Origin of the sequence: Pedobacter sp., from assembly GCF_046462515.1 — a bacterium.
Classification (GTDB): Bacteria; Bacteroidota; Bacteroidia; order Sphingobacteriales; family Sphingobacteriaceae; genus Pedobacter.
On the sequence record NZ_JBKGVD010000008.1, the window covers coordinates 115,343 to 173,013 of the forward strand.

A 57,671-nucleotide genomic window follows, 5' to 3' on the forward strand; every position below is an offset into this window, starting at 1 on the left:
CTTAGGAGAAGGTTTTACTCCGGTATTAAGGCTTTCAGCTCTGGCCAATAAATTAGGTTTAGAAAATCTGCTGTTAAAAGATGAATCTTTAAATCCCACTGGGTCATTTAAAGCTCGAGGGCTGAGTATGGCAGTATCAAAAGCAAAAGAACTGGGCGTAGAGGGGTGTATTATTCCTACAGCCGGAAATGCAGGTGGTGCTTTAAGTGCTTATTGTGCAAAAGCGGGCCTGGGCGCAATCGTTGTGATGCCCGAGCACACCCCATTGGCTTTTAAAAAAGAATGTATTGCTTTTGGAGCAAAGCTTGTTGAAGTAAAAGGTTTAATTAATGATTGCGCAAAGAAAGTTGCCGAAATTAAGCAAGAGAAGAATTTCTTTGATATTTCTACCATGAAAGAACCTTATCGTTTGGAAGGGAAAAAAACTTTGGGCTACGAGATTGCAGAACAGTTTAACTGGGAGCTACCTGATGTTATTTTGTATCCAACCGGAGGAGGCACTGGCCTGATTGGCATTTGGAAAGCATTTGAAGAAATGAAAGCAATGGGTTGGATAAAAAATGTTCCTACTCGAATGATTGCGGTTCAGACAGAAAACTGCCAGCCCTTAGTTGCTACTTTTGAAGGAATACAAGCTAATTCGGCTAATTATAACGGAAAAGCTACCATGGCAAACGGATTAGCAGTTCCACGTCCCTTTGCCGAAAAAATGATGCTCGATGTATTATCTGAATCTAACGGTTATGCCTTAGCTGTAAATGAAGCCTCTATTAGCAAGAGCTTGAAAGAAATAGCGGTTACAGAAGGCCTGCTGGTGGCACCTGAAGGAGCAGCGCTGCTCGAAGCGCTTAAAATACTGATTGATAAGAAACAAGTGCTACCTCATGAAAAGGTGTTATTGCTCAACACAGGTTCGGCCTATAAATACTTGGATAATATGAGTTTTCAGTAAGGTTGATAGATTGTCAAAAAGGCAATTCAACTCCTTTAAGTAAGTTACAATGGCTACTTTTGGACAAACTCATTATCGTATGTCTTCATTAAATATTTTCAGAAAAGTAGCCTTAACAGAAGGGATTTCATACCTGTTGTTGTTGTTTGTAGCGATGCCTTTAAAATACTGGGCCGATTTACCCTTGGGTGTAAAATATGTGGGTTGGATACATGGTTTGCTCTTTGTTTTATATGTAGCATGCCTAGTTATGGCGTGGAAAGAACAAAAATGGAAGATCACTAAAGTTGTATTTTTGTTTATTGCATCATTATTACCTTTTATACCTTTTTATGTAGATAAGCAGTTGAAAAAAGAAGCAGCAGTTGCATAATGTACTGTGTGTTAGCTTGCTAAAAATAATAATGAAATAAAATTTGTGTAATAGAACACGTTTCTTTAGATTTGCGTCCCGCTTAAGCGAAACGCCCAGGTGGCGGAATTGGTAGACGCGCTGGTCTCAAACACCAGTGGGAAACCGTGCCGGTTCGATCCCGGCCCTGGGTACCAAGCCGGGATTAGTTCTAATCCCGGTTTTTTTGTTTTCTAACTTACTTTTAATCTGATAAATAAGCAGTTCGGCTTCATTGATGATCGCGGTTCGACCTTGATTTTCTGAAATTGTGAATTTTTCGGCGAAGATCGAACCAATATATACCGTTTTCAAGCAAGGGGTTTTTTTCAGACCAATTATCATTACCTATGCAGTTATCTTTGTCAATGACCGTATTATCAAATATGCGGATTATAAGTGTGAAAACAGCAGATTTAAGGCCGCTGTAGAGCTGTTGTTTAAAGCGGAGATTAATCGTTTTTTTCCCTATGCTATATTTGTATGCAACCAAATGGCGTATTTAGCCGTCTTAATAAAAATGCTAAAAATGAATACTATAAAATTAAATTTTGTACTGTTGCTGGTATTGTTATCCTTTTCAGCCAAGTCGCAACAGTTACAGAAATTAACACCTATACAAATGACCAATGATGTTGACACCTTGGTTAAGCTGCTTAAAGATACACACCTTAACCCGTACTATAAGTACCCGAAAGAAAATTTCGATAGTGATGTCGCTTTAGTAAAAAAAGGATTGACTAAACACCTAACGGTAATTGATTTTTATTTAAAAATAGAACCTCTCCTTGCAAAATTACAAGATGGTCACACAGATTTGCCCGTGCCGAAAGAACTTTATAATTTACAAAATCCATACGAACTGCCGTATACTTTTATCCTTAGCACCAAGGCTCCATATATTATTTGCAGGATGTCTAAAGCAAACCTGCCGTCACTAATACCTGTCAATTCAGAAATAATTAGCATTAACAATATATCAGCTAAGCGCATAGTTGAAGACATAGTTAATCTCAATACAGGTGAAACCCCTGATTTTAGAGCGGAATTTGGCGCTAAGAATTTGAGTTTTTATTTAGAAAATCTTTATAAAACCAACGGAAATTATAGGGTTAAATACAAATTCGGAAATCAAATAAAGCTAATTGAAATTGAAGGTATTAAACAGAAAAGATTATCGGAAATAATCAGCAAAATTAACCTAAATGCCTCCAAAGGCAATAATGAAAAATCTAACTTTGATTTTGAGGTAGTAAACAATGTGGCAATAATTAATTTCAGAAAATTCGACTGGAACGGTTTCCGGAAGTTTGCGGATTCGGCGTTCTCAGTAATCAAGAATGATAAGATCAATAATTTAATTATAAACCTGATTGACAACGGTGGAGGTGAGTCAGAGGTTGGAGATGAATTTTTACAGTATCTTTTGAGTAAGCCTTTTAAGCAATATAACAAGGTTGTTATAAAAAATAGTCAACTATATAAGGCCAGATTAAAAAAGAATATGGGCACAAAAAAGCCAAATAAGGAGGAATTGGAGTTCCTAAATCAAAAAAATGGTACAGTTGATATTTTTTATGTGGACAACAATAAGATCAAAGAGAACTCATTTCGGTATAACGGCAATGTATATCTGCTCGTAAATTCGCAAACTTATTCTTCAGCAGCAGATTTTGCTCAATGTTTTAAATACTATAAAAGAGGACTGGTAATAGGGGAAGAAACAGGGGGATTGATTAAAAGCTTTGGAGATATAGTAACTACGCACCTACCTAACTCAAATTTGAGGTTTACAATTTCCAGTACCTTATATTATAATGTTGGGGCTGATGAAAAAGATTTTTGTGGTGTAATTCCAGACTTTTATTCAACGAGCGACAAAGCTTTAAAAAAGGCATTTGAAATCATTGAAAATCAAAAATAATTCATTGCTGGGAGCAGAGGCTCGGTAGGCTCAGAATACTTCCAGCTTTTATAACGATCGCATACATTATACGGATTTCCACCTAAAAGATATAGTGGTTTGATTGTTGGTCAAATCGAATGTTAAGAAAATTTGGAGACAAAGAAATGGTAAGTGTCAGAAATACCTGCCATTTCGTTTTTTATTATACGGGTATTGATGCTATTTGTAACAAGCTCTTTTTGAGTTGGATCGTATCTGATCCGGCTAGGGTGCAGAGCCAAAGTTAGTTCTAACTCCGGCTTTTTTGTTCCTAATTTATTTCAATCTGATAGCCAAACTAAGCTTTTAGGCTAAAGATTGAGTTTCGACTTAGAATAAATGGCAAGTGTTTGATTAAAATCTTTAATCTTCCTTTTTTGCTATTAATAGCCTAATTATGGTTGTCTGTCTATAAACTTGGTTTTTATCAGTGCGATTAACAACATTTGAAAATGTTATGGTTACTAATGTATTGCTAATAACATTTGCTGTTGATTAAATTCCACCAATTGATATGAGAACCCTTTTTTATAATATCGCTTCCCTAATATTTTTATTGACTAATTTTATTACCGTTAGTGGACAGGAAAGACCGCAAACTCCCATACCACCATTTCCTTATCAATCCATAGAGGTTTCTTATGTAGTGAAAACAGATACCGCGGTTCGCTTGGCAGCTTCACTTACCATTCCAGAAGGAAAAGGGCCTTTTCCGGCAGTGTTAATTATCGGTGGGTCTGGACAGGTGACCCGTGATCAACCTTTTTACAATCATAAAACCATGTGGGTGTTAGCAGACTTCCTGACTAGAAATGGATTTGCTACGCTGAGGTTCGATGATCGGGGAGCAGGAAAATCAACCGCTGGTACTAAAAAACAGAGTGAGCTTTTAGAGGCTGATCTAGTAGCAGATGCTGCAGCTGGATTTGATTTTTTAAGGCAGCATCCATCTATAGATCCAAGCAAAATCGGTATAATCGGCCATAGCGCCGGAGCTCGTCAAGGGGTAGAAATAGCTAGTCAAGAGGAAAGAAATGCTTATTTCGCTATTATGCTGGCAGGTGCTGTAGAGAGCTTTCCGCATGATATTGTAGCTCATCAAAGTAAATTAATGAAAGAGCTGCTGGTTGCTCGGCCACAGCTCAGAAAGTCGATAGCAGTTTTATGGTTAGATCGATCTACTATACAATCAATGAGCCTTCATATGAGAAGAGGAAAATGGAAATCAGGCGCATTGCAGATGAAGAATTGCAGAAGATTTCTGTTCCAGAAAGAGAAGTAATGGCAAAAGGATTTTATACAAGAGTGAATATCCTTTCAAGTGAGCAATTTCATAAAGCTGCTCAAGTTAAACAGGAAGACTGGTTGTTAAAGATTAAATGTCCGGTATTAATTATAAATGGGGATCTTGACTTAAACGTTGATGCTAAAATCTATGTACCTAAAATGGCGGCTTCGCTGAAGAAAAATTATAACAAAAAATCCAATATCTACGTGCTTCATGGTATCAACCATATGTTGCAGCAGGGTAAAACTGGGCTCTCTGAAGAATCGAACGAAATTAAGGAAACAATTAACCCTGAAATATTAGATATTATCGGTAAATGGCTATATAATTTAGAAAGCTTTTAAACCTAGGTTATATTATTTTTTTGTGAAATGGCAAACTGAGAACTATAATATCTTTCTAAAAACTGAGTAATTACCAATTCATACTTTCTTTGATTATTTATGAATAAACGATTTACAAACATATGTATATAGCTTCTCAATAAGTCGTTGCGTTTTTCAATATTGTGGTTAATGTTTTTGAATATGGAATTAACAACCTGCTTATTCATTTCAGAACGTTGGTTAAAAATAAAAACAGCATCTTCTATCTCATTTTCTATATCAAATTTCATGTTGAGATGAGAAAAAATTTCTTTTTGATAATTTCGGTATTTGTTATTGATGTGTTTTTCTAAAACAGATTTCCCGCCAAACTCTTGCAAAAATGCTTTTGCAATTTCTTTCAATAAGTTTTTCTTCTCAGCTATAGAAAGCCTAAAATCATCTAACAAATAATCTATTCCTCTAAGCGCAAATAACATGCGGTATTTTTCAAATCCTTCTCCTTCCAGCGCTGTTACTCTTTATTCTACATGCTATCTTTATATATGTAATAAAATATAAAGTAATAAATATTGCTTTGTCAAAACATTTTTACGATATTAAGCGTTGTAAAAAAAATCTCAAATACTTAATTAGTTACTTCCGTTCGAGAATGAAAGACTTATTCTCTTAATGACCGAACCCTGTTTTTTTAAGTTAAATTGTTAACGCTTGTTGTATGATAAAAATCTACGTTCGCTTTTTTTTATTTCTAGCCTTATTTACGCTGTTCATCAATGAGAAAGCTTTTTCTCAGATTTGTGCCACGCCAGGCGCAGATGGCGCGGTAAATTCAACTTTACCCAACAATACTTTCTTTCCTTCAAAACCGGGGAATTATTCTTTACCGGCAGGAAGCAAGAGCATGGAACTTTCAGCAGTGCCGGGCTCTTTTACTGTGGGTGGTGTAGTATATAGTTTTGGTAATACCCAGATCAGTAAAGGCGATCTGCTTTTGATTATACAAATGCAGGGAGCTGGCATCAATACAGAAAATTCGGCTAAATATGGTTCGGGTTTGGCTTCAAATAATGGTTCGGGTTACAGCAATATAGCCAATGTAGGCTTTTATGAATACGTTGTGGCCTTAAATGATGTACCCTTATCAGGTGGAACACTGAATTTTAAAGGAGCGGGTAGTACAGGCGGACTGGTAAATACTTTCCTTAATGAAAATGCCACGGCCACTTCTGGTCAGAAGCGTTTCCAGATTGTGCGTTTAATGCAATATTCTAATCTGACTTTATCAGCTGATATTAAAACAGTACCTTGGAACGGTACTGCGGGTGGGGTAATTGCCCTGGATGTTGCAGGTACTTTAGATTTTAATGGCCATGTAATTGATGCCAGTATGACTGGTTTCAGGGGAGGATACATGCCTGTAAGGGCTATAGCAAATCTGAACCAATCACTTTATGTAACAACAGATGATAATAAAGCGGCAACGAAAGGTGAGGGGGTTGCAGGTACGCCAAGATATATGTGGGATGGATATAACGAAGTGGACAACGGAGCTGCCTGGCTGGGTTATCCCGGAGGCGATTATGGACGAGGTGCACCAGGAAATGCCGGAGGAGGTGGTAATAATCATAATGCCGGCGGAGGAGGTGGAGGCAACATTACTGCAGGTGGAGCGGGTGGATATGGTTGGAACTCAGGGCAAGGAGATCAGACACAGGCAGGAGGTAAGGGAGGAGCGGCCGTACCAGCAAGTTTAAGTCGTTTCTTTTTAGGCGGTGGAGGTGGCGGTGGCGACGCGAATAATGCTACTTCAGGTGTAAAAGGAGGTGTTGGCGGTGGTATCGTGATCATCAATGCCAATAAAATAGTAGGTAATGGTATTGTTTTAGCTAATGGTGGAAGAGGTGAAGCGGGTAGAGCGGGCGGTGCAGCTGATGGAGCAGGCGGTGGTGGTGCTGGTGGTACAATTTATATTCGTACAAAAGAACCAAGTCCTACAGCAAATCTAAATATACAGGCAAAAGGCGGAAACGGGGGTAATACTTATACTACAACACCACACGGACCAGGCGGTGGAGGGAGTGGTGGCGCTATTTACCTTTATGTGCCCAATGCCATTGTAAATACAAATATCAACCCGGGAGTAAGTGGAACCATAAATGATGGGGCCAGTACTAACAGTAATGGTGCTACAGCAGGTTCAGCGGGTTTTGTTAATAATTTTAATCCCGGAGATCTGCCTCCTTATATAGGTGGAAACAGTGCAACCTGTTTACCCATTCTGGTAGTCAATAAATCGAGACCTAATCCAGCCGTTCCTGTTTTTTCAGGCTCGGCGATTACTTATACAATCAGGGTCACTAATAATGGAGATGGTGGTGCAGCAGGGGTAAGGATAAAAGATGATTTGCCGGCAGGATTTACTTTTTTATCAGCAACAGTAACTTCAAGTGACAATACTACACCGGCAGCTATTTTTAATCAGGGAACAAGTTCGGCTAATCTTGAATTTGGCTCATTTACCATACCGGGAAATTCATATCTCGAAATAAAAGTAGATGTCAACATTTCATCGGGGGTAACACCGGGAACCTATCATAATGGAGCACAGGTTTATTATTTAGATCCTACAAGAAAGTCATCAGATAATTCGAGGCTAATTACTCCTGCACAAAATGCAACGGATGGTAATACTAACTATATGGATGGTAATGGAACTGTACCTGGTAGCAATTACGATAAAAATCGTCCTGATGAAGATGTAATTGTAGTAAAGGGAAATATAGCTATAGAAAAAACAATAGTAGATTCATGCCCCACAGATGGAAAATATACTTTTAATATTATTGTTAAAAATACCGGAACTTCTGTTTTTGCTGCCGGATCAGTAGAAGTAACAGATGCGTTGCCTGCCGGATTACAGATAGATGGAACGAGAACTATAGGAGGGACCAACTGGAATTATACGGCCGGTTCACCTATGAAATTTGTATTGAGTACAGCTTTAAATGCCGGCGCTTCCTCAACAGTCATTTCTATTCCCGTAACTATTGTGCCGGGTAATACTTCAGCCCAATTTGCCAACACTGCACAAGTTAAGGTTACAAGTAGTATTACAGCAAGTTCAACAGCCATATTATACAATAAACCCACTACAGCTACCGTAACACAGGATAATGTAGGAGCATGTGCAACAGATACTTACTATCTTAGAGGAAATGTACCCGTTACTGGTGTAGGTTCATGGGAATTTGAAGGGAATAACTATGGAGCTGTTATTGCTACACCTAATCAAAATCAAACTGCTGTAACCAATTTACCAGTAGGTCAACTGGTACGTGTAAAATGGGTAATCAAAAACGGTAATTGTAAATCAGAAAGCATATTTGATATTACCAGATCAGCTGGAGCAACGGCTACATTGAGTACAGTAAATGGGAATTATTGTGGTGCTGTGAGACCAAAATTAACTTTTACTTTACAAGGTACAGCTCCTTTTACAGTAACTTATCTTGATGGTATAGGAGAAATAAGACAATTTACAACCAATAATAACATATATGAAATCATTCCTACTACAGATGGTACTTTTAACATTAAATCTGTAAAAGATGGGGGCGGTTGTAATGGTGTGGCAACAGGAACGGTAGTAATTACCCAATCACCAGCATCTGTAGGGGGAACAGTTTCGTCAGATCAGGTTATTTGTTACAACAGCGCACCTGAGCCTTTGGTATTATCAGGATTTACCGGAAATGTATTAAGATGGCAATCTTCTCAAAACGGAGGTTCATGGACAGATATACCAGGCTCTGAGGCAACAACAATTTATACTCCTCCAGCATTAACTGTAAATACTAAATACAGGGCAGTAGTGCAAAGTGGTACTTGCGCATCACAAAATTCTACAGAGGTTAGCATTACGGTAAAACCGTTGATTACAGGATCGGCTAATATTGCGAGTCAGACTGTTTGTAATAACAATGCGATGGCAATTGTTAGCTTTACAGCTAATTCGAGTGGCTCAACACAATTTAGCTGGGTAAGGGATAATATAGCTAATGTTACAGGAATAGTGTCTAACGGTATTTCTGCCACTATATCGGGGGTATTAAATAATTCGACCACTACTTTACAAAAAGTTACTTTTACGGTAACACCCGTTGTAGATGGATGCTCTGGAACGCCTTTTACAGTTGAAGTAAATGTGTTACCCACTGTACAAGGAGGAACCATCGGATCAGATCAGACCATTTGTGAAGGTGAAACTCCTCAGCAGATTAAATCTCTGGTCAATGCAGAAGCCGGAACAACCTATTTTTGGGAGCAGTCTGAAAATGGTGTAAACTGGACAGTAATTAACGGAGCTAATGCAGCTACCTATCAGCCAGGACCATTGACAGTAAATACTTATTTTAGAAGAACAGCTCAAAAAAGCATTAACAGTGTATTGTGTACATCTGTTAATCCTAATGTGGTTACTGTAAGCGTTAACAAAAAACCAAGCATGGCTAATGCTGGTCCGGATATGGTGCAGAACAATTCGGGCGAGTTTACCATGAATGCTAATGCACCTGTAGCAGGAACGGGGGTATGGACGATAAAAAGTGGAAATGCAATTATTGAAAATCCAAATAGCAGAACCACAAAAGTAACCATACCTGAAAACACAACAGCGGTACTTACCTGGACCATTAGTAATGGAGTTTGTGCAGCATCAGCAGATGACGTTCAATTAACTTACGCTACAACAGCTGACCTATCTATAATTAAAACTGTTTCAAATACAACACCTTTGGTTGGTGAAACAGTTACATTTACGGTAACAGCAAAAAATAACGGGCCAAGTAATGCTACAAACGTAAAGGTAACAGAACTGTTAAAACCAGGCTATGATTTTGTTTCTGCAACACCTTCTGTTGGGACTTATAACGCTGCAACAGGTATATGGGATATTGGTAATCTAAATAATCAGGTGTTTCAAACGTTGAGTATAACAGCTAAAGTAAAAGCCAACGCATCAACAGCAGATTACAGTAATACAGCAAGTATATCTGGTAAAGAAACAGACCCAGATCCGGGGAATTCTATAACAACCATAACGGTAACACCTACACCTGTACATGATCTTGCAATAGAAAAAACAGCTAATCTGACTAAAGCAGTAGCTGGAGAGAATATCATTTATACTCTTAAATTAACCAATAAGGGTTTATCTGACCTTAATGGAACGCAAACGCTTACGGTTTCAGAAAGCCTTCCAGCTAACTTTACTATATTATCAGTAACTTCATCAGCAGGAGCTTATGATATAGTTACTGGTAAATGGACGAATTTGCAATTAGCAGCAGGCCAAAATGCTACAATAAATATCACAGGAAAGGTGGCTGCTAATGCTAGCAGTAGCATCACTAATGCAGTAAGCGTAACACCGCCATCGGGAACAGTTGATACTGATCTTTCTAACAATACCTCTACAATTACTACTCCAATAGAAAGAAAGGCCGATCTTTCGGTAGTTAAAACTGCTAATAAAACTGAAGCAGTTGCTGGCGAAAGTCTAAAATATACAATTGTCATAACCAATAACGGTCCAAGTGCCTTATTGAGTACGGATGTGGTAAAGATAACCGAAACTCTACCGGCTAAATTTGCAGCAAGTAGTTTTGTACCACAAAGTGGGGTTTATGATGCTACAACAGGACAATGGACCGGATTAACCCTAAGCAACGGGCAATCGGCAGTATTGGAAATCAATGGTATGGTATCGGCAGATGCTAAGGGAACTTTACAAAATACAGTAAATATTATTCCTCCTGTCCAGATTACAGATCCTTTACTATCGAATAATACTTCATCGATAACTACGCCAATAAAACGTGTTATTGATTTTGAAATTGTAAAAAGGTCAGATCCTGCTGTAGTTGTAGCCGGAGAAAATCTGTCGTATGTAATTACTTTAAAAAATAATGGACCTGGGCAAATCCTAAATAATGATATTCTTTCTGTAGTAGATAACTTACCTCAGGGATTTACGGTTACAGGCTATACAGCCCAAGACGGAACTTACAATTCTGGCAATCAGACCTGGACAGGCTTAAATCTAAAAAACAATGAACAAACCACACTTACCATTACAGGTAAGGTAGATGCCGCAAGGATACAAGATTTGAGCAACACCGTAAAAGTAACTCCTCCTGCTGATATTACAGATAATGTACCTAGTAATAATACCAGCACTATAACTACAACAATTACGGCTAAACCAATTCTGGATATTGTAAAAAATGGTATGCCTGGTTTAACGGCAGGCGGAGATGTAACGTATACGCTTGAGGTCAATAACAGGGGAAGCAGTAATGCGGTTAATGCGATTATTGCAGATAATGTACCTAATGACATTGTTGATGTAACATGGACAGCCACCGAAAGTGGTACGGCGAAAATAAAATCGGCGGCACAGGGAACCGGTAATGTAATTCAGCTTACAGCTGATTTTCCTGCAGACCCAACAAGTAAGATCACAGTTACAATTAAAGGTAAGGTGCTTTCATCAGCGAAGGGTGCCATTACCAATATTGCAAGCGTTACACCAGCAGAGCCAAGTGGTACGGGAAGCAATTCTTCTGTAACTTCTAACTTAACCAGTACTTCAGGAGTATATATTTCTAAAACAGGAAATGCTACTGTAAATGCCGGAACAGAAATCAAATATACCATAGAAGTTGGCAATAACGGACCTTCAGATGCGGCTGCGGTAAAAATATCAGACATGATAGATAGTCACATTACCCAGGTAAAATGGACCAGTAAAACCCAGGGTAGTGCTACCATTGTATCAGGTGCAACAGGTACTGGTAATGCCCTAAACAGTGTGGCTAATATTACTGCGGGAGCAACCAATAAAGTAATTATAGAAATAACAGGAACGGTAAGTGCAGATTTTGCAGGCGTAATTACCAATACTGCTACAGCAACTCCAACAGAGCCGGGTAGCACACCTGTTAATGGAACAACAACTGCTAATGTGATAAACGCAGCTACTTATACTATAACCAAGAATGGTCCTGCAAGCGGTGTGGCAGGTGCACCAATAAGTTATACGGTACAGGTAAACAACCAGGGACCATCAAATAGTAAAGATGTACTGATAACCGATATTGTACCATCGGTAATAAATAATGTTTCATGGACTGCAATTGTAACTTCAGGTACGGCAACCATTCATACAGGAGCAACAGGTGTAAATAATCAAATGGCCTTAAGTGCCGATATGAACGCCAACAGTCGCATTACAATTACGATAAATGGTACAATCAATGCCAATGCTGTAGGTACCATTACCAATACCGCTACAGTAAAACCAAGTGAACAGGGTAATAATCCGGTAAATTCGAACACAGTTAACACAACTTTAACTGCGCAATCTGGTTTGAAAGTAACCAAATCTGCGGTGGCTGTTATAAAGGCTGGTGAAGAAATTACTTATACCATAGAAGTAAGTAATGATGGGCCAAGTGATGCTAAAAATGCAGAAATATTAGACAATATTCCTGTAAACATTTTAAATCCTGTTTGGACTTCAGTAGCTACGGGTAATGCTTCAGTTACAGACGGAGCAAATGGAAACCAAAATACCCTGCATGCTACGGTTAACATCGGAGCAGGATCAGGGAATAAGGTTGCATTTATTGTAAAAGGAAAGGTTGATCCTTCATTTGATGGTAGTATTATTAATCAGGTAAACGTTACGGCTACAGAACCTAACAGTCCCAATCCACAAGCTACGGTAACAACCAAAGCAGAAAGAAAACCTGTATTGACTATTGTTAAAACTGGTCCTGCAACGCTAAAAGCCGGACAAGTAATTAATTATACGATTAACATTTCCAATACAAGTACATCCGATGCTAAAAACCTCAATATCTCAGATGTTGTAAATGCCAATATCACGAATGTAAGTTGGAATGCAACAACAAGCGGTATGGCGCAGTTGTTAGGGCCCTTATCAGGAACGGGCAATAATATCAGCTTACAAGCCGATCTTGCGGCAGGAGCGGGAAATAATATTATTATTACTGTAAGTGGTACTGTAAAACCTAATTTTGGCGGTTCATTAGTGAATACCGCTACGGTAACTCCGGCTGAAATGGGAACTACTCCTGCAAGTTCTACTGTTACAACTGTAGTTGACAGAAAACCAACTTTAACCATTACCAAATCAGGTCCGCAAACCATCAGTGCAGGTGAAGACATTACTTATACCATTGTAGTCGATAATATTGGTACGGCCAATGCATACGGTGCATTGATAGCAGATAATATCGATCCTGAAATTCAAAATGTTACCTGGATAGCTGTAGCAAATACCTCTGCAACTTTACTAAGTCCTGCTTCGGGAGTAGGAAATAACATCAATATGAATGCCGATATATTAGCAGGAGGAAAGATAACCATTACTGTAAAAGGAAGTCTTTCACCTGATAAATCTTTAACGATCAAAAATACGGCTACAGTTACACCAACAGAACCGGGAACTACACCTGTACCATCTAATGAGATTACTACCAATGTAGAAAAGAAATTCAATATACAACTGGTAAAAACCGGAACAGCTAAGGCCACTTCCGGAGAAAGTGTATCTTATGTAATCAATGCAATTAATTATGGGCCATCAAATGTAAAAGATCTGACCATTACAGATTTGGTACCTGCTCAGCTTACCAATGTTAGCTGGACAGCTACAGCATCAGGTACTTCATCTGTAAACATGGCCAATGGAACAGGAAATAACGTTTCAGTAATCGCGCAGTTGCAACGTGGCCAAGCCAATAGTGTTACCATTACTATTACTGGTAAAATACCTTCAGAATTATTATCAACTACCCTGACCAATATTGCTAAAGCAACTACACCCGATTCTCCTGGACAGGAAATTCCATCTAATCCGGTAAATACAGTAGTAGAAACAAAAAGCGTATTGAGCATAATTAAATCGGCCCCTGCTGCGGTACATAAAGGTGAGAATATTGTTTATACACTTTTGATTAAAAATGCAGGTCCCAGTGATGCAAACGGTGTAACTATAACAGATGTTATACCAGCCGGGATTACAGACGTGAAATGGATGAGTGCTGTAACAGGAGCTGCAAATGTTACCTATGGTTCACTTGGAAATGGTTCGAGTGTATCTTTACAGGCAGATATACCGGCAGGTAATGCTAATTCAATTTTAATTGCCATTACGGGTAAAGTAGCAGCAGATTATACAGGAACAGAAATAAGAAATACTGCTACGGTTAAAACACCAACCGGAACGCCGGTAACATCTAATGAAACGATTACCAAGATTACCAAACTTTCTAATGTTATTGTAGAAAAATCGGGGCCATCGCAAGCGGTTGCAGGTGAGCAGATCTCTTATACCTTAACGATTACCAATAATGGTCCAAGTGATGAGAATAACCTGCAAATAGAAGATATGCTAAACGCATCTATTAAAAATCCGGTTTGGACGGTAGAGACCTATAACGGAGCAACAGCTTCTGTAACCAATGGCACCGGAAACGTACAGTTTGTAGGTGGATTAAAAGGAAATGGAGTATCAAAAATAATCATTAGGATTAGTGGAACGGTAGATGAGGGAGCGACCATTACCAGTATCAGTAATATTGCCAAAGTAACTTTACCACCTGATAATGAAGGCCCGTCTCCGGTTTCTAATGAGGTAATTACCAATATATCAAAAGTAGCAGATTTGAGGATCGTAAAAATAGGTCCGGCTAATATAGGCGCAGGAGAAGAAATTACTTACACTTTAAAAATTACTAACCAAGGGCCAAGTACTGCTGTAAATACAGCTATACAGGATTTGGTTCCCAAAAATGAAGAATATAATGAGAATGGACCTACTGGAAACAAAACACCGTTCTTACAAAATGTTATCTGGACAATTACCAACAAAGGAGGTGCTACATCGAGTGTGAGTAATGGCAGCGGAGATGTAAACTTTACAGCTACTATTCCAAATGGAGCAGAAGTGATTATACAGATCAAAGGAAAGGTAGATCCTTCTTTAAGCAATGGAACTCTTATTGTAAATGAAGCTAAAGCTATTCCAGATGCGAGTATAACCGATCCTAATCTAGGGAATAACAATAGCCGTGTACAAACCAATGTTGATAACAATCCAACCTTCAGGGTAAGCAAAATAGGGCCTGATAAAGCCAATATTGGTGACCCTATTTCATATGTAATCTTTGTCAACAATGTAGGGGCCGGAAATATTACCGATCTTAAAATTGTAGATTTTGTGCCAAATGAAGTTAGGGTAGATAGCTGGGTGGCTACCGTTTTAAACGGAGCTGTGATTAATGGCCCTACATCAGGTACAACAAATAATATTGAAGTACATGCAGATTTACCAGGTAAAGCAGGCCTTACAGAAAGTGCGGTAGAAATTAAAATAGAGGGTGTGGTTGTTCCAAACCAGAGCACTAAAATAGAGAATTCGGTGGTCGCATCTGCGGCAGATACCAAAATTAGTGTGGTTGTTACCGCACTGAGTGGAAGTACAGATATCCGTATCGAGAAAACTGCACCTCAGAAAATTGCTGCGGGTCAGAATATTACTTATAATCTAAGAGCTTATAATAATGGGCCATTAGACGTAAATGGAGTGGTGATTAAAGATTTGGTTCCCGCTATTATAGAAAATGTAAACTGGAAAGCTACAGCTAACGGAACATCGGCCATCAATACGGCTACTTCGGGTTATGGTAATAACATCCGTTTGGAAGGCAACTTGAAAGCTGGCTCTGACAATTATATCAACATCCAGATCAATGGCTATATACCTACCGCAACGACAGCTCAGGTAATCAACAATGAGGCCACTATAGATATGCCTACCAACACCAATATCGTTGATTATAACTTGGCTAACAATATCTCAAAAGTTGCCAGTAACCTTATTAATGATGCTAAGGTATATATTCAGAAATCTGGACCAAATAAGGCAACGGCAGGTAACCAGATCAATTATTATCTGAAAATAGGTAATAATGGACCATCTGATGCAGTAGCGGCGCTGATAACAGATCATATAGCAACAGATATAGAAAATGTAACCTGGAAAGCTAAAACCTATGGAAATGCTACAATTACAGCGAACGATGGTACAGGAAATAACATCAGTTTTAATGCCGATATACCATTTGATGTAAATAGCTATGTGGTTGTAGAAATCAGTGGAAAAATAAAGGAAAGTTTTACAGGTAATATTGAAAATATAGCCGAAGTAAATGGCATAAAATCTGAAAAAGTAATTACTGATGTAACTGCAACTACAGCTCTGAGTATAAAAAAAGCCGGACCGGTAACCGCAGCAGCAGGTTCAAACATTACTTATCTGATAGAAGTAAATAATGCAGGGCCAAGTATGGCAAAAGATGCATTAATAGAGGATCTTGTTAACAGTGGCTTAGAAAATGTAACCTGGACTGCTACCACAGAAAATGCGACCATTAAATCTGGAGGAAATGGAAGCGGAAATACAGTTAATACCGTAGCAGACATTGGGGCTAATGGAAAAGTAACAATTGTAATAAGCGGGAAATTAAAAACTTCAGTAAATACGGCTACGATAGAAAATATGGCAACTGTTACTGAAACAGGAAACCCGCCACAAGTGTCGGAAAAAGTAATTACCCAAATACTGGTTAAACCTGATCTGAAAATTACGAAATCAGGACCTAATCAGATTGCAGCAGGAGCCATTATAACTTATAATCTAAAAGTAACCAATAATGGTCCGAGTGATGCCCTGTCAGCTGTAATTGCAGATATTGTTCCTAATGAAATAAGCAACGTGAGCTGGATAACTACAGTGAATGGAGCAACTATTAGTAATGGGCAAAGTGGAAACGGGAACAATGTGAGCGTAATTGCGGATTTGCCGGTAAATACAAGCTTGGAGATCACAATAACAGGAACAGTTAATCCGGCTTATCAGGGAAATATAGTCAATACTGCTATGGTAAGTCCTGCTGAACCTGATGGAACTGGAAGTACGGCAACAGTTGCAACAGAAGTAAAAGCACAATCACTGCTTACTTTAGATAAATCTGCACCCGAGAAAGCAAAAGCCGGAGAAAATATCACTTATATCCTGAGAGTAAGGAATAATGGACCAAGCACGGCTATTAACAGCTTAATAACGGATAATGTTCCGACAGAGGTTACACAGGTTAATTGGACAGCAATCCTAAAAGGAAATGCACAGATTAATGGGCCTTTAAGCGGTACAGGTAATAATATAGCTATTACTGCAACATTACCAACCGCCGCTACAGATGAAATAGATATTGTAATCAACGGTGTAATATCGGCGAGCTTTAGTGGCGCATTAACCAATAATGCTACAGTTACACCAAATGGAGGTATACCTGTTCCGCCTTCGGTTGTAGTTACAACAGTTAGCAGAGAACCTGTAATAGACATTGTAAAGACAGCTCCTGCAAGCATTACATCAGGAAGTAAATTAACCTATCAGATACGAGTAAGTAATAAAGGAAAAGGTGATGCCTTGAATCTGGCTATTTCAGATCAGGTACCTGCTGCTTTAACCAATGTAACCTGGACAGCAGTTGCACAAGGCAATGCAAGTGTAACGACCAACAATGGTGCTGGAAACGCAGTTAATGTAACAGGAAACATTCCGGCCAATCCAGTTAATACAATAGTTATTGATATTACCGGAGATGTTCCGGCTAATTATGCAGGTACAATAGTAAATATCGCTAAAGCCACACCTTCAGAATCTGGTATTGCAGAAAAAACATCAACGGTAACTACAGAAGCAAATCGTAAACCAATCATAAAAATTACCAAAGAAGGTCCGGTAAGAACAGCGATAGGTGAGAATCTCACTTATAAAATTAAAGTCACTAACGAAGGAACCAGCGATGCATTAAATCTACTTATCACAGATCAAGTACCTCCATCAATATCGAATGTGTCATGGTCAACTACTGTTTCAGGAGCAGCTATTATTAGCGGAGCTAATGGAACTGGTAATCAGTTAAGCATAAGAGCTAATATACCAGCCGGAAATAATGGAATGGAAATAACCGTTACCGGAAAAGTAAATGCTTCTGTGGGAACAACCATAGAGAATTATGCAAGTGTTATTCCTGCAGAACCAGGTACATCTGAACTTAAATCAAATACAGTAGTTACCGGTATTGAGAAACTGGAAAGTTCAAAAATGGTGATAGATGAAGAAGGCGACAAGGTAGCACATGCCAATGAAATATTGACCTATCAGGTATTAATAAAAAATATAGGTGGAGCAGTACTTAATAATGTAAGCATTGCAGATGTTATTCCATCAGGTACCACTTATGTGGACAACTCTGCCAATGAAAATGCAGTTTTTGATGCTACGGCTAAGAAACTGAACTGGACTACCAATCTTGCACTTGGCCAGAGTAAACTGTTTAACTTTAAAGTTAAAGTAACAGCAGATGTAAATGGAATCAAGCAAATTAAAAATGTGGCGGCAGTAAATCATGCTCAGAGCGGAATCTATCAGGAGCCTCAGGCAGTAATACCAGTAGAACAATATGCAGATATTGCTGTGATAAAAGAGGCATTGAGTACAATTAATCTAAAAACGGGAGATTACATTACTTATAGAATTACGGTAACTAACAAAGGCCATAACAAAGCCACAGGTGTTAAAATGGCAGACGTAATTCCGATAGCACTTGATGTGCCAAAAGACCTGGTAATGGATAAAGGTACAGCTGCTTATGATGCTTCAAGTAGAACATTAACATGGAATGTAGGAGAAATGCTACTTGGAGAAACTGTAAGCATTACTTTTAAAACAAGGATTATCATGGCTCAGGACATTGAAAATACCGCACAGGTTCAGGCCGATCAGCCAGACAGAAATCCAACAGATAACGTAGCTGTATCTAAAATTACCATGATAGCAGGTGAAGAACTGCTCATACCTAACCTGTTTACTCCAAATGGAGATGGTATTAACGATACTTTTGAAATTCGTGGACTTTCTAACTATGCCGAAAATGAACTGGTTATCATAAACAGATGGAACAATGAGGTATATTCTAAGAAGAATTATGACAACAGCTGGGAAGGTACCGGTCTTAATGAAGGAACATACTATTATCTTTTAAAAGTGAGAAAGAACAGTGGATCAGAATGGAAAGTATTTAAAGGATACATCACTTTAATCAGAGCATTTAAAAAGTAGAGGAGGAAAGTGAAATGAAAAGAACAAACATGAAACTAAATATAGCTTTAATGATAAGCGCTATAACGTTTTTCGCGACTGATCTTAAAGCACAGCAGGATGCGCAATACAGCCAATATATGTTTAACGGAATATATATCAATCCAGCTTATGCAGGTTACCGTGAACAGCTCAATGCGCATGCTTTCTATAGAAACCAATGGACAGGGGTAGAAGGCGCACCTAAAAGCATGTCGCTGGCCATAGATGCTACGGCAAATGAAAGAAAAGTTGGGTTGGCCTTGCAATTATCAAGTGATAAACTGGGAGCCCAGCAAAATCTGGCTGCTTATGCCAACTACGCTTACCGTTTAAAAATGAATGCCGACGGTTCTTCAAGACTCGCTTTTGGTGTAGGTTTAGGGGTAATACAACTAGGGATAGACGGCAGTAAACTAAATCCCAATGATCCTGAAATTAACCAACCGGTAAGTTCGCAGTATTCAGTAATGCCTGATGCCCGTATTGGCGTTTTTTATTCAGACGATAGATATTATGCAGGGTTTTCGGTAGACAATCTAATTTCGAAATACATAGATGTAACCCGTTACGCGTATATTCCGCAACCTAAAGAACATATCTTTCTTACTGCAGGTATGCTAGTGCCTTTTTCAAGAGAAATGGTTTTAAAACCTTCTTTCCTGATCAAAGATGACCTTGCAGGGCCTACTTCATTAGATATCAATGCCTTTCTGATATTTAATGATAAACTTTGGGTGGGAGGTTCGTACAGAACGGCCGTTAAACTTTATGATAAATCACATCTGCAAAAAGATCTGGTAAAGCAAAGTGCACTGGTAGGCGCAATAGAAATTTTTCCAAGTGATAGGTGGAGAATAGGCTATGCCTATGATTATTCATTAGGAAAACTAAAAAACTATGCGGGTTCTACGCATGAAATATCCATAGGTTATTTCTTCAGAAATAAAAACGTGAGGATGTTAACACCAAGGTATTTTTAACCAACCATTAAATGAAAAAGATGAAATACATATATATAGCATTCTTAATGAGTTTTGCAGTGGTATCAAAAGGGCAATACATCCTTAATCAGGCCGATAAACAGTTTAAGTTATATCAGTATGCCAAAGCAAAAACGCTGTATGAACAGGCTTTTAAAAAGAAAGAAACGCTTTATACAGCTAAACAACTGGCCATAAGCAGTGAGAAAAATAAAGAGTACGAAGAAACAGAAAAATGGTATGCAAAAGCACTCACTTTTCCAGATGCAGGAACAGATCTGTTATTGGCTTATGCCAAGGCTTTACAAAATAATTCTAAATATACCGAAGCAAAGGCAGCTTATCAGCAATATATTCAAAAAGTAGGAAATATACCTATAGCTAATCAGGATCTTTGGTTAAAATCCTGTGATTCTGCACTGTTGTGGATGGCAAATCCTAAGAAAGTGAACATAGAAAATATAACAGCCATAAATACTAATTATACCGAATATGGGGCAGTAAAGTATAAAGATGGTCTTGTATTCGTTTCAGACAGGGTATTGCCTGATAACGATACACAAAAAAATAAAAAAGGTATTTTAAGGTTTGATAAGGGGAATTATCCAGACAGGAACTATTACAGTTGGACGGGGGAGAATTACCTTAAACTATTATATGCAGGTAAAGATCACCAGATCAGTTCATTTCCTCTTAACACAGAAACCGATTATCATATAGGAATGCCAACTTTTTCAAAAGATGGTAAAGAAGTATTTTTTTCGCTAACCCGGATAGCTAAAGATTTAACTTTTGACAAAACAAAACTTAGAATAGGAACAGTAAATGTAGAAATATATAGCGCTCGCTTGCAGGATGACGGAACATGGACTAAGCCGGTAGCTTTTCCTTATAATAACATTAATGCTTATTCAGTTGGTGATCCGTTTTTAATGGAAGATGGTAATACCTTGTATTTTGTATCTGATATGCCGGGAGGAAAAGGAGGCTTGGATATTTATAAAACCATAAGAAACAATGATGGAACCTGGTCTAAACCGGAAAATATAGAAGCATTAAATACTTCTGGAGATGAAAGAACCCCTTATTTTTTATCAGAAGATGTACTGTATTTTTCTACCAATGGTAGGATAGGTATGGGCGATCTTGATATTTACAAAGCGGTTCATCGAAATGGTACATGGCAAATTCAGAATATGGGCTATCCTTACAACACACCACAAGATGACTTTGCTTTTTCTGTAGAAAAGCTTACAGGAGCTTGGAGTGGATATTTCTCCTCTAACAGGATGAAAGGAAAAGGCTCAGATGATATTTATAGCTTTAATGAAGCCATTGTACCTGTATTACAATATATATATGTAAAAGGAATTGTTTATGATGAGCGTACGCGTAAACCACTTAATAATGCACAGGTAAAAATAACGGGAGCAGACGGACTGGAGAAAAATATAACAACAGATGAAACAGGTTATTATAAATTTCCAATTCAGGAAAATAGTAATTACAATCTAAAAGCGAAAAAAACATTGTTTAATGAAGGAGATACCACTTTTACAACAACAAATAAAAGCATAGATAAAGACTTTTTCCTTAGCCTTATCCCAGTAAATAAAAGCTTTAAGGTACAGAACATTTACTACGATTTTGATAAGGATAACATTAGGCCTGATGCAGCCATAGAATTAGATAAGCTTGTTGCTATACTTAAAGAATATCCTGAAATGAAAGTAGAATTAGGTTCACATACAGATAGCCGCGGTCCGGATATTTATAATCTGGACCTATCACAACGAAGAGCACGTTCTGCAGTAAATTACATCATAAGTAAAGGCGTTAACAAAAATAGAATTACTGCCAAAGGTTATGGAGAAACCCAGTTGGTGAACAAGTGTGTCAATGGTGTAAAATGTACTCCGGAGGAGCACCAGCTTAACCGTAGAACCGAAATAAAAATACTGGAATAAATTCCTAAAAAATAAAAGCCCCTAATTGGGGCTTTTTAGTTATTTCAAATGTCCTGAAATCTTATAATGCTTTTCCTTTAATAAGGTTACTTTTTGTCGGCTGTTTATCTCATATAAACTATCAGGATAATAATAAAGGCTATCTTGTTTTTTATAGAGATAATTATCTTCGTTGATAAAGATTGAGATTCCTTTAATGTAAGTACCTACTTTTTCTACAATCAGTTTTTTCACTGGAATATTGGTGCTGACTGACGTATAGATTAAACTATCACCGGTTTTATCTTCTTTAAAAAGACCTTTCCATGAGGTTTTATTGATATCTGCGTTAACAAACATGTTCAGTTCTGTTTTCCAGTCTTTTATATCAATATCCTTATTTTCTTGCGTACCATTAATCCAAACCTGTTTATGTATAGGTGCTTTTCGGATAGATAACTTCTGAACTTCGCCTTTAAAATAGCTTGGTATATCAAAATAAAGAGCCTCCTGCCGGGGCAGAACTTCCTGATTTGTATTACAACCCAGAAGCAGGACAATTACGATAACAGGTATAAAACGCATTTTAATTTTTAGATTAAACAATTACCAGTCATTTCAGACGGAGCTTTTATGCCCATAATTTTTAAAACCGTTGGAGCGATATCTCCTAGTTTTCCATCTTTAATATGCTTGTAATCTTGGTCAATTAAGATACATGGAACTAAATTAGTGGTATGTGCCGTGTTTACAGAACCATCTTCATTGATCATAAATTCTGCATTTCCATGATCAGCTAAAATGATAAAAGAATAGCCATTGGCAATGCCGGTTTCAACCACTTGTTTCATACAGCGGTCAGCAGTTTCAACGGCCTTTACAACAGCGCCAAATACTCCTGTGTGGCCCACCATATCAGGATTTGCAAAATTTAAGCAGATAAAATCGGCCCATTTGCTTTTAAGCTCAGGTAAAATAGCCTGAGTTATTCCATCGGCGCTCATTTCAGGTTGCAGATCGTAAGTAGCTACTTTTGGCGAGGGAATCAATATTCGTTTTTCATTCTCAAATTCTTTTTCACGCCCGCCCGAAAAGAAGAAAGTTACATGCGGGTATTTTTCTGTTTCGGCTATTCTGATTTGGTTTTTATGATGAACAGCTAAAACTTCACCTAAAGTGTTGCTCAGATCGTCTTTGGTAAAAATAACTTTAATATGCTCAAAGTTCTCATCATAAGTGGTCATGGTAACATAGTACAATGGCAACTTATACATATCATAAGCCTCAAAATCCTTTTGCGTTAAGGCAGTGGTGATTTCTCTTCCCCGATCTGTACGATAATTGAAACAAATTACCACATCATCGGGCTTTATGGTTGCAGTAGGAGTCCCTGTCTCATCAGTAATTACAATAGGCTTAACAAATTCATCAGTTATGCCCTCATTGTAAGATTGCTGTATGGCTGTTTCTACATTAAGAACTGCTTTGCCAATGCCTTTTACCATTAAATCATAAGTCAGTTTTACGCGTTCCCACCTATTGTCTCTGTCCATCGCATAATATCTTCCTATAACACTGGCAATTTTTCCTGTTGATGTTTTTAAATAATCGTCAAGCTCTTTTATAAAACCTAAACCTGATGTAGGATCGGTATCTCTTCCATCTAAGAATGCGTGTACGAAAACATTTTTTAAATCATATTGCTTTGCTGCATCACATAATGCTTTAAGATGATTTATATGCGCATGTACACCACCATTGCTGGTTAGGCCTATAAAATGAACAGACTTGTTATTTGTTTTGGCATAGTCAAACGCTTTTACAAGTTCGGGATTGCTAAAGAATGAGCCATCTTGTATAGATTTATTTATTCTACCTAATTCCTGGTAAACTATTCTGCCGGCACCTAAATTCATATGTCCAACTTCAGAGTTTCCCATTTGACCTGCGGGTAATCCTACGGCTTCGCCTGATGCTTCGAGCTTCGAGTGCGGGTAATTTGCTATTAAAGAATCAAAAAAAGGTGTATTAGCTTTATATGTTGCGTCAGAATTATCTTTTTTTCCGTAACCCCATCCGTCAAGTATCAATAAAACAAGTTTTTTTACGTACATATCAATGTATTTTGAGTGAAAGTAAAATTAAGAGTATTGAATAAAACAAATATAGATGTAAAATATTATTTACTTTGCATTGAAAAGCTATTTAATAGTTAAAAATGGCATAATTTTAGTTGCAATAAAACGGGAAAACTATTTTTAATGATGAAATCTATTGTTTCAATTTTGGTGTTGCTTTTGCATATTCCAATGTATCAGCTTATGCAGGCTGATATTATTGATGAATTAGCTAACCATTTTAAAGCTGGCAATGCTAAAGAAATTGGAAAAGAATTTGCCACTTCTGTAGAACTAATCATCATCGACCAGGAAGATGTATATAATAAAGCACAGGCAGAACAGATCTTAAAAGATTTTTTTATTAAAAATCCACCTAATAAAGTAACCGTTATTCACCGCTTAAATAGCAGCCAGAACTACCGTTTAGGAATTTTTCTGTTACAGACCAAAACCGGAAAATTCAGAGTTACGGTTACCATGAAGAAAAATTATAATGCATTTTTAATCAGTGAGTTAAGGATAGATCCTGATAAAGAATAAGGTTTGCTCCATCAATTTGTTATTTTTGTAGCAAAATCAAAGTGTATTGGATAACGTTTTAATTCAGAAATTCATTAAGAATGCAATTGCTGAAGATGTGGGTGACGGAGACCACACATCTCTTTCTACAATTCCTTTAAATACTCAGGGTAAGGCCAAATTATTAGTTAAAGAAAATGGTATTTTGGCCGGAGTAGAACTTGCTAAGGCAATTTTTATTGAAGTAGACCCTCAGCTTCAAATGGAAACCCTAATCAAAGATGGGGAAGAAGTAAAAGTTGGGGATATAGCCTTTACAGTTAAAGGCAGTACACATTCAATTTTACTTGCCGAGCGTTTAGTTTTAAACTGTATGCAGCGTATGAGTGGTATTGCTACCGTTACGCACAAAATCGTATCCTTACTTAAACCTTATAAAACCAAAATCCTTGACACCAGAAAAACTACTCCGGGCATGCGCTATTTAGAGAAATGGGCTGTTAGGATAGGAGGAGGTGTAAATCACAGAACGGGTTTATATGATATGATATTGATCAAAGATAACCATGTTGATTATGCCGGAGGTATAGCCAATGCTATTAATGCAGCTCATGCTTATCTGGATAAAAATCAAAAAAAATTACAGATAGAAGTAGAAGTTAGAAACTTAAATGAGCTTAATGAGGTTTTAGAAATAGGTAACATTGATCGGATCATGTTAGATAACTTTACTTTAACAGATCTTAAGGAAGCTGTTCAAAAAGTAAATGGTAAATACTTAACAGAAGCATCAGGAGGTATCACAGAAAGTAATGTTGTTGATTACGCCCAATGCGGAGTAGATTACATATCAATGGGGGCCTTAACACACTCGGTAAAAAGTTTAGACTTAAGCTTAAAGGCTTTTTAAAATCTTAATTGGATAAAAACGGATTTTAAACTTTAAAATTTTATTATCATTGTAAAAAATGATTTCAATCTACTCTATTTCGGCTCTTTTGGGCGCATATTTGTTAGGTTCTATTCCAACAGCAGTATGGTTGGGGCAGGCTTTTTACGGTGTTGATGTACGCGAATATGGGAGCGGAAACGCCGGAGCCACAAATACATTCAGGGTTTTAGGTAAAAAACCAGGGATAGCTGTAATGACTATAGATATCTTAAAAGGTTTTACTGCTACAAAACTGGCTTATCTTATCGGTCTTTCTGTTACCGGACCTAAACATTCAGTACAATTTGTAAATTACGAGCTGGCTTTAGGAGTAATAGCTGTTATGGGACATCTTTTTCCTGTATTTGCAGGATTTAGAGGAGGAAAAGGAGTTGCTACTCTATTTGGGATGATATTAGCAGTGAACTTTCCGGCAGCCATGCTATGTGTAAGTGTGTTTGTAATTGTTTTACTAACCACAAAATACGTTTCCTTGAGTTCTATATGTGCAGGATTTACTTTCCCGATTGGTATAGTATTTGTTTTTCATACCTCTGTTAAAGCAGAAGTTCTATATAGTATTTGCGTTTGCCTGCTTATTTTGGTTACTCATCAGAAAAACATTGAGCGACTTTTGAAAGGCAAAGAATCTAAAGTCTATCTATTTAAAAAAAAGACTGGTTAGGTTTACTGTTTTTAGGACATCTTGCGTATATTTTTAACCACTTACATATTTTAACGATGAAAAAAATAATTTTTGTAGGCTTCACGGTTGCAATAATGGGTCTTGCATCATGTTCTACAGTGCCTTTAACAGGAAGAAGCAGACTAAGTATAGTTGATGATAGTCAGTTACAACAACAAGCCGCTATCGGATATGCGCAATTACTTAGTGACCCTTCAACAAAAGTGGTATCGGGATCTTCAGCGGAAGCGCAAATGGTGAAAAGGGTAGGCCAGAAAATCGCACAGGCTGTTACACAGTATATGAATCAAAATGGTTATGGAGATCAGATCAAAAATTATAAATGGGAGTTTAACCTGATCCAAAGCAACGAGATAAATGCCTGGTGTATGCCTGGCGGTAAGGTAGCGGTGTATACCGGCATCCTTCCTATAACAAAAGATGAAAATGGTTTAGCTACTGTAATGGGCCATGAGATAGCGCACGCTATTGCCCAGCACTCTGCAGAACGAGCTTCACAATTAACGCTTGCTCAAACAGGCGGAGCCGTTATAGGAGCAGCTACAAGTAACAAATCGCAAACTACCCAGGCTATTGTAAATCAACTTTACGGAATAGGGGCACAGGGTTTGTATATTTTGCCTAACTCAAGAAGTCAGGAACTGGAGGCGGATAAAATGGGTTTATCTTTTATGGCAATGGCAGGCTACAATCCTACAAGTGCAGTCGCTTTTTGGCAACGTATGGCTGCTGCAAGCAAAGGGCAGTCTAAACCTCCGGTATTTTTAAGTACCCACCCTACAGATGATGCGCGTATAGCGCAGATCCAGAGAGATTTGCCTGAGGCAATGAAATATTATAAAGGAAAATAAAAAAACAGGAGACTGTATCTTTTTAGAACAGTCTCCCTTTTAAAACCTTTATCATAGCAGATGCTTTTAACAAGCATTCTTCATATTCTTTTTCAGCGGTACATTGATAAGTAATTGCTCCCCCTACCTGAAAAGACAGGTAACGGTTTAGGCTATTATATAAAATTGTACGGATTACCACATTAAAATCACAGTCTCCTTCAGGTGTTATGAAGCCAAAAGAACCAGAATAAATTCCTCTTTTGCTTTCTTCATATTGATCGATCAGCTCCATAGCTCTTAATTTAGGAGCTCCTGTCATTGAACCCATAGGAAAAGCATTTTTTAAAGCATCTACAAAATGTATATTTTCATCTAATTCACAGCTAATAGTTGAAATCATTTGATGAACCTGTGGAAATGAATAAATTCCGAATAACTCTTCTACTTTCACAGTTCCTTTTGTTGCGGATTTGGTCAGGTCATTTCTTACCAGATCTACAATCATTACGTTTTCAGTCTGTTCTTTTAGATCGTTCTTCAATTCTGCTTTTGCCTTTAGGTCTAATTCTTGGTTGTCTTGCCGCTTGGCAGTTCCTTTAATAGGTTGAGATATTAATTTGTTTTTGCGTTTGCATATAAATCTTTCAGGCGTGGCAGAGATGATATATTTATCTTCTATTTTAAAATATCCAGAGAAAGGAGTAGGAGATATTGCATTCAATTCCTGATAAACGGCTAAAGGATCAATGGAAGTGTTGTCTGCATAAAATTCCTGACAAAAATTTACTTCATAAATATCTCCACGTAAAATATGCTGCTTTAAATAATCTATTTTTTCAATATACCGCTGTCGGGTAAGCCTACTTTTAATTTCAATAGAATCAGAAAAATTTATTTTATCTGATTTTTCCTGTGTAATTGCTTCAACGATATCAGGGCTGCCTTTTAAAATTTTCATAGTATTCTTTTGTATTCCAATGATATATTTTGGAATAAAAAAGAACAGATCGGGAAACCCCAAATGATCAGGATGTAGAGAAGCTAGATCTTCTATTTCATTTTTAAGATCATAACTTAAAAAACCAAAAAGCCAGGTTTTATGGTTCTCATAAAAAATCTTTAATGCATGGAAGGCATTACCGCTATTTAAGCTTATTTTTTTTTCTACACCTGCAGCAATGATGCAATCAAAATGTCCGTACTGATCATGGTATTGATTGGAATCAAAGTAGCAGCAAACATCAAAATTATTAGCCCATTTTAAGGCTTTCTGTTTGAAGTTATTTAGGGATGAAGTATTCATTTTCTGCCCAAATTTACAAAAGCCTGAATGTAAAATAGATTTTAATATGAATAGAAAATGCTTAGTTTAGGAAAATGAAAAATAAACTGCTGCTCTTGTTAACTTTTATGATATTGGTTAATCTTTCTTTTGCGCAAAAGAATATAACAGACATGTATGATAGCTTTAAGGTATTCAGAAATTCTAATTTAGATCATGTATCTTATGAACAAAGATGTAGACTTTTACTGGAAAACGCTTCCTTACTTTCAAAGAAACAACTGATGAATATAAGATATTATATGGGTAGGAACTTTGAAAGAATGAAACTGCCTGATAGTGCTTTAAAATACTATCTTTTAGTAGAGCCCGAAGAACCTAATTATGAAGTGATGAACCGTGCTATTGGATTTATTTATATTGCTAAAGCTACGCCTTATGTGGCAAAGATAAATGAGGCTGTGGCAAAAAAAGATGCTGTAGCCAATAAAAATGCCTTTGAAGCTTACAAAAAACAAATTTATATAGCGCTTCCATATCTGGAAAAATATTATGCTTGTACCCAGGATGAAGACACGATGAAAGCTATAAAGCGTTTATATATACAGATCAAAGATGCACAGGGCTTAGCTAATTTTGATCATAGGATACAGAAATTACCTAAAGACTGTGTTACCCTTTTAGAAGATAACTAATTAAGAAGCAGAAACACTCAATCAGTATTTCTGCTTTTATCAAATTAAATGTCAGATAACTTTAAGGTATCCTTAAGGCGAATGCCTTTCTCGGTTTGTTGTAAGGTACAGCATTCATTTACAGGATCGTGCTCCAGAAAGAGAACATATTCGTTCTGTGCGGCTTCTTCTAAAAAGTCTTTCTTTTCTTTTAGGGTCTGCAAAGGAAACATGTCATAAGCCATCACATAAGGTAGCGGAATATGTCCTGTTGAAGGTAAAAGATCAGCCATATATACAATAGTCTTATCCTTATATTGTAATTGAGGCAACATCATGGCATCCGTGTGTCCGTAGGCAAAACGGATATTGATATCCTGATGGAACTTTACATTGTTTTGTGTAGGAATAAATTTTAACTGTCCACTTTCCTGTATAGGTAAAATATTTTCTTTCAGGAAAGAAGCTTTTTCTCTGGCATTAGGGTGTACAGCCCATTCCCAGTGCTGTTCATTGCTCCAGTAAACCGCATTTTTAAATGCCGGAACAAGTTTATCGCCTTCACGTTCTATAGCTCCTCCGCAATGGTCAAAGTGAAGATGGGTCAGAAAAACATCGGTAATATCAGATTTGTGAAAGCCTTTAGCAGCTAAAGATTTGTCTAAACTGTCATCACCATGCAGGTAATAATGACTAAAAAATTTATCATCTTGTTTATTTCCTATGCCGTTATCTATCAAGATTAGGCGATTACCATCTTCGATCAATAAAGATCGCATTGCCCATGTACACATATTATTGGCATCGGCCGGGTTGGTTTTTTGCCAGATAGATTTGGGAACCACACCAAACATGGCACCTCCGTCTAATTTAAAAAAACCTGTTTCTATAGTATATAGTTTCATTTTATTTAGTTAAAGATGAATTTAAAATTATTTAACTAATATATATAAAACAAAATTGGTTAATTGTTATATAACAATTAACCAATTCCAACAGTTTAACAATTAATTTTATAAGTGTATTACTTCTCCGTATGCATCTGCTGCGGCTTCCATAATCGCCTCGCTCATGGTAGGGTGAGGGTGTACAGATTTGATCATTTCGTGACCTGTAGTTTCCAGTTTACGGGCAACCACAATCTCAGCAATCATTTCGGTTACGTTAGCCCCAATCATGTGAGCACCTAACAATTCCCCATATTTAGCATCAAAAATCAATTTTACAAAACCATCTTTAGCGCCGGCTGCACTTGCCTTACCTGATGCAGAAAATGGAAATTTACCAATTTTAAGCTCATAGCCTGCTGCTTTTGCTGCTTTTTCTGTATAACCTACAGATGCAATTTCTGGCGAACAGTAAGTACATCCCGGAATATTATTGTAATCTAAAGGTTCAACATGCATGCCTGCAATTTTCTCTACACAAATGATGCCTTCTGCAGAAGCTACGTGCGCTAATGCCTGACCTGGAACAACATCTCCAATAGCATAATAGCCTTTAACACTGGTATTGTAATATTGATCTACTACAATTTTTCCTTTATCGGTTTTAATACCCACTTCTTCCAAACCAATGTTCTCTATGTTAGCAACCACACCTGCAGCAGAAAGTACAACATCACACTCAATAGTTTGAATACCACTGGCAGTTTTTATTTGTACTTTACAACCTGAACCACTGGTATCAACGCTTTCAACACTTGAAGAAGTCATGATATCGATACCGGTTTTCTTTAAGCTGCGTAGCAATTGTTTAGATACATCTTCATCCTCTACCGGAACAATATTCTCCATAAACTCTACAATGGTAACTTTTGTACCCATGGTAGCATAAAAATAGGCGAACTCAACTCCAATAGCTCCAGACCCTACAACCACCATAGATTTTGGTTGTTGGGGCAATACCATAGCCTGACGGTAACCAATTACTTTTTTACCATCCTGAGGCAAATTAGGTAATTCTCTGGAACGAGCACCAGTTGCGATAATAATATGTTTTGCACTCAGTTCTTTTTGTGTGCCATCAGCAGCTTTAACTTCTACTTTGTTGCCCGGTTTTACTTTTCCGGTGCCCATAATCACGTCAATTTTATTTTTTTTCATTAAAAACTGAACGCCTTTACTCATACCTTCGGCAACTCCGCGACTACGTTTAACTACTGCCTCAAAATCGGCTTTAGCCTCGCTGGTTTGTATTCCATAATCGGCAGCATGGTTTATATATTCAAAAACTTGTGCGCTTTTTAAAAGGGCTTTAGTTGGGATACAGCCCCAGTTAAGACATATTCCACCTAAAGATTCGCGTTCAATAATGGCTGTTTTTAAGCCTAATTGAGAAGCACGTATTGCAGTAACATATCCGCCAGGACCGCTACCTATAACTATTAAATCGTAATTCATTTCTCTATTTAAGGAGGGGTTTTACTTAAAATAACTTGCCAAAAATAAAAAAAATGTTGGTTAAATCTATTAGGTGTTCCAGTATTGATAAGGAGGAATAATGTGTAATATGGTAGATAGCGTTATTTATGAAATTAAAAAAGTCATATGCGTACTTTTTTAGTTTAATGTTTTATGTTAATTGTGAATAACTAATGATATATTTAATAATTATTTAACATTGGAATTCCGTAACGAATTAAATTTAATAATTAAATTTGCAAGGAATTTTAACACAATTTAACAAAAAAACAAAACAAAAATTAATTAAAGAGCATGAAAAAATCTTTACAATTAAAGATTGTATCGCTGGTTCTTGTTTTTGTAGCTTTCTGCGGTTTTGCTTATGCGCAGGTTACTACATCTTCAATGACTGGTACAATCCGGGACTCGAAAGAGACCTTGCCTGGAGCAAGTGTAAAAGCCACTCACACACCTACGGGTTCTGTGTATGGAACTATTACAAATAACTCTGGACGTTTTACTATCGGTAATATGCGTGTTGGAGGACCGTATGTAATTGAAGTAAGTTTTGTAGGCTACAAAACACAAAAGTTTGATAATGTTTATCTTAAATTAGGAGAGGCTTTTAACTTAGATGTTAAGTTAGATGATAATTCTTCTGTTTTAAGTGAGGTTGTGGTTTTAGGTAAAAACGATCCGATCATGAACTCTAAAAGAAATGGTGCATCAACAATCATTTCAAGAGCTAAGATTGAAGAATTACCTTCTATTACAAGAAGTGTAAACGATATTACTCGTTTAACACCTCAGGCTAACGGTACAAGTATAGGTGGCGGATCTTACCGTGCAAATAATTTTACGGTAGATGGTGCTAACTTTAATAACCAGTTTGGTATTGGGCAAAACATTCCTGCCAATGGTTCTCCAATTTCTATCGATGCATTAGAAGAAATTTCAGTTAACGTAACCCCTTTTGACGTTCGTCAGACTGGTTTTACAGGTGCATCTATCAATGCTGTAACCAGATCAGGTAAAAACACTTTCTTTGGTAATGCTTTATATACTTTCCGTTCAGAAAAACAACAAGGCGTGCGTGTTGGTGATAACGTAATCACTAATATTCAAGCTTTAGATGAAAAACAATACGGTTTTAGTTTAGGAGGCCCGATCATTAAAAACAAATTATTCTTCTTTGTTAACTTTGAAAAGAAGAAAACTGTTGAACCGGGACCAACCAAAGTGGCTTCTGCCAACGGTACAGAAAATGCATCTTTAAATATAGCAAGACCATCTGTTGCCTTTATGGATGGAGTTAGCAGTTATTTAGCAAATAATTACGGTTACCAAACCGGACCTTATCAAGGCTATTCAAATAACAGCAATAACGATAAAATATTTGCTCGTTTAGACTGGAATATCAATACACAGCATAAATTTAACATCCGCTATTCTCAGGTAGAAAGTAAAAGCCCTTCTCAAATCAGTACTTCTACTTCAGGATCTGGTTTTAATGCAGGTGATAACAGACAAAGTATTTATGCAATGTCTTTCTTTAACTCAAACTACTACCAGGAAGCTAACTTATATTCTGGTACTGCAGAGTTGAACTCTAACTTTGGTAAATTCAACAATTCATTAAGAGCTTCTTTTGCTCATCAGAACGACCCTAGATCTTCTCCTGGTGCAGAGTTTCCTTTGGTAGATATCCTTGACGGAAAATATTCAACTACTAAAAAATTATCTACTTTAACTTCATTTGGTTATGAGCCATTTACTTTTGGTAACCTGAGAGATGTAATGACTTATACAATCAATGATGATTTAACTTTTGCTACCGGTAAGCATAATTTTACAGTAGGAGCACAGGTAGAGTGGAGTAAAGTAAAAAATGGTTTCCAACGTTTTGGTACAAGTTATTATGTATTTAACAGCTGGAATGATTTCATCACTAACCAAAAACCAATCAACTTTGCTTTAACTTATCCATTAACAGCTGATGGTTCTCAGGCTTTCCCAAGCTTTAAGTTCTTCCAGTTGTCTGCTTATGGTCAAGATGAGATTTCATTTAACGATAAGTTAAAAGTAACTTTAGGTTTAAGATTAGAATTACCTACTTATCCTGATGTTAGCGAAATCAAAACCCACCCTTTAGTAGCAGCTGCTAGCTTTAATGGAGGCGAAACGATTAATACAGGTACTTTACCTAAAGCAAGATTAATGTTTTCTCCACGTATTGGCTTTAACTATGACATCTTAGGCGACAGAAGCTTACAATTGCGTGGTGGTTCAGGTATCTTTACAGGCCGTATTCCTTTTGTATGGATTGTTGCTCAGTCTGGTGATGCAGGTATGTTGCAATTTACTCAGAGCATTAGTTCTAATTATAACTCAACTACCGGCGCGATTACCATACCATCGAATATGCCAAACTTTAACCCTAATTACAAGGAGATGTACCCATCTACATTGCCAACTGCAGGTGCTTCTATTCCTTCAAGTATATCAGCAATGTCACCTGATTTGAAATTTCCACAACAATGGAAATCAAGCTTAGGTTTAGATGCTAAACTACCATTTGGTTTTGTAGGTACTGTTGAGTTGATTTATGGTAAAGATATCAATGCTGTTTATGCACGTAATGCTAACTTGGTTGATCCTCAACCATTAAATATTGCAGGTTATCCAGATAATAGAATGATATATCCGGCAACTCCTACAGCAGTCGGAGATCCATATAGAAATGTTCCTTTAAGATACATTAACAGATTAAATAGTGGTCAAATTAGCAGTACAGGTACTGGTAACTTTGATGCTATCGTAATGGATAATGCTAAAGGAGGCGACTATTTCTCTAGCAGTTTCCAATTGACTAAACCATTTGGTAATAACTGGGAAGTAACTGCAGCTTATACTTATAGCTATGCTAAAAACTTTGGAGACCAATCTGGTGACCAGATTGTGAACTTATGGAGCTTGCCTTACCAATATAACGGTAATTCAAACAATCCTGAGTTAAGCTATACTTCTAACGTAATTCCTCACAGAGTTGTAGGTAGTGTTAGCTATAAAGCAGAATGGATTAAAGGATTAAAAACAGGAATGACCTTATTCTATCAAGGCGGATCACAAGGTAGATACTCATACTACTACTCAAATGATCTTAACAGAGATGGTCAGAACAATGACTTAATCTATGTACCTAAAGATCGTTCGGAGATTACTTTCGTGCAGAATGGTGCATTTACACCTCAACAACAAGAAGATGCATTCTTTAACATGATTGAAAGTGATAAATATCTAAGCTCAAGAAAAGGTATGTATGCTGAAAGAAACGGTGCGGTTGCTCCTTGGAGAAACCAGTTTGATTTCAGATTCTCACAAGAACTTTTCGGTAGAAAAATAGGTAATGTTAAAAATTCATTAGAAATTTATTTTGATATTTTCAATGTAGGTAACCTAATTAACTCTAAATGGGGAGCTTATACAATTAATAACAACAATATCTTAAGTGTTACTAACATATCTTCTTTAACTCCTGGAGGTACAACAAAACCAACAATCAATCTGAATACTGTAAGTGGTGCATTAATTTCTGAATCTAACAGAATTAATACCAGTATTTCATCAACTTACTATATGCAGTTTGGTTTAAAATATGCTTTTAACTAATATTAGTTAAGTTAATACAAAAAGCCCCGATGAATTTCATCGGGGCTTTTTTATATTTATGTCCATCCTGATTTATAGCGAAGCGAAAAGCCACGTAAGTAAATTCAATTCAGGCTTTTTGTTTCTCGAACCGATACTAAAACTAGTTCAACATGACGTACTGTATTGCACATAAAGAAGTGTTGTTTGTAGTATGAACCTCATAATTTTTCTCATTTAAGAAGATTCCCTTTTAAATAAAAAAGCTCAGAAACACATATTCCTGAGCTTTATAATAAGATTTTAATCATACTTATGTGTAGATAAATTCGCCAAACTCGCTTTTTAGACTTACTTGCTTACTACCTTCTTCCACACGACCTATAAGTTGGGCCTCAATATTAAAACTTTGAGAAATATTGATGATATCCTGAGCAATTTCTTCAGGGCAATAAATTTCCATACGATGCCCCATATTGAATACTTTGTACATTTCTTTCCAATCGGTACCCGATTGCTCGTGGATCAATTTAAAAAGAGGGGGGATAGGAAAGAGATTATCTTTGATCACATGAACGCCATCATTGATAAAATGCAATACTTTGGTTTGCGCACCACCACTGCAATGTACAATACCGTTAATTTGCTTACGGTATTTATCCAATACCCGCTTAATTACGGGTGCGTATGTACGGGTAGGAGACAACACCAGTTTTCCGGCAGTGACACTTTCTGTATCATTAATCTGAACGAGATCTGTCAATTTTTTATGGCCAGAAAATACCAAATCAAAAGGCACTCCAGGGTCAAAGCTCTCCGGGTATTTTTGAGCTACATCTTTACTGAAAACATCGTGACGGGCAGAAGTTAATCCATTTGATCCCATGCCGCCATTGTATTCTTTTTCATAGCTGGCCTGGCCATAAGATGCTAGGCCTACAATTACATCTCCGGGTTTGATGTTGTGATTGCTAATTACATCCTCCTGTTTCATGCGACAGGTTACAGTAGAATCTACAATAATGGTTCTTACTAAATCGCCTACATCGGCTGTTTCTCCACCTGTAGAGTAAATAGAAATACCTAAATTTCTCAACTCTGCCAAAATTTCTTCCGTTCCGTTAATAATAGCAGCAATTACTTCGCCCGGAATCAGATTTTTATTACGGCCGATAGTTGACGAAAGCAGGATGTTCTCTGTAGCGCCCACACAGATTAGATCATCAATATTCATGATGATAGCATCTTGTGCTATACCTTTCCAAACAGATAAATCTCCGGTTTCTTTCCAATAAGTATAAGCTAAAGAAGATTTTGTGCCGGCACCATCGGCATGCATAATATTGCAATAAGAAGGGTCGCCTGACAGTATATCAGGGATAATTTTGCAAAAAGCCTGGGGGAAAATTCCTTTATCGATATTTTTGATTGCTGCGTGTACATCTTCTTTTGAAGCAGATACGCCACGCTGATTATATCTCTCGTTACTCATAATTGCTGCAAAGATAGCTTTTTAAGGTGGAAGGTTAAATGATTAAATGGGTTGAAATGTTAAATTGTTGAGACTTGTAATATTTGAAAGTTACAAGGTTACAGAAGTGATATATAGCAGGAAAGATATAGGATGAAGTTGTTAGATAAGTTGTTTTTTAGAATATGCCTAACGTGTGTATTAAAATAATGAGGCGCAAAAATTACTCTGCACCTCATTTAAAATTTTAAAATTTCTGTTTGAACTTATTTTAAGAATAATAATTCTCTGAATTTAGGTAGTGGCCAAATGCTGTCATCTACTATTTGTTCAAGCTTGTCGGCATTGTAACGGATGGCGTCAAAATAAACCTTAACTTTTTCATCATAAGCAATGGCTTTCTCTCTGCTGTCTTCAATTTTGTTTACTTTTTTGCGTTCTTCGAGCATGGTATCGATGGTATTTTTAAGCACACCTAAATAACCTGATATTTTATTAATAATGCTTAAAGGCGCAGCTATCGCATCGTTATTTAATCCTATTTCTTTTAGCCCTTTTACGTTTTCAATCAGCTTATTCTGATATTCTATTACGGCTGGTATAATTTGGCTATTGGTCACATCGCCCATAACGCGGGCTTCGATCTGTAGTTTTTTGTAAAAATTCTCCAGCATAATTTCATGGCGGGCATGTAATTCTCTTTTACTAAATATATTTAAAGAAGAGAAAAGATCCATTGTTTTTTCACTCACGTACGCATCCAAAGCCTTAGGTGTGGTTTTGATGTTTGATAAACCTCTGCTTTGTGCCTCTGCTGCCCACTCATCGCTGTAACCATTACCTTCAAAACGGATATTTTTAGATTCTTTGATGTACTTACGGATAATCGTTAAAATGGCAACATCTTTTTTCTCACCTTTTTTGATCAGTTTATCAACTTCAAGCTTGAACTTATTCAATTGATCGGCAACGATTGCATTTAAGACTGTCATTGAAGCAGATGAGTTGGCAGATGACCCTACAGCCCTTAACTCGAACTTATTGCCTGTAAATGCAAAAGGAGAAGTTCTGTTACGATCTGTATTATCTAACGCGATTTGAGGTATTTTAGGAATACCTAACCAAAGATTGTCTTCTTTTTTAACTTTATTAATAATCGCTCTTGAGCTTTCTATTTCATCTAATACATCATTTAATTGAGAGCCCAGAAAAATTGAAATAATAGCGGGAGGAGCTTCATTAGCACCTAAACGGTGATCGTTACTTACAGAAGCGATGCTTGCTCTTAACAAATCGGCATGTTCATGAACAGCCTTAATTGTATTCACGAAAAAAGTTAAGAACATTAAATTATTTTTAGGTGTTTTACCGGGGGCCAACAGATTTTTCCCTGTATCGGTAATTAACGACCAGTTGTTGTGCTTACCAGAACCATTGATGCCTGCGTAAGGTTTTTCATGTAATAAAACTTTAAAGTTATGTCGGCGGGCTACTTTTTCCATCAAATCCATCAATAATTGGTTGTGGTCTATGGCCAGATTAATTTCCTCGTAGATTGGCGCACATTCAAACTGAGAGGGGGCTACTTCATTATGACGGGTTTTTAAAGGAATACCTAATTTTAATGCCTCGTTTTCAAAATCTACCATGTAGGCAAAAACACGCTCAGGAATAGAACCGAAATAATGATCTTCTAATTGCTGTCCTTTGGCAGACATACGTCCAAATATTGCGCGGCCAGCAAAAACCATATCAGGACGTGCGTTATAAAGAGCCAGATCAACTAAGAAATATTCTTGTTCAATGCCTAAAGAAGCATTTACTTTAGTAACGCCTTTATCAAAATATTGGCAAACTTCTACTGCGGCTTTATCTATTGCAGCTACTGCTTTTAATAAAGGAGCTTTATAATCTAAAGCTTCGCCGGTATATGAAACAAATACAGTAGGAATACATAGCGTTTTACCGGCTTTATTTTCCATAATAAAAGCAGGAGAAGTAGGATCCCATGCAGTATAACCTCTTGCCTCAAATGTATTACGAATACCACCGTTAGGAAAGCTTGAAGCATCTGGTTCCTGCTGTACTAAGGCACTCCCTGCAAAAACTTCTATAGGACCATCACCACTCGGCTCAAAGAAAGAATCATGCTTTTCGGCAGTTGAGCCTGTAAGCGGTTGAAACCAGTGTGTATAGTGGGTCACTCCTTTTTCCATAGCCCAAGCTTTCATAGCTGCGGCTATTTGATTAGCATCTTCCTGGTTAAGAACTTCGCCATGGTTAATGGCCGACATTAGTTTTTGGAATACATCTTTTGAGAGATATTCTTTCATTTTCTTTCTGTCGAACACATTTGAGCCAAAAAAACTCGAAATTTTTGCAGAATTCAACTTTATTTCTGGTGTAATTCTGTTTTGTGCTTCTTTTACAGCTATTGTTCTTAGATTTTTCATTTGATTTTGGTGGTTTTAGTTAAAATTTTAACAAAAATAAATATTAAATACTTTAAGTTGTATGTATTTTTGTGTTAATATTCTTAAAATGTTTATTATTTATTATTAATTATTGCTTTTAAATATAGAATCTATGTTTTTGGATGAGGAAATTAAATTAATTGTTATTTATGGAAAAATAAAAGATAAGCATCATATGGAAAAATATGAACGCTATGTTTAACAAAACCTCAAATTTATACAACAGCGAGTGGCTTGCTCTTGTATTTGCCAACAGAAATAAAAGTTACGGTGCTTATGTTTTAAGAAAACAATCATCATTAATGCTGGTTAAAGCTTTTTTAATTGCTGCTTCGTTTTTTATATTCTTATTCTTGGTACCTGTAATTTATAACAAGTATAGAGTTAAGGAAGTTAAACCTGTATCTCAGCAAGATGACATGATTATTAGAGATATAACTATAGTGCCTAAAAAGATAGAGGATAAAAAAGAAAAACCAGATTCTAAATCTAAAAAAATAGAAACCCCTAAGGCAGCTCCGGTTAAAGTTCAAAAGACGGTTAATTTGAGTAGCAATATTAATGTGGTGAAGGATGAAATGGTAACTGATGTTCCGCCTTTAACTTCTGAATTGGATAAAGCTGTTATAGGATCTGTTACTCAAAATGGTGAAGAAAATAAAGGTAATATAGCGGTTACCCCAGCTAAAGTAGGAAATGGAGGTGGTACAGATGAAAGTGGATTAGGAGGGAAAAGCAATACAATTTATGATGGTACAGGTATAGATGTTTACCCAGAATTTCCGGGAGGAATGAATGCCTGGGCAAAATACATACAGCGTAATTTAAGATATCCGGTGATGGCACAGGAAGAAGGAGTACAAGGCAAAGTATATTTAAGTTTTGTAATTGAAAAAGATGGCTCTATAACCGATGTTAAGGTTCTTAAAGGTATTGGCTATGGTTGCGATGAAGAAGCTGTAAGGGTAATTAAAAAATCTCCGAAATGGCAGGTAGGAAAACAGAACAATACGGCTGTTAGAGTAAGATACAATATGCCGATCAGTTATACTTTAGCTAATTAATTCTAATTAACGCGATAAGCGCTGCTTTAACGAAGGCGGCGCTTTTATTTATAATGTAAAATAAAAACATTAGCTCTTTTTAAGAAATTGTTTTATAATTTCGTCATTAGAGCGATATGGAATTTAAGTTTCAAATTTTATCACCTGATGAATGGGCATATTATAGCTCATTATACAATTGTGATACGCTTAAAGCAGATCAAAACTTTTTAAATTCGCTGGCAAATACTTATAGTTTAAAGGTTTTACATGTTGCCATTAAACAAAAAGAAGATGTCTATATTTTAACCAGTTTTTTAATAAAAGATAAAAAGATACTTTCTCCAAATCATTATTACTATCAATTCTTCTGGCAAAATTCTAATAAATCTCAATGGCACCATACAGAAGCTTTGTATTTCTTATTGGATGAGCTCAAGAAATCATATAAGGCTATAAATGTAAGATTACCTATATCTGTAAAAGATATCCGTCCTTTTAAATGGCATGGGTTTACTATAGAAACCCGTTATACACTGGTTAAATATTTAAATGATGGAAAGTTACACAAAAACCTTAGCCGTATATTAAAGCATGACGTAACCGTAAACGGCTATAAGTTTGAAACTAATACCTTTTGGAAAGAAAGCCTGGCTTTTCATGATAAGGAACTGAAAAACTTTAAATTTGCCGAAACTTATATACGGCAGGTGATCAGATGGTTTTATGCATTACAGAAAGCAAATCTGGCTTATACCTTTAACGTATTTTATAAAGATGAGTTTGTTTCATCGATCATCGCTATTGTAGATGAAAAAGACAAAAAGGCTTATTTCCCATTAATAGGAACAGTAAAAGAACATTCTTCTAAAGGCATTTCATCTTTCTTATATCAATATGCTTTAAATCAACTTAAGGATTTAGGTGTAGAAAAAGTGGACCTGTACGGTGCCGACATGCGAGAGATAGCCATGTTTAAACAAAAATTTGAACCCGAATTACAAAATTTCTATGTGGCGAAATATTCTGTCTACAATAATAAGTTGCAAAATCTGATTATGTACCTTAAAACATTTGTAAAAAAAATTGTAAGATAGATGGATAATAAAGATCTCAAAGTATTTTTTTTGCCGGCATGGTACCCGAATCCTGATAACAGGATAGGGGGGATTTTTATAAAAGAGCATGCAAAAGCTTTGGTAAATAAAGTAAAGCTTTTAGTTGTGTTTTACGTGTTTCCTTATCGTAATTCAAAAAAACTTATTGAAATTCATCAATATCAGGAAGAAGGGATTCAGCATTACATTATCTATCATAAGCGTTTTAAGGGTGTACTGTTCGTCTTTAATTATTTTTTATATGCCTATTGCTTATTTGCAGGTTATTTTAAGGTCTTAAAGCTATATGGTAAACCTCATATTAATCATGTGCATGTTTTAACCCGGGTTGGGCTACCAGCTATGCTGATCAAGTTTATATATAAAGTTCCCTATGTAATAACAGAGCATTGGAGCAGATACCTATCAAACTCCGTTCAGTATAAAGGTTCGATTAGAAAATGGATAACTAAAAAGATCATAAATTATTCGGACGGCTTGTCAACTGTTTCAGATAATCTGGGATTTGCCATGAAAAAAAAAGGTTTGTACCATTCTAATTTTCCTGTTATTTATAATACTGTAGATATAAATTCATTCTACAAAATATTTCCTGAGCACTCTCATGAAAAGATAAAGTTCTTGCATGTATCCGGTATAGAAAATAGTGTTAAGAATGTAAGTGGTATATTGGAAGCGGTTGTTTTATTAAGGCAAAAAATCAGTCATTTTGAATTACATATTATAGGTGACCATGCAGACAGGGAAAAATATGAAGACTATGTAAAATTGAATGGTTTGGATAATGTGTTTTTTTACGGTGAGTTATATGGAAGCGACCTGGTCAAACATTATCAGAATAGCGATGTATTTGTTCTTTTTAGTAATTATGAGAATTTACCTTGTGTTTTATTAGAAGCTCTTTGTTGCGGGCTACCACTAATAGCTTCTGATGTAGGGGGAGTTAGTGAAATTGTAAATGAGAATAATGGTATTTTGGTAAAATCAAAAGATATTACAAATCTATCAGAGGCAATGGAGTTCATGGCAAATAATCTAAAAAAGTTTGATGCATCGAGAATAATAGCAGATGCCAGAAATAAATATGCTTATCAAAACGTATCTGAAGAATTTCTTTCTTTTTACAACAAAGCGCTGGGATACTTATCGCATTAAATAAATTTTCCCAAAATTGTTTTTAAAGTATTTATCCGTTGAATTGTATTTATGTTTTATATCTGATTTATCCTTGTTTTCGTAAGTAACATTATAAAAGTACACACCGTTTGCAAGTCTGTCGCCAAACTGATCTGTTCCATCCCATTTAAATGTACTGATGTTATTTCCTATGTAAACCGGTCCCAGTTCATTCTTGAAAATTTCTCTGACAATCTTACCTGTAACTGTCATAATCTGTACCTTAATATTATCAGGTATTTTTCCTGTAACCTGAAACACAAACTGCATTGAAGTAGTAAATGGATTAGGGTATGGCAGGAAATTGGTAATAGTTTGTTCGTTTATAACCTCAAAATTAATCAGATAATCATTAGTGGTGTTATAATTACCGCTAACATCTTTACTTTTTATTTTTAGTGTATAATTTCCATCCTGTAAAAGTTCAGGTAAATAAATAAAGCTGATCCTATTGTTATTAGAAGACCCTGCATTTTGAATATTAAGTTTGTTGGAGCTAAAAGAAACACGTTTGAATGCGGCATCTTTTAGACTTTTAATGTAAACTTCGACAACAGTAGTATCTTTTAGGATAAGGAATTTATTTTCATCAGTAATGCTGATCTGAATTTGTGGTTTGGGTGAGATTATTTCTCCATTGATAATTCTTTTGTTATCAAATAGCACATCTACAAGAGGTTCTTTCTTATCTGAAATGACCTCAAAATTGTAATTAACAAAATTATTTGCAGGTAGCTTGTCTTTTTGATCTTTTGGCTCGGCATCAAATTGTATAATGTTGTTTCCGGTTAATCCGTTGGTAGGATATGTAAAAGTTACTTTCTCTTTGTCGTTAATAATTAGAGGTTTCAGCGTAACAATACTGCCTGTTACTACAGAACGATCTGCTTTGGTAAGTTTATAGTTAACTTTAACAGAATCAGATTTTATATTTTCAAGATTAGAAATACCAATCTGAATTTTTAGAGAATCTCCTTCTTCAATTTTGTTTTTATAAAAATAATTAACAGTTCTCGCATCAAAAGTAATATCAGGATAACCTTTGTATAATACTTTCCATGACTTCAGATTAGCAGGTTTTTTATCTGTATTATTCGTTGTATTTGCCTGTATTCTCAGAAAAGGATAAGTTGTAGCCGAAATATCAGAAATATCAATCTGATCATTTGAAATATTATTTTTTAAACTGGTTTCATCTCCATTAGATTTTACGCCTATAATGGTGTAATTAAGATTATCATTACTACCCTTAGACAGATTAAAAGTAACACTGTTCCATTTAGATGAGGGGCCTATTTTTTCAGACAGGTAATAACCATTATCGCCAGGTGTAGGCAGATCATAAGTAAAGTCAAGCAGCTGTTCAGATGGTAAAATAGCTGAGCTATAATCGGCTGTTTTTTCTATGGAAGTGAAAGAACTGTTGTTCTTTCTTCCCCAAAAAGCATAAGGTTCTCCATTTTCTAAACTTTCAAATTGAGAAAGCCCTAAACTTTGAAAAGCAGTTTTAATTGCAGGGGGTAGATTTTTAGGTGCAAAATTGTTTCCACTCATACCAATAACATAATAGTTATTGGGTACCTGATTTAAATAACTGAGCAAAGAATCTGTTTCTGACGGAGAATTTGTATTAAAGAAAAACTGTCCTGTGCCATGTACATTATCATTTTTAAAATTAAGAGGGCTCGGATAATTAAAAGTCAGCAATAGATTCTGTGGATTTAAAGCTACCAGGCTGATACCTTCAAACTCGGGACTGTTAAAAGCGATTGAACCACCCGAAACACTTGTTCTTATTCTTCTTTCAGTTAGTTTGGGGGCATAATTGCCTCTGGTTTTAACCTGAACAGGAAAAGCAATATTGGCATAATTAAAACTTTGATAATTGCTTGAGGTAATATTTTTTAAAGTAAGATTATCCAGTTGCTGGTAATGTCCCTGATTCCAGCCCTCTTCACTACCAGCTATGAAAGTAAAGGAGCTGCTTTGCCAATTGTTATTATTGCTATTGTCATTTAATTTAGCTCTCCAATAATATACTTTGTTATTTTCTAAATTAATTTGAGGTTTCCAGCTTGTTAAAGCGTTACCATTTATCAGACCCGAATTTATCTTCCAGTTACTGTTAAAACTACTTAAAGTATCTAACTCGAAAATATAACTAAGGTTTTCCTGAGTTAAGTTATTGGATTGTACGGTTAGAGATAAACCCTGATTACTTACAATAGCAAACTTGGCCGGAGAGATTATATTAATACCATTAGAAGGGATATAATAAGTAAACTCGGCTTTATTGTTAATTTTAGTTAATTCATCAATGCTATTTTGCGGATCTATAGATACGGAAAATTTATTGTTTCCAGCTGAATTGGAAATATTATTATCTAAATCAAAATATAAAGTGTCTGTATTGTATAACTTGCTGAAAGTCTTTATGGGATAATTAATTATAGTATTGTCAGATAAGGTACGGGTTACTGCAACAGTTACATTATTTTGTATGGCTTTTCCATTATTTTTTACAATAACAAAAAGTTTTAAAGAATTATTATTTGCGTTAATGTTATTGCCTTCTAATCCTATAGACCTGTTGGTTATTTCATAATCAGGTTTTTGGGGTGCATAAAAGGTTATGGTAGGATCACCTATAAAAATATACTGTCTGAGATGCGCCCTGTTATATTCATCATTTGGATTTTGATAAGCTTTAGAAGCATTTAACAGGTTTCTGGCTACAGATTTTCCATAATTGGAATAAAAAGAGTTCTGATAAAATAGGTTGGTAAAGTTCGACAGGTAGGAGGCGATTCCTTCGCTGCTGCTACCAATCCAACCAATCGCGCCTTTATCTGGCTGGAAAATATAACTTTCGGCCATTGAGCCATTAATAAAAGCATTACCTGTACTACAACCATTTATAAGATAGAAAAGCAATTTGTTCTTGTTGTTTAAATAAGAGGGACTGCCTACCGAAACGGCGGTATTGGTACTGCTGCCATGCCCGAGGTAGGTTACCATTGCGGCTCCTTCATTAATATGGTTACTTATCTTACCTACAAGATTATCTGTAATAGGATCTGTAACGCTTTTATAAAAACTGATGGTATTACTGCCAAAATATTCCTGAGATGAGATACTGGAATGTGTTTTCAGGTAATTAGAAAAAGCAACATCTTCGCTACTATTTGCACCACCTGTGATGTTGATGATGTTTTTTCTCCAAATAGAATCGGGTTGATTTTCGTATAGCTTTAATTTGTTTAAATAAATCCTGACTTCGTTATCAGATGTGGCAGGTATGCGTCCAGTTGCAATTTCAGGTGCTAAATTATTGCCTGTTAACCCGGAACTCAGGAAAGAATCGGATGCAGGATATCCCATAGTAGGAACCAAATTATCAGCAAGTCTATCTTTAGGGAGCTCATAACCTTTTCCCAATAATAAAAGATATTCAGGTTTTATGGAGCTTTGGGTAATCAGGTACTTTAACAGATTCTTAATTGCAAGAGGATGGTGCTGTCCATAATAAAACTGATTATAAATGTCATCAGTAATTAGGATTAGAGGTTTAAAGCCTTTTGTTGCCTTATAGGAAGCATATTCATTAGCAGAAGCAGTAAGCTTCTTGTTTGTAATGATCAACAGATCATAGTTGAAACCTGAGACCGTAGGCATATTCTGAAAAGATACATTTTCAAGAGCCGGTGTTAAATAAGCACTTTGTTCATAAACTATAAGCTGGTTATTTTGAGAGTTATTAACTTTAAAGCTAAACTGATTACCATTTTTAGTGCCGATATATTTTTCTGCGGTTGTTGGATTTAAAATCCAGGCAGTGTTCCAATTGGTATTTGTAAAGTTTAATAAGGTTTTATCTAATGTTGTATTCAATTTAAAAGCCAAATAGCTTAAGCCTGAAGCATCAAAAGATCTGCTATAAGTAATTCGGGCATATGCCGGAGCCTGATAATCACTTTCGGCTCCTAAATCATTAAGGGAAGAAAAAGTTAGAACAGAACCCAAAGAAAGACTTTGGTTTAGAAAAATTTTAGATCTGATAATCTCATAACCCCGAAATAAAGTATCTGCTATGGGTTGATTATTTAAACTTAACCGTAAATGATGATTAAAATTTTGAGGATTAGTATTACTGGCATTTGATCTTCCCGCTACATAATATTCCAGATAGGGTTTAAAGGAAGGAACTGAAATAAAAAAAGGAGTGTTTAAGTTCCTGTTTTGTGAGTTTCCAAGACCATAAGAGTTACCTAAATAGCCTTCACCTTCAATATATTCAGAAAGAGATAATGCGCTGATGAGAAATCTGCCAGGATAGTACATTTCAGCAAAATTACCCGAAGCCGTATAAATCATGTAATTTTCGGGTATAGGTATATTATCATTTATGGTGACAGTCTGGTATCTTTTACCTTCACCGGTACCAACAGTTATAAAATAGGTAGAAAATTCATCAAAGAGGCTAACCTCAGGATTGGGTTGTAAAGTAGATGGCGTATATAAGGGCTCATCTAATTTGCCGTCATTTTTTTGGCCGTAAAATTCTATGAAATCATTACTGTCGAAGCTGTTATCGTTTTCTCCTTCAATATATACGGGTATTTCTTTTCCTCTGAAATAGATCTGAAAATTTTTAGGATTGGGATTGCCGGTAAGAAAACCTAGACTGCTAAGCTGGTTGTAAGTTATTTTATACACGCCATCCTGATTTAGTTTTATTTTTATATACTTCTGGTCTTTTTGAATCCATTCATTGCCATAAATGGTTTGTGCCTTGCAAAAAAATGAAAGAAAAATAAATACTAAAACGTACAGGTATTTCATTTGGTTTACTTCTTAAATCAAAAATAACAATTATGTGGACTGAACCTATACAAGTAAATCTTTATTTTTAGAGATACCGTAAATTTCTAAATTGATAATGGCATAAAAAAACCTGCCAGTTGGCAGGTCTTTATTCTATTTGTTTTTATTTTCTATCCATTTTCTGGCATTTACAAATGCTTCCATCCATGGCGAAACTTCATCTGTTCTGCCAGCAGGGTAGTGTGCCCAGTGCCATTGGAACAACGAACGTTCTATATGTGGCATCATAACTAAGTGTCGACCTGTTTCATCGCACATCATAGCAGTATTAAAATCAGAACCGTTAGGATTAGCAGGGTAGCTCTCATAAGCATATTTAGCTACGATCTGATATTGATCCTCGCTTAACGGAAGGCTAAATTTACCTTCTCCATGCGATACCCAAACACCTATTGTACTGCCTGCAAGTGTAGAAAGCATTACAGAATTGTTTTCCTGTACAGTTAATGAAGTAAAGATACTTTCATGCTTTTTACTATCGTTATGCAGCATTTTTGGTTTAATCTCATGGTTTTTATTGATTAATCCTAGCTCAATAAATAACTGACAGCCGTTACAGATACCAACCGATAAAGTATCGTCACGGTCAAAGAAATTTTGTAGGGCAAGTCTTGCCTTTTCATTATACAAGAATGCGCCAGCCCATCCTTTGGCAGATCCTAGAACATCAGAATTTGAGAAACCTCCAACAGCCCCGATAAATTGAATGTCTTCTAAGGTTTCTCTTCCCGAAATCAGGTCGGTCATGTGCACATCTCTAACCTCAAAACCTGCTAAATGCATGGCATTGGCCACTTCACGCTCAGAGTTACTGCCTTTTTCGCGTAAAATAGCAGCTTTAGGACGTGGTTTTGAATTGTCGATTACTGGTTTTTCTCCTGTAAAATGAGCAGGGAAATTGAAATTTAAAGGTTGTTTTTTATAATTGTCAAAACGGGTCTGCGCTAAGCCGTTGGCGGTTTGTTTTTGATCTAATAAAAATGAGGTTTTAAACCATACATCACGCAAATGATTGATATCGAACTTGTATTCTTCTTCCTGATTTTTAAGCGTTAATTGAGCTTCATTGGTTACATTGCCCAATTTTACAAAATTTACACCCTTAGCATTTAAAGTTGTTTCAATATTGGAATCTGCTTGGAAAACAATACCAATATTTTCAGCAAAAAGCACTTTAATGGTATCACTTTCGTTTAATGCGCTAAGATTTATGTTTGCTCCAAGATTTACATCTGCGAAACACATTTCCAATAAAGTAGTGATTAAACCACCGCTGCCAATATCATGTCCGGCTTTAATTTTTCCTTCTTTAATTAATTGTTGTATAGTATTAAACGCAGTTTTAAAAGCTTTGCCATCTTTGATATCAGTAGTTTCATGGCCAATTTTATTAACAATCTGGGCAAATGAAGAACCGCCTAACTGATAAGCATCGTTAGATAAGTTAATATAATAAATGTTGCCGCCATCTTTTTGTAAAACTGGTTCAACAACTTTTCTAATATCATTACAGTTTGCCGCTGCAGAAATAATCACCGTACCCGGAGCAATTACTTCGGTATCTTTATATTTCTGTTTCATGGAAAGCGAATCCTTACCAGTAGGGATATTGATACCTAGTTCAATTGCAAAAGCTGAACAAGCTTCTACAGCTTTATATAGTCTGGCATCTTCGCCTGCGTTTTTACAGGCCCACATCCAGTTGGCCGATAAAGAAACGCTCTGTAAACCATCTTTTAAAGGTGCCCATATAATATTAGATAATGCTTCTCCGATGGCATTCCTGCTTCCGGCAGCAGGATCGATTAATGCAGCAAGTGGAGCATGACCAACTGAAGTAGCTATACCTTCTTTGCCTTGAAAATCTAAGGCCATAACGCCACAATTGTTCAGGGGTAGTTGCAATGGGCCGGCACATTGCTGCTTGGCAACACGACCGCCTACACAACGGTCAACTTTGTTGGTTAACCAGTCTTTACAGGCAACCGCTTCAAGTTGTAAAACCTGTTCTAAATATTGTTGTAAATTTTCTTTCTGGTAAGATATAGGCTGATAAGTATAATCAATGGTTTTATCTTCCATAATCATTTTTGGCGAACTGCCAAACATGTCGCTTAAAGCCATATCCATTGGTTTGGCCCCGGTGGTTGCAGATTCAAAAGTAAAGCGGTGATCGCCTGTTACTTTACCTACAGTGTACATTGGCGAACGTTCTCTGTCTGCGATTTTTTGTAAAGTAGCAATGTTTTCTTCGCTGATTACCAATCCCATGCGTTCTTGAGATTCGTTACCGATAATCTCTTTCGCTGAAAGGGTAGGATCGCCAACAGGAAGCTTGTCCATATCTATTCTTCCACCTGTAGCTTCAACCAGTTCAGATAAACAGTTTAAATGACCGCCAGCACCATGATCGTGTATAGAAATAATGGTGTTATGATCGCTCTCAACCATACCACGCACAGCATTAGCTGCACGTTTTTGCATTTCGGGGTTAGAACGTTGGATGGCATTTAACTCTATGCCGCTTCCAAAAGCGCCGGTATCAGCAGATGATACGGCAGCGCCTCCCATTCCGATACGATAATTTTCTCCGCCTAAAACAACGATGTTATCGCCTGCCTGAGGCTCTTGCTTCTTGGCCTGGTCAATTTTGCCATAGCCAATACCACCTGCAAGCATAATCACTTTATCGAAACCTAATTTTCTGGCATCTTCTTCATGCTCAAAAGTTAATACTGATCCGGTGATCAGCGGCTGGCCAAATTTATTTCCAAAATCAGAAGCTCCGTTAGAAGCTTTAATCAAGATATCCATTGGGGTTTGGTATAGCCATTTTCTTTCTTCCATGCCTTTTTCCCAGGGACGGGTTTCTTCCAAGCGAGAAAGGGCAGTCATATAAACCGCAGTTCCGGCCAAAGGCAAAGAACCTTGCCCGCCAGCTAAACGGTCTCTGATCTCACCGCCTGAACCTGTGGCCGCACCATTGAATGGCTCAACAGTGGTCGGAAAATTATGTGTTTCGGCTTTTAAAGAAATAACCGATTCAAATTCTTTTACTTGATATGAAGAAGGTTCATCAGCACGTTTTGGCGCAAATTGCTGAACTTTAGGTCCTTTGATAAAAGCTACATTGTCTTTATATGCAGAAACGATATCGTTAGGATGTGTTTCAGAGGTTTTCTTGATCAGCTTAAATAAAGAAGTCGGTTTTTCTTCACCATCAATGATAAAAGTACCATTAAAGATTTTATGACGGCAATGCTCTGAATTTACCTGAGAAAAACCAAAAACTTCAGAATCGGTAAGTTTACGGCCTAATTTTTTGCTCAAATTATCAAGGTAGTTAACTTCCTCATCGCTCAAAGCCAATCCTTCTTGTTTGTTATAAGCAGCAATGTCACTTATTTCCAGTATAGGTTCTGGTTGAATATTAATAGTGTAAATATCCTGATTTAAACCCTCGTATTTTTGCGATAGCATAGGGTCGAAATCCGTGTAACTCTCATCCACTTTTTTAAACTCTTCAATCCTGATTACACCATTCATACTCATGTTCTGTGTAATTTCCACAGCATTGGTGCTCCATGGAGTAATCATAGCGGCTCTCGGGCCTACAAAAAAGCCTTCTAAAACAGGCTGTGCCACTAATTTGGCACCGCCAAAAAGCCATTCTAATTTTTCAATATCAGTTGCAGAAAGTGTATGGTTTGCCTGTAATGCAAAAACCTCGTCAGATTGACCTAGAAAGAAATGAATCATGCTTGTATTTTGAACTGCAAATTTACGGTTTATAATTTAAAACTGCCATGAAAATAGGGTAATAATGTTTGGCTTTTTTTAATTTGGCAGAGTTTTTTGTAAACCTTTATTCTTGCTTTGTGCGTAAAAATATTTTCAAGTTTAAACAGTTTGAAGTTGACCAAAGTGGCTGCGCCATGAAAATAAATACAGATGGTGTTTTATTGGCAGCTTTAGCTCAAAGTGAAAGCCCCGAACGTATTCTGGATATTGGTACAGGTACCGGCGTGCTGGCACTTATGCTGGCTCAAAGATTTATGAAAGCACAGGTAGAAGCCGTTGAAATAGACCAGGATGCCGCAAATACAGCCAGAAGTAATTTTATACATTCTCCTTTTAAGGAACGGATGGTTGCTCATCACGTGGCAATAGAAGATTATTCTAGTCTTGAAAAATTTGATCTTATTGTATCAAATCCACCCTATTTTGTGAACGATTTTAAAAACGCCAACTTGAAAAAGGAAGTGGCCAGGCATGCTAGTTTTCAATTTTTTAAAGATCTGCTTGCTAAAGCAGCTTTTTTATTAAACAACAAAGGAAAGTTTTGGTTTATCTTACCGCCTAAACAGGCAGACTTTGTGATGAATGAGGGCTTAAAAATTGACCTGTTTGTAGATCAGGTTGTATCTGTTCATTCCGATAAAAGTAAACCTGTGATTAGGAAAATAGTTTGCCTGAATAAAGAAAACAATCTTGTGCATTGTAGCGATTTCTATATCTATGAAGCCCAAAACAAGTATACGCCTGCTTACCAGGCACTGTTAAGCGATTTCTTTTTGATATTTTAACATTGCTTTTAGCAATTTATTTATTGAATAAACAAGAGAAATAGTCATAATTTTGCTGTAGAGGGCAAAATAAAACCTGATGAAAAAAATAGGATTACTTTCGGATACGCATGGTTTTTTGGACGATGCCGTTTTCAAGCATTTTGATGATTGCGATGAAATCTGGCATGCAGGGGATTTTGGGCCTGATGTTGCAGAGCCTTTAGCAGCTTTTAAACCTTTACGTGGTGTATATGGCAATATCGATACGCAGGACATCAGACAGCAATTTCCAGAACATAACAGGTTCATGTGTGAAGGAGTTGATGTATGGATAACCCATATAGGCGGTTATCCGGGGAGATATTCTCCTTTGGTGAAGCCTGAAATTTACACTAAGCCTCCGAAGCTTTTTATTTGCGGACATTCACATATCTTAAAGGTAATATATGATGATAAAATTAAATGTCTTCATATTAACCCTGGTGCTGCCGGAAAACATGGCTGGCATAAAAAAAGAACTTTAATTCGCTTTTGCATTTCAGAAGAAAAAATACATACCTTAGCGGTCATAGAATTAGGAGATAGATAACGTAAAAAATACACTAAGTATATGATGTCAGGTATAACCACGCTGGGGCAGTTTATCATAGAGAAACAGGCAGATTTTCCATACGCCAAAGGCGAACTTTCGAGATTATTAAGAGATATTGGTATTGCAGCAAAAATTGTAAACCGGGAAGTAAATAAAGCCGGACTGGTAGATATTTTGGGAGATGCAGGTACGACTAATATACAGGGTGAGGGTCAGAAAAAATTAGATGTATATGCTAACGACCAATTTATTTCTGCTTTAAGAAGTGGGGGAGAGTGCTGCATTGTTGCTACCGAAGAGGAAGATAATTTTGTGCCAATCGATTCGCCGGTATCTAAAAATGCCAGATATATCGTTTGTATCGATCCTTTAGATGGTTCATCCAACATTGACGTAAACGTAGCGGTTGGAACTATTTTCTCCATCTATCGCCGTAAATCAACAGAAGGGCTAGCTACTATTGATGATGTTTTGCAAAAAGGTACTGAACAGGTGGCTGCGGGTTATGTAATCTATGGTTCATCAACCATGTTGGTTTACACTACCGGAAAAGGTGTAAATGGTTTTACGTTGGATCCGTCTATAGGAGAGTTTTGTTTATCGCATCCAAAAATGAAAGTGCCTGAAGATGGGGTAATCTATTCGATCAATGAAGGTAACTATGTACATTTCCCCGAAGGTGTGAAGAAATACCTTAAATATGCGCAAGTAGAAGATAAAGAAACCAGAAGACCTTATACCTCAAGATATATAGGTTCAATGGTGGCCGATATACATAGGAATCTGATTAAAGGGGGAATTTATATTTACCCCACAACGGCTGCTTCGCCAAAAGGTAAATTACGCTTATTGTATGAATGTAATCCTATGGCTTTTATCATAGAGCAGGCGGGAGGTATGGCTTCTGATGGTTTAAACAGAATATTGGATATTAATCCAACCGAACTGCATCAAAGAACATCTATTTTTATAGGTTCTCCTAAAATGGTTAAAAAAGCAGAAGAATTCATGGCCGAGTTTTCGCCTGTAAAAAAATTATAATAAGGCGTTGTTGTTTCTTTCCTGCTCAAAAGCCTGGTCTATTGCCCAGTTGGCTTTGTCTTGAGAGGCTGCAACTGCTAAACGGTCACAACGCTCATTCTCGGGATGCTCGTTGTGGCCTTTAATCCATACAAACCTGATCTGGTGTAATTTATGCAGCGCTAAGTACTGCATCCACAGGTCTTTGTTCTTTTTCCCTGCAAAACCTTTTTGCACCCAACCAAATACCCATTTCTTTTCAACAGAATCTACCACGTATTTACTATCAGAGAAGATGGTAACCTGATGTCCGGTAGTTTTTAAAGCTTTTAAACCTACAATTACGGCAAGCAGTTCCATGCGGTTATTGGTGGTAAGCCTAAAACCTCCGCTAAGTTCTTTATAATGTTTGCCCGATCGTAATATTACGCCATATCCGCCGGGTCCGGGATTACCGCTTGCAGCACCGTCTGTATAAATTTCAATCATAGTATGGTTACAAAACTAACTTTTTAACAGTTAAAAATGTAACGATGCTTAATTGTAAGAAAAACAAAGTTTTTAAGGTCTTGAAGATAAAGGGATTGCTTAGTAGACTGATGAAATTTTTTAAAAATATTTGATTTGTTACGATATATTTCTATTTTTGTAACCTCAAAAACACGGTGATTGTAGCTCAGTTGGTTAGAGCGTCGGATTGTGGTTCCGAAGGTCGTGGGTTCGAGACCCATCATTCACCCAACAGTTTTAAAAGCAGTTCTGAAAAGAGCTGCTTTTTTTGTTTATAGTAATTTTAATTTAACAGATAGCTGGGTCTTAAGAGAAGCGTTTGTGTTTGAGTAGCTGAATTTAGTAAGCACCAGTATTAACATACCTCCTAACATCGGCGATATTTTCATCAATAATTGCCTTAAGCTCAGCCAAAGTGACATTGTCTGAATATTTAAAGCTATAAACCTTTGTCCGAGTCCCTTTGATTTCCCAGTTCTTTTGTAGAAAATTGATTTCCAGCAATAATACTCCCATTCTAGATGTATTAGGAAAAAGCTCCATATAAAAGTTAGAATTGATTTTAAGCACGTCGCCGGCTGGCATCTTTAAATTACTGAACATGGCTTCAACATATCCTGGAGTAGTTGTGATATAAGTATCTTCTATGGCAGATTTGGCCATAACAATGTAACCCGTTTTTCCTGCTTTAAGTTCTTGAGACAATGATTTGCCTTGTTGCTCATTGTATAATATAAGTGCATCTAGCAGCTCACTCTTTATCTTAGTAAAAATTTGGCTTGAATACAATACCTCTGGTATCACTTCTACATTGCTTTTGGCTGTTACTTTTCCATCTTCGCTTGCAGCTGTAATCACAGCATTTCCAGGCGATAAGGCGCTTACTAAACCTGCGGACGTAACCTGAGCAACTGAAGGATTTGATGAAGTCCATTTAACCGTAGCGCCCTGAGCAGCCAAAGGAAGAATTGAAGGTGTTATTTTTTCTTGTTCATTTACCGTCAATTTGATTTGTGTCTTGTCTAAGTTTATGATTAAAATTGCATCGGGTACTACAGTCAGCCTATATTCAGCATAAATATCACTATTTTTAATTTTTGCAGTTATGGTTGCACTTCCAAGGGCGCGTGCATACACAGTTCCACTTTCTACATATAAAATATTATTATTACTGGATGACCATTCATACTCGGGTTTAGCAGCATTACCCGGTAAATGAGATGGTTTTAACTGTAATGTCTTCCCAAGAGCTATATTTGATTCGCTATTTTCAATTTTTATAGAAGAAACAGATGGTGGTAAAGATTCGGTTTTATCGTTCTTTTTGCAGCTGATGCACATAAGAACCATTAAGAAAAGTAGCGTTATCCTCATGAAAGTATTTCTAATTTTATATGTCTTAAATTTCTTATCTAAATGTTGAATATTCTTTAGATAAGATTCCATGCATTTGTTTTTTTGCAAATTCTATCTAAATAAACGGCGAATCTTCGGGTTAAAACTACCAATAATTTATATTGGATTCCAAACTATTCTTAAACCTCATTAAACAGCCTTGCAAATTTATTCCTATACTCAATCGGTGTAAGGCCTGTAAGTTTTTTAAAGGTATCTCTAAATGATTTGGTATCCGTATAACCTACATCAAACATAATTTCTGTAACATTCTTTCTTGATGCTTCAAAGAAAGTTTTGGCAGCCTCTATTCTTACTCGCTGTATGTATTCTAATGGCGTGTTATTGGTAGCTTCTTTAAATCTTCTTTCGAAAGTTCTGCGACCCGAGTTAATTAATTGGGCTAAAATTTCTATGGATATTTTATCGCTATAGTTTTGTTCGATGTAATCCTGCACTTTCTGGATATCCTCATCACCATGATTTCTTTGGCCTTTGAATATGGCAAATTGAGATTGACTATCTCTTCCAATATCCAATGCAAAGTATTTTGAAACCATGACTGCAGTTTCTCTATCTGCAAATTTTTCGACCAGATATAAAATCAAATTCCACAAACTGCTTGCCCCACCACTGCTGTAGATATTATCGTGTTCTGTGATGATGGCACCATCTTCTACGCCCACATCCGGATATCTTTCTTTAAATTCATTGATATACGCCCAATGCGTAGAACATTTTTTGCCATTGAGTAAACCTGTTTCAGCTAAAAGAAAAGCACCTATACACAAACTGGCCAAGCTTGCTCCTTTATGATGTAACTTTTTAAAATAAGGGATGGCTTCAGCATTGGCTTTAATGCCTTTGGAAGTATCTCCAAAGGTGGGAGGTATAATCAACAGGTCTGTTTCAGTTACATCTTTCAGTAAACGATTGGTTTTAATCATGTATTCGCCATTATTGGCAGGTACATACTCGTTTAGCCCTACATACTCAACGTTGAAAATAGGTTTTTTCCCAAATGTGGTTAAAAATTCATTGGCAGTTTGAAAGGTTCTAAAAGGTGGGGTTACGGCTTCAATGACCCCATACTCAGGCACAAAAACAGAAATCTGCATATCAGTAAGTATTATGGCAGTACAAGGTAAAAATTATTTTGTCACAATTCACCCCTTAATTGTCGTTTTCGCAACAGTTACATTTTTAATCAGCAATGTACTTTTGAATTGTAAATCAATCTAAAAAGAATGACACAGTTAACAAGAATTACGGTAGAAGCAATAGTAAATGCTCCTGTATCAAAAGTATGGCAGGCTTGGAATACACCAAGCGATATTATGAAATGGAACACCGCTGATCCTAATTGGCATACCCCAAGCAGTGAAAACGATTTAAGAGTTGGCGGTAAGTTTAAAAATAGAATGGAAGCTAAAGACGGTAGCTTTGGTTTTGACTTTGAAGGAATTTACGATAGCGTAATACCGCATCAGGAAATTACTTATACCATGGGTGATGGCAGACAAGCAACCACTTTGTTTACAGAACAAGATGGTAAAACCCGTATAGCAACCACTTTTGATCCTGAAACGCAAAATGATCCTGAATTTCAAAAAGCGGGATGGCAAGCCATTCTAAACAATTTTGTAAAATATGTTGAATCAAAATAATTATGAAAACGAATAAGATTATCTTTTGGCTGGCAACAATCATCATTGTACTTTGGGAAGGTGTAATGCCATTGAGTACGTTACTGTTTAAACCGGAATATGCAACGGCGGGCACTAAACCCTTAGGTTATCCAGATTACTTTGCTTACGCGCTGATCATTTGTAAAGCACTTGGCGCATTAGCCATTGTGTATCCTAAAACACCAGGTAAGTTAAAAGAGTGGGCATATGCAGGATTTACGTTTAATCTGATCTTCGCGTTTATCAGTCATGTATGTGTAGATAAAAATATCGGGTATATGCTTATGCCACTTGTAGTACTGGCTATACTAATGGTTTCTTATATCTATAATCGTAAACTTAAAACTCAATAAATATGAAAAATAATTCAGTTTCCCTTCACAGGGTTATTAAAGCGAGCCCTGAAAAAGTATTTAGGGCATTTGCAGATCCTTTAGCGCACTCTACTTGGTTACCACCTTACGGTTTTATATGCACCGTA

At 36.6% G+C, this 57,671-nt stretch carries 36 protein-coding genes and 2 tRNA genes (2 of these 38 running past the window's edge); 25 read left to right on the top strand and 13 right to left on the bottom strand.

What is annotated here, in order from left to right; genetic code table 11:
* The 6 genes from ACLHG9_RS08535 to ACLHG9_RS08560 form a co-directional block, all read left to right on the top strand.
* Positions 1-952, top strand: the 3' portion of a protein-coding gene (locus ACLHG9_RS08535) for a threonine synthase (protein WP_410221080.1). Its footprint begins 218 nt before the window's first position; the window shows 952 of its 1,170 coding nt (coding positions 219-1,170); its start codon lies off the left edge, out of view; the stop codon is at positions 950-952.
* A gap of 49 nt (positions 953-1,001) precedes the next feature.
* Positions 1,002-1,325 (top strand): DUF3817 domain-containing protein, encoded by a 324-nt coding sequence (locus tag ACLHG9_RS08540; protein WP_410221081.1) that lies wholly within the window; start codon positions 1,002-1,004, stop codon positions 1,323-1,325.
* 93 nt (positions 1,326-1,418) lie between these two features.
* A tRNA-Leu gene (locus ACLHG9_RS08545) sits at positions 1,419-1,501 on the top strand.
* 371 nt (positions 1,502-1,872) lie between these two features.
* Positions 1,873-3,267: a S41 family peptidase gene (locus ACLHG9_RS08550; protein ID WP_410221082.1), complete on the top strand. Its 1,395-nt coding sequence runs from the start codon at positions 1,873-1,875 to the stop codon at positions 3,265-3,267.
* A gap of 535 nt (positions 3,268-3,802) precedes the next feature.
* Positions 3,803-4,570 (top strand): alpha/beta hydrolase family protein, encoded by a 768-nt coding sequence (locus ACLHG9_RS08555; protein ID WP_410221083.1) that lies wholly within the window; start codon positions 3,803-3,805, stop codon positions 4,568-4,570.
* Entirely contained in the window at positions 4,507-4,920 is a 414-nt protein-coding gene (locus ACLHG9_RS08560; RefSeq protein WP_410221084.1) for a hypothetical protein, read from the top strand. Before ACLHG9_RS08555 ends, ACLHG9_RS08560 begins: the two co-directional genes overlap by 64 nt.
* A 2-nt stretch (positions 4,921-4,922) precedes the next feature.
* Here ACLHG9_RS08560 and ACLHG9_RS08565 read toward each other — a convergent pair whose 3' ends face one another.
* Positions 4,923-5,411, bottom strand: coding sequence for a thiopeptide-type bacteriocin biosynthesis protein (locus ACLHG9_RS08565; RefSeq protein WP_410221698.1), 489 nt, complete (start codon positions 5,409-5,411; stop codon positions 4,923-4,925).
* Between the two features lie 209 nt (positions 5,412-5,620).
* On the opposite strand from ACLHG9_RS08565, the gene ACLHG9_RS08570 reads away from it, so the two are divergent.
* The 3 genes from ACLHG9_RS08570 to ACLHG9_RS08580 are packed head-to-tail and all read left to right on the top strand — an operon-like array spanning position 5,621 to position 22,154.
* Positions 5,621-19,186, top strand: a complete 13,566-nt coding sequence (locus ACLHG9_RS08570) for a gliding motility-associated C-terminal domain-containing protein (protein ID WP_410221085.1) — start codon at positions 5,621-5,623, stop codon at positions 19,184-19,186.
* A gap of 14 nt (positions 19,187-19,200) precedes the next feature.
* Positions 19,201-20,187 carry a type IX secretion system membrane protein PorP/SprF gene (locus ACLHG9_RS08575; RefSeq protein ID WP_410221086.1) on the top strand — a complete coding sequence of 329 codons (987 nt, stop codon included), beginning with the start codon at positions 19,201-19,203 and terminating at the stop codon, positions 20,185-20,187.
* Between the two features lie 20 nt (positions 20,188-20,207).
* The gene (locus tag ACLHG9_RS08580) at positions 20,208-22,154 is read left to right on the top strand and encodes an OmpA family protein (protein WP_410221087.1); all 1,947 of its coding nucleotides are present in this window, start codon (positions 20,208-20,210) and stop codon (positions 22,152-22,154) included.
* A gap of 39 nt (positions 22,155-22,193) precedes the next feature.
* On the opposite strand, the gene ACLHG9_RS08585 is transcribed toward ACLHG9_RS08580, so the two are convergent.
* Positions 22,194-22,718 (bottom strand): hypothetical protein, encoded by a 525-nt coding sequence (locus ACLHG9_RS08585; RefSeq protein WP_410221088.1) that lies wholly within the window; start codon positions 22,716-22,718, stop codon positions 22,194-22,196.
* Between the two features lie 8 nt (positions 22,719-22,726).
* A complete protein-coding gene (gene gpmI, locus ACLHG9_RS08590; RefSeq protein ID WP_410221089.1) occupies positions 22,727-24,247 on the bottom strand; it encodes a 2,3-bisphosphoglycerate-independent phosphoglycerate mutase in 1,521 nt (506 codons plus the stop codon).
* 147 nt (positions 24,248-24,394) lie between these two features.
* Between gpmI and ACLHG9_RS08595 the strand changes: the two genes are divergently transcribed.
* The 4 genes from ACLHG9_RS08595 to ACLHG9_RS08610 are packed head-to-tail and all read left to right on the top strand — an operon-like array spanning position 24,395 to position 27,260.
* Positions 24,395-24,793: a DUF4783 domain-containing protein gene (locus ACLHG9_RS08595; protein ID WP_410221090.1), complete on the top strand. Its 399-nt coding sequence runs from the start codon at positions 24,395-24,397 to the stop codon at positions 24,791-24,793.
* Positions 24,794-24,839: 46 nt separating this feature from the next.
* Complete coding sequence (gene nadC / locus ACLHG9_RS08600; protein ID WP_410221091.1) at positions 24,840-25,682, top strand: carboxylating nicotinate-nucleotide diphosphorylase; 843 nt, start codon at positions 24,840-24,842, stop codon at positions 25,680-25,682.
* A gap of 58 nt (positions 25,683-25,740) precedes the next feature.
* The gene (plsY, locus tag ACLHG9_RS08605; RefSeq protein ID WP_410221092.1) at positions 25,741-26,388 is read left to right on the top strand and encodes a glycerol-3-phosphate 1-O-acyltransferase PlsY; all 648 of its coding nucleotides are present in this window, start codon (positions 25,741-25,743) and stop codon (positions 26,386-26,388) included.
* Positions 26,389-26,444: 56 nt separating this feature from the next.
* Entirely contained in the window at positions 26,445-27,260 is an 816-nt protein-coding gene (locus ACLHG9_RS08610) for a M48 family metallopeptidase (RefSeq protein ID WP_410221093.1), read from the top strand.
* 22 nt (positions 27,261-27,282) lie between these two features.
* Here the strand turns inward: ACLHG9_RS08610 and ACLHG9_RS08615 are convergent, their stop codons facing one another.
* Entirely contained in the window at positions 27,283-28,545 is a 1,263-nt protein-coding gene (locus ACLHG9_RS08615; RefSeq protein WP_410221094.1) for an anthranilate synthase component I family protein, read from the bottom strand.
* A gap of 74 nt (positions 28,546-28,619) precedes the next feature.
* Here ACLHG9_RS08615 and ACLHG9_RS08620 point away from each other — a divergent pair, with 74 nt between their 5' ends.
* Entirely contained in the window at positions 28,620-29,219 is a 600-nt protein-coding gene (locus ACLHG9_RS08620; RefSeq protein ID WP_410221095.1) for a hypothetical protein, read from the top strand.
* Positions 29,220-29,263: 44 nt separating this feature from the next.
* Here ACLHG9_RS08620 and ACLHG9_RS08625 read toward each other — a convergent pair whose 3' ends face one another.
* Positions 29,264-30,103 carry an MBL fold metallo-hydrolase gene (locus tag ACLHG9_RS08625; protein WP_410221096.1) on the bottom strand — a complete coding sequence of 280 codons (840 nt, stop codon included), beginning with the start codon at positions 30,101-30,103 and terminating at the stop codon, positions 29,264-29,266.
* Positions 30,104-30,211: 108 nt separating this feature from the next.
* The gene (gene lpdA, locus ACLHG9_RS08630) at positions 30,212-31,600 is read right to left on the bottom strand and encodes a dihydrolipoyl dehydrogenase (protein WP_410221097.1); all 1,389 of its coding nucleotides are present in this window, start codon (positions 31,598-31,600) and stop codon (positions 30,212-30,214) included.
* Between the two features lie 315 nt (positions 31,601-31,915).
* On the opposite strand from lpdA, the gene ACLHG9_RS08635 reads away from it, so the two are divergent.
* The gene (locus ACLHG9_RS08635) at positions 31,916-35,272 is read left to right on the top strand and encodes a carboxypeptidase regulatory-like domain-containing protein (protein ID WP_410221098.1); all 3,357 of its coding nucleotides are present in this window, start codon (positions 31,916-31,918) and stop codon (positions 35,270-35,272) included.
* A 292-nt stretch (positions 35,273-35,564) separates the two neighbouring features.
* On the opposite strand, the gene ACLHG9_RS08640 is transcribed toward ACLHG9_RS08635, so the two are convergent.
* Entirely contained in the window at positions 35,565-36,743 is a 1,179-nt protein-coding gene (locus ACLHG9_RS08640) for an AIR synthase related protein (protein WP_410221099.1), read from the bottom strand.
* Positions 36,744-36,988: 245 nt separating this feature from the next.
* Positions 36,989-39,175 (bottom strand): glutamine synthetase III, encoded by a 2,187-nt coding sequence (locus tag ACLHG9_RS08645; protein ID WP_410221100.1) that lies wholly within the window; start codon positions 39,173-39,175, stop codon positions 36,989-36,991.
* Positions 39,176-39,390: 215 nt separating this feature from the next.
* Between ACLHG9_RS08645 and ACLHG9_RS08650 the strand changes: the two genes are divergently transcribed.
* The 3 genes from ACLHG9_RS08650 (at position 39,391) to ACLHG9_RS08660 (ending at position 42,512) form a co-directional block, all read left to right on the top strand.
* Entirely contained in the window at positions 39,391-40,260 is an 870-nt protein-coding gene (locus ACLHG9_RS08650) for an energy transducer TonB (protein WP_410221101.1), read from the top strand.
* Between the two features lie 116 nt (positions 40,261-40,376).
* Entirely contained in the window at positions 40,377-41,336 is a 960-nt protein-coding gene (locus ACLHG9_RS08655; protein ID WP_410221102.1) for a hypothetical protein, read from the top strand.
* Complete coding sequence (locus ACLHG9_RS08660; protein WP_410221103.1) at positions 41,337-42,512, top strand: glycosyltransferase; 1,176 nt, start codon at positions 41,337-41,339, stop codon at positions 42,510-42,512. It begins immediately after the preceding gene.
* On the opposite strand, the gene ACLHG9_RS08665 is transcribed toward ACLHG9_RS08660, so the two are convergent.
* Together ACLHG9_RS08665 and purL are read right to left on the bottom strand one after the other, a co-directional pair.
* Entirely contained in the window at positions 42,501-47,375 is a 4,875-nt protein-coding gene (locus ACLHG9_RS08665; RefSeq protein WP_410221104.1) for a C25 family cysteine peptidase, read from the bottom strand. The two genes, ACLHG9_RS08660 and ACLHG9_RS08665, sit on opposite strands and share 12 nt — an antisense overlap.
* A gap of 135 nt (positions 47,376-47,510) precedes the next feature.
* Entirely contained in the window at positions 47,511-51,176 is a 3,666-nt protein-coding gene (gene purL, locus ACLHG9_RS08670) for a phosphoribosylformylglycinamidine synthase (RefSeq protein ID WP_410221105.1), read from the bottom strand.
* 119 nt (positions 51,177-51,295) lie between these two features.
* On the opposite strand from purL, the gene ACLHG9_RS08675 reads away from it, so the two are divergent.
* From ACLHG9_RS08675 to fbp, 3 genes are all read left to right on the top strand, one after another.
* A complete protein-coding gene (locus ACLHG9_RS08675) occupies positions 51,296-52,003 on the top strand; it encodes a tRNA1(Val) (adenine(37)-N6)-methyltransferase (RefSeq protein ID WP_410221106.1) in 708 nt (235 codons plus the stop codon).
* Between the two features lie 79 nt (positions 52,004-52,082).
* Entirely contained in the window at positions 52,083-52,574 is a 492-nt protein-coding gene (locus ACLHG9_RS08680; protein ID WP_410221107.1) for a metallophosphoesterase family protein, read from the top strand.
* Between the two features lie 24 nt (positions 52,575-52,598).
* Positions 52,599-53,618 carry a class 1 fructose-bisphosphatase gene (fbp, locus tag ACLHG9_RS08685; protein ID WP_410221699.1) on the top strand — a complete coding sequence of 340 codons (1,020 nt, stop codon included), beginning with the start codon at positions 52,599-52,601 and terminating at the stop codon, positions 53,616-53,618.
* Here the strand turns inward: fbp and rnhA are convergent.
* Positions 53,613-54,086, bottom strand: a complete 474-nt coding sequence (rnhA, locus tag ACLHG9_RS08690; protein ID WP_410221108.1) for a ribonuclease HI — start codon at positions 54,084-54,086, stop codon at positions 53,613-53,615. The genes fbp and rnhA overlap by 6 nt on opposite strands.
* A gap of 175 nt (positions 54,087-54,261) precedes the next feature.
* Between rnhA and ACLHG9_RS08695 the strand changes: the two genes are divergently transcribed.
* Positions 54,262-54,337, top strand: a tRNA-His gene (locus ACLHG9_RS08695).
* 109 nt (positions 54,338-54,446) lie between these two features.
* Here the strand turns inward: ACLHG9_RS08695 and ACLHG9_RS08700 are convergent.
* Together ACLHG9_RS08700 and ACLHG9_RS08705 are read right to left on the bottom strand one after the other, a co-directional pair.
* The gene (locus tag ACLHG9_RS08700) at positions 54,447-55,553 is read right to left on the bottom strand and encodes an Ig domain-containing protein (protein WP_410221109.1); all 1,107 of its coding nucleotides are present in this window, start codon (positions 55,551-55,553) and stop codon (positions 54,447-54,449) included.
* 89 nt (positions 55,554-55,642) lie between these two features.
* On the bottom strand, positions 55,643-56,620 hold the full coding sequence (locus ACLHG9_RS08705) for a GlxA family transcriptional regulator (RefSeq protein ID WP_410221110.1): 978 nt from the start codon (positions 56,618-56,620) through the stop codon (positions 55,643-55,645).
* A 129-nt stretch (positions 56,621-56,749) separates the two neighbouring features.
* Here ACLHG9_RS08705 and ACLHG9_RS08710 point away from each other — a divergent pair, with 129 nt between their 5' ends.
* The 3 genes in view from ACLHG9_RS08710 to ACLHG9_RS08720 are tightly spaced (at most 2 nt apart) and all read left to right on the top strand, a layout consistent with a single transcriptional unit that may run on beyond the window.
* Entirely contained in the window at positions 56,750-57,169 is a 420-nt protein-coding gene (locus tag ACLHG9_RS08710; protein ID WP_410221111.1) for an SRPBCC family protein, read from the top strand.
* A gap of 2 nt (positions 57,170-57,171) precedes the next feature.
* Entirely contained in the window at positions 57,172-57,543 is a 372-nt protein-coding gene (locus tag ACLHG9_RS08715; RefSeq protein ID WP_410221112.1) for a DoxX family protein, read from the top strand.
* 2 nt (positions 57,544-57,545) lie between these two features.
* On the top strand, positions 57,546-57,671 hold the beginning of the coding sequence (locus tag ACLHG9_RS08720) for an SRPBCC family protein (protein WP_410221113.1). It continues 324 nt past the right edge of the window; 126 of the gene's 450 nt are visible here — the first part of the coding sequence; it begins with the start codon at positions 57,546-57,548; the stop codon falls past the right edge of the window.

Excerpts from the sequence above, each read along its gene's own strand:
- ACLHG9_RS08540 (WP_410221081.1), top strand. The coding sequence starts at position 1,002 with ATGGCTACTTTTGGACAAACTCATTATCGTATGTCTTCATTAAATATT.
- ACLHG9_RS08550 (WP_410221082.1), top strand. The coding sequence starts at position 1,873 with ATGAATACTATAAAATTAAATTTTGTACTGTTGCTGGTATTGTTATCC.
- ACLHG9_RS08555 (WP_410221083.1), top strand. The coding sequence starts at position 3,803 with ATGAGAACCCTTTTTTATAATATCGCTTCCCTAATATTTTTATTGACT.
- ACLHG9_RS08560 (WP_410221084.1), top strand. The coding sequence starts at position 4,507 with ATGGAAATCAGGCGCATTGCAGATGAAGAATTGCAGAAGATTTCTGTT.
- ACLHG9_RS08570 (WP_410221085.1), top strand. The coding sequence starts at position 5,621 with ATGATAAAAATCTACGTTCGCTTTTTTTTATTTCTAGCCTTATTTACG.
- ACLHG9_RS08575 (WP_410221086.1), top strand. The coding sequence starts at position 19,201 with ATGAAAAGAACAAACATGAAACTAAATATAGCTTTAATGATAAGCGCT.
- ACLHG9_RS08580 (WP_410221087.1), top strand. The coding sequence starts at position 20,208 with ATGAAATACATATATATAGCATTCTTAATGAGTTTTGCAGTGGTATCA.
- ACLHG9_RS08585 (WP_410221088.1), bottom strand. The coding sequence starts at position 22,718 with ATGCGTTTTATACCTGTTATCGTAATTGTCCTGCTTCTGGGTTGTAAT.
- gpmI (WP_410221089.1), bottom strand. The coding sequence starts at position 24,247 with ATGTACGTAAAAAAACTTGTTTTATTGATACTTGACGGATGGGGTTAC.
- ACLHG9_RS08595 (WP_410221090.1), top strand. The coding sequence starts at position 24,395 with ATGATGAAATCTATTGTTTCAATTTTGGTGTTGCTTTTGCATATTCCA.
- plsY (WP_410221092.1), top strand. The coding sequence starts at position 25,741 with ATGATTTCAATCTACTCTATTTCGGCTCTTTTGGGCGCATATTTGTTA.
- ACLHG9_RS08610 (WP_410221093.1), top strand. The coding sequence starts at position 26,445 with ATGAAAAAAATAATTTTTGTAGGCTTCACGGTTGCAATAATGGGTCTT.
- ACLHG9_RS08615 (WP_410221094.1), bottom strand. The coding sequence starts at position 28,545 with ATGAATACTTCATCCCTAAATAACTTCAAACAGAAAGCCTTAAAATGG.
- ACLHG9_RS08620 (WP_410221095.1), top strand. The coding sequence starts at position 28,620 with ATGAAAAATAAACTGCTGCTCTTGTTAACTTTTATGATATTGGTTAAT.
- ACLHG9_RS08625 (WP_410221096.1), bottom strand. The coding sequence starts at position 30,103 with ATGAAACTATATACTATAGAAACAGGTTTTTTTAAATTAGACGGAGGT.
- lpdA (WP_410221097.1), bottom strand. The coding sequence starts at position 31,600 with ATGAATTACGATTTAATAGTTATAGGTAGCGGTCCTGGCGGATATGTT.
- ACLHG9_RS08635 (WP_410221098.1), top strand. The coding sequence starts at position 31,916 with ATGAAAAAATCTTTACAATTAAAGATTGTATCGCTGGTTCTTGTTTTT.
- ACLHG9_RS08640 (WP_410221099.1), bottom strand. The coding sequence starts at position 36,743 with ATGAGTAACGAGAGATATAATCAGCGTGGCGTATCTGCTTCAAAAGAA.
- ACLHG9_RS08645 (WP_410221100.1), bottom strand. The coding sequence starts at position 39,175 with ATGAAAAATCTAAGAACAATAGCTGTAAAAGAAGCACAAAACAGAATT.
- ACLHG9_RS08650 (WP_410221101.1), top strand. The coding sequence starts at position 39,391 with ATGTTTAACAAAACCTCAAATTTATACAACAGCGAGTGGCTTGCTCTT.
- ACLHG9_RS08655 (WP_410221102.1), top strand. The coding sequence starts at position 40,377 with ATGGAATTTAAGTTTCAAATTTTATCACCTGATGAATGGGCATATTAT.
- ACLHG9_RS08660 (WP_410221103.1), top strand. The coding sequence starts at position 41,337 with ATGGATAATAAAGATCTCAAAGTATTTTTTTTGCCGGCATGGTACCCG.
- ACLHG9_RS08665 (WP_410221104.1), bottom strand. The coding sequence starts at position 47,375 with ATGAAATACCTGTACGTTTTAGTATTTATTTTTCTTTCATTTTTTTGC.
- purL (WP_410221105.1), bottom strand. The coding sequence starts at position 51,176 with ATGATTCATTTCTTTCTAGGTCAATCTGACGAGGTTTTTGCATTACAG.
- ACLHG9_RS08680 (WP_410221107.1), top strand. The coding sequence starts at position 52,083 with ATGAAAAAAATAGGATTACTTTCGGATACGCATGGTTTTTTGGACGAT.
- fbp (WP_410221699.1), top strand. The coding sequence starts at position 52,599 with ATGTCAGGTATAACCACGCTGGGGCAGTTTATCATAGAGAAACAGGCA.
- rnhA (WP_410221108.1), bottom strand. The coding sequence starts at position 54,086 with ATGATTGAAATTTATACAGACGGTGCTGCAAGCGGTAATCCCGGACCC.
- ACLHG9_RS08700 (WP_410221109.1), bottom strand. The coding sequence starts at position 55,553 with ATGGAATCTTATCTAAAGAATATTCAACATTTAGATAAGAAATTTAAG.
- ACLHG9_RS08705 (WP_410221110.1), bottom strand. The coding sequence starts at position 56,620 with ATGCAGATTTCTGTTTTTGTGCCTGAGTATGGGGTCATTGAAGCCGTA.
- ACLHG9_RS08710 (WP_410221111.1), top strand. The coding sequence starts at position 56,750 with ATGACACAGTTAACAAGAATTACGGTAGAAGCAATAGTAAATGCTCCT.
- ACLHG9_RS08715 (WP_410221112.1), top strand. The coding sequence starts at position 57,172 with ATGAAAACGAATAAGATTATCTTTTGGCTGGCAACAATCATCATTGTA.